This is a genomic window from Methylobacterium sp. Leaf399 (genome assembly GCF_001424525.1).
Lineage (GTDB): Bacteria > Pseudomonadota > Alphaproteobacteria > Rhizobiales > Beijerinckiaceae > Methylobacterium.
On the sequence record NZ_LMQK01000003.1, the window covers coordinates 1 to 56,912 of the forward strand.

The window sequence follows — 56,912 nt, forward strand, 5'->3', positions numbered from 1 at the left end:
CAGAGCCCGTCCGATAATGTCCGGCCGGGGTTGAGTGGCCGGGATGGCGGTGATTCCAGAAGGGTGCTGAAGCCTCATCTGGACGTGCCATGTGGACCCCGACCACTCGCCGGCAGCATAGCCGTGCGCGCTTGCGCTACGAAACCGACCTGACGGATACGGAATGGGCGGTGATCGCGCCCATGATGCCAGAGCCTGCCTCGCGCGGTCGCCCGCCCGTCTGGACCATGCGGGAGGTACTGAACGCGATCTTCTACGTGCTGCGCTGCGGGATCGCGTGGCGGCTGATCCCAAAGGATCTCCCTCCGCGCAGCACGACCTTCGGCTACTTCAGCCGCTGGCGGGACGAGGGATTGTTCGGGCGGATCAACCACGCCCTGGTTATGGCCGACCGGGAGCGGGCCGGTCGCGAGGCGTCGCCGACGGCGGCCGTGCTCGATAGCCAGAGCGTGAAGACCACCGAGAGCGGCGGCCCGCGCGGCTACGACGCTGGAAAGAAGGTCAAAGGCCGCAAGCGTCAGGCGCTCGTCGATACGGACGGACGCGCCCTCGTCCTCGATCCGCAGCCCGCCAGCATTCAGGATCGCGATGGAGCCGGACCGGTGCTATGCCTGTCGCGTCGCACTTTCCCGTTCATCGTCAGAGCCTTCGCCGATGCAGGCTATGCGGGTGACAGGCCGGCCACGGCCACGATCATCACCGTCGACATCGTGCGCAAACCCAAGGATCAGGTCGGGTTTGCCGTGCATCCGCGCCGGTGGGTGGTCGAGCGCTTCTTCGGATGGATCAGCCGCAACCGACGCCTCTGGAAGCACCCGGAAGCGACCCTCGCCTCCGCACAAGCCTTCCTCTACGCCGCCGCCGTCATGATCCTCGTCCGAAGGCTGGCGCAAGCATCATGACTTATCGGACAGACTCTTAGTCAAGCAAACCAATTTGGTATGAGTACAAGGCCAACAAGGCCGATTGGCTCGATGGCCGCTGGTCCGGCTCGACGTTGTTCACGGTGGTGGGGCAGCCGTAGAGGCCCATGTTGGCGGGGAAGGGCGGCTTGAGGCGCGGCATCCCCTTTGGCGTGTTCCGGCCGNCGGAAGCGACCCTCGCCTCCGCACAAGCCTTCCTCTACGCCGCCGCCGTCATGATCCTCGTCCGAAGGCTGGCGCAAGCATCATGACTTATCGGACAGACTCTTAGTCAAGCAAACCAATTTGGTATGAGCGCTAGTTTACGGTCATTCTAAGCCTTTAATAAGGATAGATGCTATTTTTAACAACATTTAACAAACGAACGGACGGCTTTTGCTCTGTGGTAGGCGAATAATGGTGCAACGGTGGATAAGATATGCTGGAAAATGGGTCTGTTCGAATTACCGTTTTACCGTCGGACGAACAGTTCGTTATCATGGTGTGTAGCCATAATGCGCCAGCTCCAAAACGAACAGACACCTCGAAGAACCGCGTGATGGAGGGGTTTGGCTGTCAATTTGACGCCGCCTTCAGCTTTGGCGTGCTTGGACAGACTTTCTTGCGATCAGACTGTGGTCGTGAACGCGTTTGGGGCGCCTTCCCAAGCTTGTCTCAGGCTGTCACCGGCCGGGTTTCGATCCAGAGGAAGCGCTCGAGGTTTTAGGCGAGGTTAGGGCCTGTCATCGCTTGAGCTAATCGAGGGTGGCTGCGAGGCAGAGGACGCCCATAAAGCTGCCGGCGGTTTTCTCATATCGGGTAGCGATGGCGCGCCACTCTTTAAGCCTGGCCCAGAGGCGCTCGACCTGATTGCGGTTGTTGTAGATCCAATCCGGGCAAGCGACAGGTGCCTCGTGTCGTTGAGGCGGGATCGCGGGCCGCGCGCCCATGTTCCAGATGTGCTCGCGGAAGGCGTGGCTGGTGTAGCCCCGGTCGCCCACGACCCACTTGGGCACGCCGGGAAGCTGGTCGAGGAGAGGGAACGGCGTGAGGCAGTTCATGAGCCTGCCCCGGTGCCAGCCGGAAGGCGATGGCGCGGCCCTGCCCGTCGGCGATCACGCACGCCTTGGTGCCATAGCCGCCACGCGATCGGCCAAGCGCTTCACGATGATCTCGCTCGGCCGCAGATCCCCCCTTTTGGCAGCTCCCGCCGCCTTTTGGTGCGCCCGCACGTTCGTGCCGTCGAGAAACACTATCCCGAGTTGGACGCCGCGCTCCTGCACGAGGCTGAAAAGTCGCTCCCAGACGCCGGCACGGGACCAGCGGATGAAGATCTGGGCGGCCCGCCACCACGGACCCAGATCCTCCGGAATAGCCCGCCATTTGGCCCCGTTCTGATGCCGCCAGAGGATCGCCGAGAGCGTGCGTTGCAGGTCCTGCGGCGGCGTCTTCGCCTTGGGCCGGCACGCCTCGACCAAGGGCTCCAGTTCAGACCATTGCGCGTCGCTCAGCATCGTCCCTCCTGCATCAGTGAGACGAAAACACAAGACAAGCCAATCCGTTCAAGCGACAACAGGCCCTAGATATTAATCCCGGGGTTTAATGGTGCAATCTTCACGCCCGAGTGGAGGGACGCGCTATGGGCCAGGTTCTTCACGGCAGCGCCACGACGACTGAGGCGGTCCGTCGAGCGATCCAGCATAGTCAAACGAGCCTGAGTGATCCTTCCCCGATTTCACGGGTCTCCCGCAGTTTGCGTGGAAAGGTCACGGCGACGCGGTGTCGATGGGCTGATTCACGGTTGGGATGATTCTGTCTTCATCCCTGCCGGGCTGCGTCGTCGACCAAGTCATCCGCCGCTCCGGTCATCTCATCATCGTCGCCCATGTTCGCCAGGATCGTGGGCGCTGTCCCAACTGCGGCGCGCCAAACTCTGCCGTCCATAGCCGATACGTCCGGCATCCTGCCGATCTTCCGAGTTTCGGCGAGGCCGTGACGCTGCGACTGAAGGTTCGCCGCTTCTACTGCCATCATCGCGCCTGCAGACGGCGCACGTTCGTCGAATCGCTGCCGCGTCTTCTCCCACCACGGGCACGACGTACCGGTCGGCTCGCCAGAGTGCAGGCTCGGGTGGGTCTCGCGTTGGGGGGCAAAGCTGGCGCTCGCCTTGCCAGGCATCTGGCGATGGCCACGAGCCCCGATACAGTGTTGCGCCTCGTACACGGCATGAAGCTACCGCCGACCGGTCCGCTGCGGGCGGTGGGAATCGACGACTAGGCGATCCGCAAGGGCCAGACTTACGGCACGCTCATCGTCGATCTCGACCGGCGACGTCCGATCGACCTGCTGCCGGACCGATCCAGCACGACCGTGGCCGCGTGGCTGCGTCGTCATCCCGATATCGCGGTCATCACGCGCGACCGCTCGTCCGAATACGCGCGTGCAGCGACCATGGGCGCTCCTGCAGCCCTTCAGGTCGCCGACCGCTGGCATCTCCTCCACAACCTGCGCCAAGCCGTTGAGCGCTGGCTCGCCCACGTCCATGGACGCTTGCGACGTCTGCCGAGCCTTGCCGTCGGAGATGGGCGACGGCTGGGACAGCGCCTGCGCGCCTACCGCCGGAGCGATGCCGAGATTGCCGTGAGCTGCGACAGCCGCGCCCGACGTCTGGCCGCCTACGAGGACGTGCGTCGGCGCTCCCAGGCCGGTGAGACCTTGCTGGCGATTGCCCGGGCGACGGGCCTCGCTCGCGGGACGGTGCGCAAGTATGCCCAGGCCGAGAGCTTTCCGGAACGCGCAACACGTCGCCCCGGCCCCAGCCGCCTCGACCCCTATCTGGCGAATCTGGAGCAGCGGATGACCGAGGGGTGCGAGAACGCGATGGAGCTCTGGCGCGAGCTCCGCGAGGGGGGCTTTGCCGGCACGCACCGGCAGGTTCACCGCTTCGTCGCCGAGCACCGCCCGTAAATGGATGGCACGAACGGTACCGCCGGCCACGGAAGCGATCCTTCTTCCATCTCCCAAGCAACTCGCCTGGTTCCTGACCCAGCCCGTCGAGTCCCTCACGCCCTATGCCGCCGCCGCCATTGGCCGGATCGAGCAGGACCCGGAGGCGGCCCGGCTCCGTGTACTAGCACAGCGCTTCGCTGCCCTGGTGCGTGGCTGCTGTGCCGATGGCAGCCGGCCTTCGGATCCCGCCGGCGAACTCGACATCTGGCTCGACGCGGCGCGTCTCAGTGACATACCGGCTCTCGAAACGTTCGCGGCCGGCCTGGAGCGGGACAGAACGGCGGTGCGCGCCGCATTGACGACGTCGTGGAGCAACGGTCAGGCGGAGGGCCAGATCAGCAGACTGAAGATGCTTAAGCGGACCATGTACGGACGCGCCGGCTTCCCTCTCCTTCGACGCCGCGTACTACTCGCTGCGTAATCCACGCAAACTGCGGGAGAACCGAAACCTGGGGAGGATCAAGAAAACCTCGGCTTCACCTGCGCCATCGCACCAGCGGAACCAGTTACATTTAGCCCACCTGCATCGGCGCCAGCGCCCGTGCCACGGTCGAGCGGGCCGCGTCGAGGGCGACGCTGGCGGCGGTCATCGTGCGCGGGTCGGTGGGGCGGCGCAGGGCGTGGCGGGCGATGCTGGCGGCGAGATCGTCGATCTCGGCCGCCATCGCCCGCAGCCGGTCGGCCTCGGTGCTGCGCCGGGCCAGGGAGCGGATTTCGAGGAGGCGCTGCGTGGCGACCTCGACGCGGTGCCGGCGCAGGCGCGACAGGCGCTGGCGCAGCCAGGCGCCGGCCGAGCCGATGCCGCCGCCGAAGATGGCGACGAGGTAGATCCACGATTCGTAGCGTTCGATGAAGCTCTCCTGCTCGCGCTCGTAGTAGTCGAGGGCGCCGGGATGGATCGGCAGGCGCGCGCTCACCGCCGCGGCGGTGGTCTCGTAGGCGGGCGGGAGCAGGCTCTCGGCGACGGGCACGGCCTCGGCGAGGCCGGCGCGCATCTCGAAGAGGTGCTGGGTCACCTCGGCCGCGCGGCTGCGCGACAGGTCCGAGCGCGCCATCAGGCGGTAGGACGGCCCGACGGTGGCGACCTCCTCGGCCGGCAGGCGCGGCCGGCCTCCGTAGAGCCCGGCCGGGACCGTGACGGCCTGGAGCTTGGGGTGGCGCGCCAGGATCGCGGCCGCGTCGGACACCCCGAACAGGACCGCCTCGCGGTCGGGCCCCGCGTCCTGCACCGCCTGCACGATCCGGCGCGCGGCCGGCGTCGTGGGCGTCGTCACCAGGACGAGGGCGTCGATCCGGCTCCCCGTGAAGGCGGCGGTCACCTCGCTCTCCTCCAGGGGAACGAGGACGACGGCCCCGGCCGGGGCCTCGGGGCCGAGGCCGGCACTGTCGAGGACCGCCTCGATCAGCGCCCGGTCGGCGGTCCGGCGGGCGAGGAGGCCGAGGCGCTTTCCGGCCAGATCGGGCATCGCCGCGATGCCGGAGGAGGCGGGTGTCGCCACCAGGATCGCCTGCTCGCGCAGGATCGCGAGGGTGAGGCCGTCGCGGGGCATCGTCACGTCCGGCCTGACCACGGCCAGATCGACCCGCTTCTCCTGGAGCGCCTCGGCGCTCTCGCGCACCCCGTCGAAGGGGACGATCGTCAGGCGCACGCCGCTGCCGCGCTGGGCCAGGGCGGCGGCGTAGGCGCGCAGCAGCGCCGGTTCGGTTCCGCCGGCCGGCGCCACGGCGATGGTCAGCGTCGTGGCGCGCGACCAGTAGAACAGCGCCCCCCCGGCGGCGGCGAGCAGGACGGCGAGGGCGAGGAACCAGATCTCGCGCCGCGCCCAAGGGTTGGTCATTCGCTCCACGGGGTCCTTCCTCCGCCGCCCCTGCGCCGGATCGGGTGTAGGTGGGGCCGCCGGGGGCGTCCCGCGAGGCCGGGCCGGCGAGCGGCCGATCACGAAAGGGACTTTCAGCGATCCAGGCCCTCTCGAGCCAGGGCGGTCTGCCCGCGCAGGGCCGCGAGCGCGCCGGCCGCCGAGCCGGCATAGCGTTCGATCAGCGGGCGGCGCAGGCTCAGGGCCGCCAGGGCGGCCTTGGGCGCGTTCACCGCCAGCATGCGCGGGGAGGGGTCCGGCAGGCCGTATTTTCGCGACACGTAGGCGCGCGACCAGGCCTGGTGCCAGCGGGTGCGGAACACCCGGCCGGTCGCGGGCGCCGAGGAGCGCCCGCGACCGTGCAGGGCTTGCGCGCCGTGGACGTGGACGAGGGCGCGGCCGGTGTCGGCCACCCGCCGGCACAGGTCGTCGTCCTCGTAGAACAGGAAGATGTCGGGATCGAACCCGCCGAGATCCAGGAACAGGTCGCGCGCCACCATCAGGCAGGCCCCCGACAGGAAGGGCGCGCAGGCGTCGCCTTCGGGCAGGGCGAGCCTGCCATGGGGATTGGTGAGATAGGGGGCGAGCAGCGAGCGCGGCTGGTAGAAGAACCGCCCGTCGGGCTCCACGAGGCGCGGCGCCAGGAGACCGGCATCGGGATAGGCTCTGGCCGCAGCCAGCAGCGCGTCGACGGCCCCGGGCCGCAGCACCACGTCGGGATTGAGCATGAGGACCCGCTCGGCCCGCTCCGCGGCGCGCACGCCGATGGTGTTGGCGCGGCCGAACCCCTCGTTGCGGGCGTTGCGCAGCACCCGCGCCCCGGCCGCCTCCGCGACCGCCACGGACGCGTCGCGGCTGGCGTTGTCGACCACGACCGCCGGCACGTGCTCGGCCGCCAGGGCGCCGAGGCAGGCGGGCAGGGCCTCCGCACTGTCATGGGTCACGACGATGGCGACGAGGGAGGACACGGGTGACGCTATCGGGACGGGAGGGATCGGGCGCGCCCGCTATCTGCACACCGTCGATCAGATCGGGCAAGGCCGACGTGAGCCGGGGAAAGGGGCCTCTCGCGTCGGCGGCGGATCGGGAAAGGCGATCCCTCGGTCATCCGAAGAGGTGACGATCCCCCCTCCCGCCTCGCATCCGCGAGGCAGCCTCCCTCGCAGAGGGGGAGGGAGGCGTATCGCGTCTCACCCCTGCTTCTCGGGCAGGTTGAGCCGGATGTGCAGCTCGCGCAACTGCTTGGGCGTCGCCTCGGCCGGCGCGCCCATCATCAGGTCCTCGGCGCGCTGGTTCATGGGGAACAGCACCACCTCGCGCAGGTTCTGCTCGCCGCACAGCAGCATGACGATGCGGTCGATCCCCGGCGCGATGCCGCCGTGCGGGGGTGCGCCGAGCTTGAGCGCGTTGAGCATGCCGCCGAACTTCTCCTCGAGCACGTCCTGGCCGTAGCCGGCGAGACCGAAGGCCTTCTCCATCACCTCGGGGCGATGGTTGCGGATGGCGCCGGACGAGAGCTCGGTGCCGTTGCAGACGATGTCGTACTGGAACGCCTTGATGCCGAGGATCGTCTCGGACTCGCTCGGGTCGAGCGCCAGGAATGCCTCCCGGTCGAAGTTCGGCATCGAGAACGGGTTGTGGGAGAAGTCGATCTTCTTGTCGTCCTCGTTCCACTCGTACATCGGGAAGTCGGTGATCCAGCAGAACGCGAACTGGTCCTTGTCGGAGAGGTTCAGCTCGTCCGCGATCCGGTTGCGGGCCTTGCCGGCCAGCGCCGCCGCCTTGGCCTCGGTACCGGCCGAGAAGAACACCGCGTCGCCGGCCCCGGTGCCGGTCTTGGCGGCGATCAGCGCCAGCACCTCGGCCGGGATGAACTTGGCGATGGGGCCCTTGCCGGCGAGCGCACCGTCGACGTCCTCGAAGACGACGTAGCCGAGGCCGGGCGCGCCCTCGGCGCGGGCAAAGTCGTTGAGCTTGTCGAAGAACGAGCGCGGCTGGGTCGCCGCCCCCGTGGCCGGGATCGCCCGGACCTTGCCGCCCGATGCGATCACGCCCTTGAAGGCCTTGAAGGCGACGTCCTCGCGCGAAAACTCCTCGGTCACGTCGGCGATGACCAGCGGGTTGCGCAGGTCCGGCTTGTCGACGCCGTACTTCAGCATCGCCTCGGCGTAGGGGATGCGCGGGAACGCCTGCGTGACGCGCTTGCCTTGCGCGAACTCCTCGAACACCGAGCGCAGCACCGGCTCCACCGACTGGAACACGTCCTCCTGCGTGACGAAGCTCATCTCGATGTCGAGCTGGTAGAACTCGCCCGGGCTGCGGTCGGCCCGCGCGTCCTCGTCGCGAAAGCACGGCGCGATCTGGAAGTAGCGGTCGAAGCCGGCGATCATCGTCAGCTGCTTGAACTGCTGGGGCGCCTGCGGCAGCGCGTAGAATTTTCCGGGGTGCACGCGGGACGGGACGAGGTAGTCGCGCGCGCCCTCAGGGCTGGATGCCGTAAGGATCGGCGTCTGAAATTCGAAAAAGCCGCCCTCGCGCATGCGGCGGCGCAAGGAATCGATGATCGCGCCGCGCTTCATGATGTTGGCGTGCAGCTTGTCGCGGCGCAGATCCAGGAAGCGGTACTTGAGCCGCGTTTCCTCCGGATACTCCTGGTCGCCGAAGACCGGCACCGGCAGTTCGCCGGCGGGCCCGAGCACTTCGAGGTCGTCGATGTAGACCTCGATGGTGCCGGTGGGCAGGTCGGGGTTCTCAGTGCCGGCGGGCCGGGTCCGCACGCGCCCGTCTATGCGGATCACCCACTCCGAGCGTGCGAGATTCGCGCCCTTGAAGGCCTTCGAGTCGGAATCGACCACGCATTGCGTGAGCCCGTAGTGGTCGCGCAGATCGATGAACAGCACGCCGCCGTGGTCGCGGATGCGGTGGCACCAGCCGGACAGGCGGATGCTCGCGCCGACGTCGGACGGGCGGAGCGCCCCGCAGGTATGGGTCCGATAACGGTGCATGACGGGCTGCATGACGGCCTCTTGGGAATGAGGGCCGCACCATTCACGCGAGGGGGGTGAAGTCAAGTTTGCGGCCTCCGCTTCGGGGGTCGCCGCGCCGGGCAGGTCGATCGCGGCGATGCGTCGCGAGGCCACCCGAAAAACACACGCCATGACTGAATACGTCTTGATAGAATCAATCTGAGATTATACAACCTGCGGGCGATATTCGGTCGGGAGCCGCCGCTGCTCGATCCTGCGGAGAGGTGACGCCATGCTGATCGTCGAGAACCCCCACGCATCGACGACGCTGCCGGACGATCTGCTGACGTCGGAGGACGCCTTCAATGCGGTGAAGTCCCTGACCGCGGTCCCCTACACCGTCCCGTTCGAGGTCTTGGGCGAGCCGATCGTTCCCGGCCTCACGCAAGTCCCCCTGGTGCTCCAGGGCACCTTCATCCAGATCACCAACACGGCAACCAGCGGCTCCGCGTCGATCCAGCTGAGCTACAGACCGACGGTGCCGTTCATACTGTCGGCCTCCGGCGGCACGATCAACCTCGCGGCAAACCTGGTCTATTACGATCTTACGATTTACGATCAGACGTTTGCTTTCACAAAATCGCCATCGAATCCGAACCTCTTTTATACGATCCCCGCGAACCAAACCTTGATCGTCGGGGTGCAATACGTCTCGACAGGTCTCAGCCTGGCCTCTCGATCCGGTGCGGTGACCGAATCGGCCGGGAACCGCGGCATCGTATCCCTGCTTCCATCGGGCGGCTCCACGTTCCTGGCGACCGCGACCGTGCGGCAGTTCTTCGTGAACCAGAACGCTCCCCTCGCGCCGATCGCGGCCGCCGCCTATTCGGTGCCCATCGGCGGAGGGGGCGTGATCGTCGGCTGAGGCGGGTTGGGCCATGTCTGCCTCGACCGCCGAACTGATGACGCTGGCCGGAATCGCCTACGGCGACCCGGCCGCGATCCCGGGCTATCTCGCCCGGGACCCGCTCACGGCCGGCGACTGGACCGTCGCCTGGATCGCGGCACCGCCCGATCCGCCGGTGAACTTCGCCTATCTCGCCCGCAGCACCGCCACCGGCGCCTGCGTGCTGGCGATCCGCGGCACCTACCCGAACCCGTTCTCGCCCGCCTATTGGGAGGACGGTGACGAGGACAGCCCGTTCGGCGACATGGTCTCCTGGCCCGGCGCGCCGGAGGCCCGGGTATCCGCCGGGACGGCCAAGGGCCTCGCCACCCTCCAGGGGCTCACCGATGCCGCCGGGACGACGCTGGCGGCGGCCGTCGGCGCCCTGCCGCCGGAGGCCGCCCTCACCGTGACGGGCCACAGCCTGGGTGGCACCCTGGCCCCGGTGGTGGCCCTGTGGCTGAGCGGGGAGGGGCTGGCGGGCAGGCTGCCGCCGCGGCCGGTCTCGGCCTGCAGCTTTGCCGGGATGACGCCGGGCAATGCCGCCTTCGCCGCCCTGTTCGGGCCGGGCACGGCCCTCGACGGCCGGGTGACGCGCTGCTTCAACACCCTCGACACCGTCGCCTACGGCTGGGACCGGGTCTTGGCCACCCACGATTTCTACGAGCCTTCGCCCAAGGGCGGGGCGGTGGTCGCGGCGATGCTCCTGGCCACCGCGGCCCGGCTGGCGCTCGGGGGCTACGACTACGCCCCCGTGGGCACGCCCCTGGCCCTGACGGGGACCGTCCGGCCGCCCGCCATCGGGTGCGACCTCGTCGCCTACGTGTTCGAGAACTTGCACCAGCACCTGCCGGACACCTACCTCACGCTGCTGGGCGCCCCGTTGCTGCCCTTCACCCTCGGCTTCGGCAGCGTCGTCCTCCCACGCGACCACCCCCACGCGGAACGGGGACCGACGCCGCGCTGGCCGACCTATCACCTGGCGTGACCAGGACTCGCTTGTCGTGACGAGGACGCACCCGACGTGAGGGGGCGCCGTCTGAGGAAGGAGGGGGCCGGGGTCGGATAACCGCGCGGGCCGATCTCGCCGCGGGCCTAAACCTCGGATATAGCCGATTTCATGGACCTGATCTCGACCACGCACGACCTCGCCGAGGCCTGCACCCGCTTTTCCGCCATGCCGTTCGTGACCGTGGACACCGAGTTCATGCGCGAGACGACCTATTACCCGAAGCTCTGCCTCATCCAGATGGCGGGGCCGGACGGGTCGGGCGTGCTGGTCGACCCGCTCTCGCCCGACCTCGACCTGGCGCCGTTCTTCGCGCTGATGGCGCACGAGGGCGTGGTCAAGGTGTTCCACTCGGCCCGCCAGGACCTCGAGATCATCTGGCTGCTCGGCGGGCTCCTGCCGCAGCCGTTCTTCGACACCCAGGTGGCCGCCATGGTCTGCGGCTACGGCGACTCGGTCTCCTACGAGCAGCTCGTCAACGACGTGGCCAAGGCCAAGATCGACAAGTCCTCGCGCTTCACCGACTGGTCGCGTCGGCCCCTCTCGGACGCCCAGCTTTCCTATGCGCTCTCGGACGTCACGCACCTCGTCAAGGTCTACGAGGTCCTGGCGGGCCAGCTCTTGTCGACCGATCGCGGCGAATGGCTCGACGAGGAGATGAGCGTCCTCACCTCGCCCGAGACCTACAAGGCCGACCCCGCTCTGGCCTGGCGCCGCCTGTCGGGGCGCATGCGCAAGCCCCGCGAGATCGCGGTGCTGATGGAGGTCGCCGCCTGGCGCGAGCGCGAGGCGCAGAGCCGCAACGTGCCGCGCGGGCGCATCCTCAAGGACGAGGCGGTGATCGACGTCGCCACCTCCGCCCCGCGCAACGTCGAGGCGCTGGGGCGCCTGCGCTCGATTCCCGCCGGCTTCGAGCGCTCGCGCACGGGAGCCGACATCCTCGCCGCGGTGGAGCGCGGCTTCCTGCGCGACACCGCCGAGATCCCGGTGGCGGCCGAGCGCAGCCGCGGGCGGGGCGGCAACGGGGCGCTGGTCGAACTCCTCAAGGTGCTACTCAAGGCGGTGTGCGAGGCCGAGCGGGTGGCGCCCAAGATCGTGGCCACCATCGAGGACCTCGAGGCGCTGGCCGAAGACGACAACGCCGACGTGCCGGTGCTCACCGGCTGGCGCCACGCCCTGTTCGGCGAAAAGGCGCTCGCCCTCAAGGCCGGCCGCCTCGCGCTCTCGGCCGAGCGCGGGCGGGTGGTGGTGCGCGAGCTGACCTGACCGAAGGGGAGGCCTCCACTCCCGCCTCGCATCCGGCGCCTCCCACGAGGAAGGCGGGTTCAAAAACCCTCAGTTCGCCTTGGCGGTCACGTCCAACCGATCCAGGACCGCGCCGGGGTTCGGGGCGGCGCTGAAGTCGATGACGCCGAGGCCCGTCCCGTTCTTGGGGCGGGCGCTGAGGAACAGGCGGCCGGGCTTGGCCACGAACTGCGCCATCGCGGTGCCGATCGCCTTGGCGTTGGCCGAGCCGCCGAGGATGGCGGGCACGCCGAAGGCGCTCGCGGTGGCGTATTCCTGGGTCAGCTCCTCGGGCTTGAGGCTCAGCACCTTCGACTGGGCGGTGATGAAGCGCTCGAACAGGCCGGTGTTCTCGATGGTGAGGTCGAGGGCCTTGGCGGTGGCCGAGAGCCAGGCGTAGCCCGAGACCGCCGCATCCGCGTCGAACACCTCCGGCCCGATGCCGCCCACCGTGCCGTTGAGGCGCAGCGTGCCCATCTCCTTGCCGGAGACCGAGATCTCGCGGACCTTGAGTTCGCGCGCCGCCTCGTCCCAGGAGGATTCGGCCACCGCATCGAGGTCGAGGTCGCGGTAGCCGTACTGGCCGAGCGAACCGAGGCCGGGGATGCCGGCCACGGCGGCCGAGGGCAGGGTGAGCCCCGACAGGCTGAGCCGGCCGGCGGTGGGCACCCCGTCCTTGGGCGTGCCGAAGCTCATGGTGGCGTCGCGCAGGCCGACATGGGCGGCGGGCAGGACGACCGGCGCAGGGACGGGCGAGGGGGGAACGGGCGAGGGAGCGGGCATCGCCGGCGGGCCGGCGCGCAGGTCCCCGCCGAGGCCGGGAGGCCTGTCGACCGGGACCCTGTCGACCGGGACCCTGGCGGCGGCCGGCGGAGGCTCGGCGGGCACGGTCTCGGCCGGCAGGTCGATGGCGACGTTCTGCACCGCCAGGGTGCCGATGGTGGGGGTGAGCCGGCGCAGATCGTCGTCGGAGGGCGGCGTCGTGAGCGCGGAGAGCCGGCGCAGGGCGGCGACGGTCGGTGCCAGCGAGAAGCCCGAGAGCGAGAGCCGCCCGATCCGGGAGCGGGCGCCGCCGCCCGAAAAGCCGATGTCCTCGAAGCTGGCGCCGGCCGCCCCCATGGTGAAACGGGCAATGCTGAGGTCGACCGCCTTGTCCCTGGTCTCCTGCAGGCTGAGGCCCGTGGCCTCGAGGGCGCCGATCGCGACGGAGTCGACGAGGTCGGCCGCCATCCCGGTCAGCCGGGCCCGCTCGGCCGGGGACATCGTGTCGAGGGCCTCCCTGTCGAGGTCGAGCCCGGTGAGGGATTGGAACGCGCCGGCCCAGGTCGCCGGCGTCTGGCGGCCGCTCATGTCGCGGCCCTCGATGCGGGCGATCCGGAGGGCCGTGCCGCGGTCGTCGACATAGGCGACGTCGCTGAGCGAGACCACACCGTAGATCCGCTGCATGGCGCCCTTGCCGTCGCCCGGCTCGCCGTACAGGCGCGACAGGGTGACGAGGTCGACGTCGCGGGCCTCGATGCGGCCGTAGGTGCCGGTGCCAGTGCGCGGCCCGCCCGTCACCGAGACGGAGGCGCCCGAGGCGGTCAATTCGGCGATGCGCCCGGCCCGGACGTCCTTGGCGACCACGTCGCGGTAGACCACGCCCTGGCGGGCGGGGCCGCCCTCGACATAGGACACGCGCAGTTCGGGGATCGTCAGGCTGGCGGCGTCGAGGCGGGCGAGGCGGGCCGGCCAGGGCGCCCCGGGGCCCGGCTTGAGCAGGGCGACGACGTCGTCCTTCGACAGGCGGGTGCCGCTCACCGTCAGGCGCGGCGCGGTGAGGACGGTGCCGCCCAGCGGCAGCACCACGTCCTGGAGCGTGACGTCCTGCACCGCGGAGGCCGCCTCCTGGGCGACGGCGGGCGACAGGACGCCGTGGAGGCCGGGCCCGGCGCCCATCAGGGCGATCAGGCAGACCGAGAGCCCCGCGGCCCGCGTCAGGTTCGGGCGGGCCTTCCAACAGGTCATGGGCGTATCCGGATCGCTGGCGGGGAAAACCGTGAGCCTCGAGGCCGCGCCATCCCTGCCGCGTTTTGCAGGGCGAGGCAATCGCGGGCGGTCCGATCCCGTCAGAGCGAGAACGAGGTGCCGCAGCCGCAGGAGGCGGTGGCCTGGGGGTTCTCGATCTTGAACGACTGGCCGATGAGGTCGTTGACGAAGTCGATGGTGGCGCCGCTCATGTATTCCAGCGAGACCGGGTCGACCAGCACCGTGGCGCCGTCGCGCTCGATGGCGACGTCGTCGCCGGCGCGGGTGCGCTCCACGTCGAAGGCGTAGGAGAAGCCCGAGCAGCCGCCGCCGTTGACGCTGATGCGCAGGGAGGCGCCCGGAGGCTCGGCCCCCATGATCTCGTTGATGCGCTTTGCGGCGCGGGGGGTGAGGGTGATCTCAGGACTCGTCATGCTCGGGTTCCGGTCCATCGTTGTCGGCGCAGGTGATTGCCGTGGCCGGTGATTGCCGTGGCCGGCGCCGCACACAAGATATGAGGTGCGGATGCGCGCCGCAACGCGGCGGATGCGGTAGCCGGATGCCAACGGACGAATCCGATGACCCTGGGTTGCCGAGCCTCAGGCGCCGGCGGCCGCATCCGCGGCCTTGGCTTTCGCCTTCGCTCGACGCCTTGGAGGACCGATGTCCTCCAAGGCCCGCTTCGCGGGGCGCTCTTCGCGCCCGGACCATCGAAATCGGGTTTCACCCGCCGGCATGAAGGAACGCGACGTGCGGCACAACGGGGAACGCTGGCGGGCGCCCTACGCGACCGACCCGGCCGCCACGCGCGGGCGCCTGATCCCAGAGCCGGCCTCGGCGACGCGCAGCGACTTCCAGCGCGACCGCGACCGCATCATCCACGCGAGCGCGTTCCGGCGCCTCAAGCACAAGACCCAGGTCTTCGTGCACCACGAAGGCGACCATTACCGCACCCGGCTCACGCACACCCTCGAGGTCAGCCAGGTCGCGCGGGCGCTGGCGCGGGCGCTCGGCCTCGACGAGGACCTGGCCGAGGCGCTGGCGCTGAGCCACGACCTCGGCCACACCTGCTTCGGGCACACCGGCGAGGACGCGCTGGATCTGGCCATGGCCGCGCACGGCGGCTTCGACCACAACGCCCAGGCGTTGCGCATCGTCACCCGGCTGGAGCGACGCTACGCCGGCTTCGACGGGCTCAACCTCGCCTGGGAAACCCTGGAAGGCCTCGTCAAGCACAACGGCCCCCTGCTCGGGCCGGACGGCCGGCCGACCCCGCGCTGGGCGGAGCGCGGCATCCCGGCGGCGATCCTCGACTACAATGCCCTCAACGACCTCGACCTGTCGCGCTTTGCCGGGCCGGAGGCGCAAGCGGCGGCCATCGCCGACGACATCGCCTACGATTCCCACGACCTCGACGACGGCCTGCGCGCCGGCCTGTTCGATCTCGGCGAGCTCGACGCGGTACCGTTCCTGGCCGGCCTCCTCGACGAGATCGACGTCCTCCATCCGAACCTGGAGCCATCGCGAAAGATCCACGAACTGGCGCGGCGCGTCATCACCCGCTTCGTGGAGGACGTGATCGGCGAGAGCCGCCGCCGGATCGCGGCCCTTGGCCCGCGCTCGGTGGAGGACATCCGCGGGGCGCGCGAGGCCGTGGTGGCGTTCTCGCCCGCGACGGTGGAGGCGGACGCGCAGATCAAGACGTTCCTTTTCGCGCGGATGTACCGCCACCCCGGCGTGCTCAGCGTTCGCGCCAAGGCCGACGTCATCGTCGCCGACCTGTTTGCCGCCTTCACCGCCGACCCCGCCGCGATGCCCGAGGAATGGCGCGCCGGCCTCGACGACGCCACCCCGAGCCGCCTCGCCCGGCGCGTGGCCGACTACATCGCCGGCATGACCGACACCTACGCGGTCCTCGCCCACCGCCGGTTGTTCGCCACGACGCCCGACCTGCATTGGGGTGGGATGGATCGGGGGTTGCCGCTGGCCGAGGGGTGAGGATGGCCCCAGCGCCCCCGCCTCGCTCCGACCGGTCGAAAGCGCCACGCTCCGGCGCGAAACCATCCGCGCCGGAACGAGGCTTTCGCGTGCGCGGGCAGGACGACTACGCGGGCAGGACGACCACCTTCGTCTTGACCTGCGTTCGTGCGTAGAGGTCGATCATGTCCTGGCTGAGCAGGCCGACACAGCCACTGGTGATGCCCGTGCCGATCGTCTCGGGATCGCTCGAGGCGTAGATCGTGTAGAGCGTATAGGCGCCGTTCTGGTAGAGATGGAGGGTGCGGGCGCCGAGCGGATTGTCGAGGCCGCCCGGCATGCCGCGGGCGTATTTGGCGGCCTCGGGCTGACGCCGGATCATTTCCTTGGGGGGCGTCCAGGTCGCCCATTCGGACTTGCGACCGACATAGGCGTCGCCACTCCACAAGAACCCATCGCGGCCGACGTTGGCGCCGTAGCGGGTGGCGGTCCCATCGCCCTCGATGCGGTAGACGTAGAAGTTGCCCGGATCGACGACGATCGTGCCCGGCGCCTCCTTGGACTCGTAGCGAACCGTCCGGCGATAGTACTTCGGGTCGACCTTGCTGACATCGGCCGCCGGGATCGGGAATTTTTCGTTCGGCAGCGGCCCGTAGATCTTCGCCGCCTCGGCGAGGAGCATGCCGTCGGAGGTCGCGCAACCGGCCAGCCCCATCGCGCCAAACCCGACGGCCGAGCCGGCCACGAAGGACCGGCGGCTGAGAAGCCCGGCCCGACGCCCGAGCGGAGCGGCCTCATCCCCCTCGGCAGTCCCACCGTCCATCGTCATGATCCCGGAACTCCCATGTCCTGCGGGCCGATGCGGCAACGCGCCGACAGACACCCATCGAGCGTATTGCCAAGCTGAGATTGCGGGTCCCCAGCTCGTCAGGCAAGCCCGGCTCTCACGTCGTGACGCTGGCTGTCCATCGAGGCCGGCACCGTCAGGGAGAGCGAGTGGCCCGACGTGCGCCAGCGTCAAAGACAAGAGACACTTCGCAGGATCGGCAACGCCCTCGAGACCGCATCAATATTCGGGACCCGGAAGCAGGCGGAATACGTCGAGAGTGAGGCCACGATCTCCCGGCGTCCGAGATCGGTCGGCGATAGACCGCCCCTCGAACCCTGGAAAGCTCGACCCGACGCCCCCCTCAATGCGGCACCCCCTCCCGCCCCGCCTCCAGCTGCCGCGCCAGTTCGAACCCGATCTCCATCATCAGGTCGTCCACCGCGGCGCAGAGGCCGGGCTGGCGCAAGTCGGCGCAGAGGATGCGCAGCGCGATGGCGTGTTCGGCCATGCGGTTGACGATGGCCTGGGGCTCGGGGTCCTCGTCCGGCCCGAAGGCCAGCGCGATGCCGTCGCCCTGGCGGGGCTGGCCGAGGGGGTCGCGGGCGACGCGGCCGCGCAGGCTCACCCGTGTCGCCCCGTCCCGGGCCCGCAGGGTCAGGTCGAAGGGGCCGCCGCGCTCGGCCGCCGCCTCGAAGGCCGCCTGGATCCGGGCCCGGCCGGCGCGGTGCAGGGCCGCCACGAAGGCGGCGAGGGGGAGCCCGCGCGTCGCCGCCTCCGGCGCCAGGCCGAGCCGGCGGGCCACAGGGGCGGAGACGGCGATCAGGGCCTTGGGCACGTCGTAGCGCCAGGTGCCGACGACGCCGGAGGCCTTCAGGGCCGACCGGAGGTCCGGCAGGGCTCGCGAGGGTCGCCGAAGGGAAGCCGCCATGGTCGATCCGCGATGGGTGCCGCGCCTGAGGTCCCGGCGCTCACAGTAGCGATACCTGAGGTTGATATCGATGCGCACCCGGTGACCAGGCCGGGTGGTAGAGCTATCGATATCAACGGGATGAGGGAAGGGGTCTCGGATCGCCTTCTGCCGGAAAAGCAACTTCACATTGTTATTGCGGCATCCCGCCGCGTCCTGGCCGAAGCGCCGGCGTTAACGACCCGTTAACCACGATGACCCAGACCCGGATCAGGTCATCCTTGCATCACAGGATGGCAGGCCGTGGCCGGGGCGATCGACGGGCCGACTCGAAGGAAACCCGATGCAGGCCATCACGTTCGTGACGCAGAAGGGCGGCAGCGGGAAGAGCACCCTGTGCATCTCGCTGGCCGTGGCCGCCCGCGAGGCCGGGCTCTCGGTCTGCATCCTGGAGATGGACCGCCAGGCCACGATCAGCGACTGGGCCGACCACCGCACCGCCGACGGCCCCGAGGTGGCGCAGATCGACGCCACGCAGATCGACGGGGTGATGGCCCGGCTGCGCGAGACCGCCTACGACTTCGTCTTCATCGACACTCCGGGCGTCGATTCCCCCGGCACCCTCTCGGCCATCCGCGCCGCCGACCTCTGCCTCGTGCCCTGCCGGCCGACGCCGGCGGACCTGCGCGCCTTCAAGCCGACCCTGGCCGCGATCTACCGCCTGGAGAAGGCCTTCGCCTTCGTGCTCAACCAGACCCCGGCGCGCTCCTACCGCATCCGGGACGCCAGCGACGGCCTCTCGGTGCTGGGCGTCCTGCCCGACGTGACCATCGTCTCGCGCACCGACCACCAGGACGCGATCGGGTTCGGGCAGGGGGTGACCGAGTTCAACCCCAAGGGCCAGGCCGCCGCCGAGGTGCGCGGGCTGTGGCGCTGGATCGAGCGGCGGATGCGGGAGATCGCGGACATCGGAGCCGGGCATGTCGCGGCCGCCTAAGCCGAGCCTTGCCGCCATCGTGGCGGCCTCCGCCGCCCCCGGGCGCGGCGCCGAGGCCGTCGCGCCGGCCGCCCGGCCCGCCACCCTCAAGGCCCGCGCCCGGCAGATGTCGGTCTACCTGGAGCCGCCGGTCTACGACCAGCTGCGCGACCTCGCCCACGTCGAGCGCACCAAGATGCACGCCCTGATGCTGGAGGCCCTCGACCTGCTGTTCCGCCAGCGCGGCAGCCCCTCCATCGCGCATCTCACCCAGGCGAGCGCGCCCAGGCCTGATGTGGACGCGAAAGACGGTTTAGGCTGAACCAGTTGCGGTCGTTCGCTGATGCGATGCCCGAGGTGTCGGGCGATGGTGACGCGAGCCGAGTGCGCCGGCAGGACGGGGCGTCCTGCGGACAGCGTGGAAGGCGTGGTCTTTTCGATTTCCTGTCAATGGTTTGCGGCGGTTTCCGGATGTGGACTCTCGGGGATAACCCGGTGGCCGGCCGGACCCGCCCCGTCATCGTTCAGGCTTCGTTTACGCCGTCTCGACAAGTGTTCGTTTCGGGATGACGCCGCCGGGTTCGCGGCGCGGCCCGACGCCGCTTGAAACGTCTCGAACAAGGGTCCGCCGGTCTCGCCCTCCGCGCCGGCGGCCGCCCCGTGTCGCGTACACGGCTGAGGGCACGGGTTTGATCGCGTGATGGTGCGTATCTGGAAGGCCGGAGACTCTGCTGCGCGGATGCGGCCGGTCTGGCGGGTGCGGCCGGCCTGGCGGGTGATGGCCGTGACGGCCCTGGCCCTGACCACGGCCAATTGCGCGGCCCCGACACAGAAGCTCGCCGGCGGCGCGACCGGGTCCGGCTCCGAGATCGATCCGAAGTACGGCGTCAAGGCGAGCCCGCGGCTCTACAAGGAGGGGGACGTCATCCCCAAGGGGGGCGGGCGCCGCTTCTCGGGCAAGCCCTACGTGGTGGCCGGGCGCACCTACGTTCCGCGCGAGGACGCCAAGGGCTATGTCCGCGAGGGGCTGGCCTCCTGGTACGGGGCGGCCTTCCACGGCCGGCTCACCGCCAACGGCGAGGTGTTCGACCGCAACTCGGTGGCCGCCGCGCACCCGACGATGCCGCTGCCGAGCTATGCCCGGGTCACAAACCTCGCCAACGGCCATTCCATGGTGGTGCGGGTGAACGACCGCGGCCCCTATCACGCCAACCGCCTCATGGACGTCTCCGAAGAGGTGGCCAGCGCCCTCGATTTCCGCCGCCGCGGCACCGCCAAGGTGCGGGTGGAATACGTCGGCAAGGCCTCCACCGCCGGCAGCGACGACGCCAAGCTGATGGCGACCCTGCGCACCGACGGGCAGCCGGCGGCGATCCGCGGGGCCGCTCCGGTGATGCTGGCCGACCTCGGGCCGGACGCCGAGATGCCGGTGCGCGCCTCGCGCCCGGCCATGGCCTTCAAGCCGGCGGCCGAGGTGGACGAACCCGCCCCCCGGCCGGTCCGCATCGCCCCCACCGTCGTGGCGGCGGCGAGCATCGCCGTGCCCGCGGCGGTGCAGCCGACGCGGGTGCGTACCGCCGCCTTCGTGCCGGTGCGCCCCTCGCACCAGACCTCCGCGAACCAGGCCTCCGCGAACCAAGCCTCCACCAACCAAGCCTCCGCGAACACGAAGGCGCCCATGAGCCTGGCGCCGCCGCCGATCCGCCTGGCAGGCGCTCCCCAGGAGATTCACAGGCAGGAGATTCACAGGCAGGAGATCCACCGGTCGGCGTTCGCCGGCCACCGCCCGGCCGGGTCCGGGGCGAGCGTCAGGCTCGCCGCCGGCAAGGAGACGATCAACAAGGACGCCCCCAGGGTCGAGCCGGCCGCCCGGCGCGGAAGCGGGCCGATGGCGCCGCCCAGCCGCCTCGCCGCCCAGCCGGCGCCGCCCTCCGCGCCCATGGCCGGGCGCATCGCGGTGCCGCCGGCAAGGCCCGGGCAACCGGCAAAGCCCGTGCTGCTGGCAGGGGCCAGATCCGTCGAGACGAAGCCGGTGGACACCAGGGTCGTCGCACCGGCCGGCCTCAAGGCGCAGCCCGCGAAGGTCGCCGCGGCCCCGGTCGCCGCCAAACCCCGGCGCGCCCAGTTCGCCCGGGTGGAGTGACCGGCCGGTGCATCCCGACGATGCACCGCGGCAAAGCCACGTTCGTTTTCAGCGCCGAATCCTGTAGCGTGCCGCGCAGGATACGAGATCGAGCCGGCGCCGATGGCGTCGGCGCTGCGAGGCGAGTGATGCACGACGCGACGAGGAAGCCGGCAGGGCAGAGGAAGCCGGCAGGGCATGGGCGTGCGCTGCGGCGATGGGCGATCCTGTGCCTGGTGCTGCCCGCCGCCCTGGGCCTGCGCGAGGCCGCCGCGCAGAGTTTCCAGACGGCGGCACCGCACGCGATCCTGATCGACGCGGATTCCGGCTCCGTCCTGTTCGAGAAGCAGGCGGACGAGGCCTTCTCCCCGGCCAGCATGGCCAAGCTGATGACCACCGAGATCGTGTTCAACGAGATCCGGCAGGGCCGGCTCTCCATGGACAGCGAGTTCCAGATCTCCGAGGACGCCTGGCGCCGCGGCGGGGCGGGGGGCGGCGGCTCCTCGATGTTCGCACAGCTCAACAGCCGCATCAAGCTCTCGGACCTCCTGCGCGGCCTCATCGTCCAGTCGGGCAACGACGCGGCCATCGCGCTCGGCGAGGGCATCGCCGGCTCGGAGGAGAATTTCGGACGGATGATGACGGCGCGGGCGCGTGAGATCGGGCTGTCGCGCTCGACCTTCCGCAACGCCACCGGCTACTCGGCGCCCGACCAGAAGACCACGGCGCGCGACCTCGCCAAGCTCGCGATCCACCTCATCGACACCTATCCCGACCTCTACAAGATGTTCGCCGAGCGCGAGTTCACCTGGAACAAGATCAAGCAGCAGAACCGCAACCCGCTCCTGACCCTCGACATCGGCGCCGACGGGCTCAAGACCGGCTACCTCGAGGAATCCGGCTACGGGCTCACCGGTTCGGCGGTGCAGAACGGCCAGCGCCTCGTGATGGTGGTGAGCGGCCTCAAGACCGCCCGCGACCGCGCCGCGGAATCGCGCAAGCTCGTCGAATGGGGCTTTCGCGCCTTCGAGCCGCGCCAGATCTTCGCCGCCGGCGAGAGCGTCGCCGAGGCCTCGGTCTACGGCGGCGCCAAGGGCGGGGTGCAGCTGGTGGCCAAGAAGCCGATCCGCCTCCTGGTGCCGCGCGGCTCGGGCGACAAGGTCACGGCCCGCGTCGTCTATCGCGGCCCGCTGACGGCGCCGGTGGCCGAGGGCGCCCAGGTCGCCCGGCTGCGGATCACCCGCGGCGAGACCCAGGCCCTCGACCTGCCCCTCTATGCGGCCGAGACGGTGGAGGCCGGCAGCATCCCCCAGCGCGCCCTCGACGCGGCCTGGGAGGTCGGCACCGGCCTGTTCCGCAAGGCGATCGGCACCAGTGACGGCGACAAGGCCACCACCGGCTCGTGAGCGGCTCCGCGACACCGGCGAACCCCGGCCAAACCCTCGCCGGCCAAACCCTCGCCGCTCACGGCCGCCCGGGCGCCTTCATCACCTTCGAGGGCGGGGAGGGCGCCGGCAAGTCGACCCAGATCGGCCTGCTCGCCGAGCATCTGCGCCTGCGCACGCCCCGGCCCGTCCTCACCACCCGCGAGCCCGGCGGCTCGCCCAAGGCGGAGGCCCTGCGCGAGGCGCTCCTGTCGGGCATCGCCAAGCCGCACGGCGCCTTCGCGGAGGCGCTGGTGTTCTACGCCGCCCGCATCGACCACCTCGACACCCGCATCGTGCCCGCCCTCACCCGCGGCGAGATCGTCCTGTGCGACCGCTTCATCGATTCGACGCGGGCCTACCAGGGCGCCGCCGGCGGTGTCGATCCCGGCCTCATGGCCAGCCTCGAGCGGGTGGTGGTCGGCGACATCCGTCCCGACCTCACCCTCGTGCTCGACCTCGACCCGCGGATCGGCATGGAGCGGGCCAAGGCGCGGGCGGAGGCGAGGGCGGGCGAGGCCGCGGCCCCCGACCGCTTCGAGGCCGAGGCGCTCGACTTCCACCACCGCCTGCGCGCGGCGTTCCGCGCGATCGCCGAGGCCGAGCCGGAGCGCTGCGTCCTCATCGACGCCGGCCAGGACACCGATACCGTGGAGGCGACGATCTGGACGGCGGTGAGCGAACGCCTGCCGCGCCTGTTCGCCGCCGACCGGCCGCAGGGGACGCACGACGATGCCGCCTGAGCGCAGCGCCGAGACGCTCGAGCCCGGCGACCTACCCGACATTCCGCGTCCGCGCGAGCAGACGGCACTGGTCGGCCACGGCGAGGCACAGGCCGCGATCGCCGCGGCGATCGGCTCCGGACGGCTGCACCACGCCTGGCTGATCGGCGGCCCGCGCGGCATCGGCAAGGCGACCCTGGCCTACCGGGTGGCGCGCTGGCTGCTGGCCCATCCCGAGGCGGGGCCGGTGCCGGACGACCTCGAAGTGCCGGCCGGCCACCCGGCGGCCCGGCAGGTGGCGATCCTGTCCCATCCCAACCTCAAGGCCCTGCGGCGGACCAAGCCCCCCGGCGCCAAGAGCCTTCCGACCAAAATCTCGGTGGATGCGGCGCGCAAGGCGCTGGAATTGTTCGGCGCCACCGCCGGCGGTGCCGGCTACCGCATCTGCATCGTCGACAGCGCCGAGGACCTCAACGCCAACTCGGCCAATGCGCTCCTCAAGATGATCGAGGAGCCGCCGCCGCGCTCGCTCTTCCTCGTCGTCAGCCATGCGCCGGGCCGGCTCCTGCCCACCATCCGCTCGCGCTGCCGCGCCCTGAGCCTGCGTCCCCTCGGGGCGGGGGAGGTGGCGCAGGTGATCGGCGGCTTTCCCAACCCCTTCGTCCAGCCCGAGCCCGCCGCCCTGGCCCGGGCCGCCTCCCTCTGCGAAGGATCGGTGGCGCGGGCGGTGGCGCTGCTCGACCCGGCCACCGCCGGCCTCGTCACCGAAGTCGAGACCCTGCTCGCCCGCCTCGACCATCCCGACTGGCGCCGCATCCTGGCGCTGGCGGACAAGCTCGCCGGCCGCGACGCCGACGACCTGTTCGCGGCCAGCCTCGACACGGTGTTCCGCTTCGTCTCGGACGAGTTGCACCGGCGCCGGGACGAGCCCCCCGCGCGGCTGGCCGCCCTGGTGGAGGTTTGCGACGGCATCGCCCGCGCCGCGGCCGAGGCCGCCACCTACAACCTCGACCGCAGGCCGCTGGTCCTGTCGCTGTTCGGCGATCTCGCCGCTTCGATGCGCACGCCGGCTTGACCGGGGGCGCGGACCCGCGCAACCCATCGGGACGATTCCATGCACCTCTTCCCTGAACCCGCGTCTCCGGGGGACCTCGACGTGACAGACCCGGCAGCCCCAAAGACCTTCGGCATCACCACCGCGATCTCCTACCCCAACGGTGCGCCGCACATCGGCCACGCCTACGAGGTGATCGCCACCGACGCCATCGCCCGCTTCAAGCGCCTCGACGGCTTCGAGGTGCTGTTCTCCACCGGCACCGACGAGCACGGCCTCAAGATCCAGCAGACCGCGACGCGGGCCGGGGTGAGCCCGCGCGAACTCGTCGACGACATGGCCGCGCGCTTCAAGGCCATGGCCGAGGCGTTGGACTGCAGCTTCGACCGCTTCATCCGCACCACGGAGGCCGACCATTACGCGGCCGCGCAGGAATTGTGGCAGCGGATGGAGGCCAACGGCGACATCTACCTGTCGAAATACGCCGGCTGGTACTCGGTGCGCGACGAGGCCTATTACGCCGAGGACGAACTCGAGACCGGCCCCGACGGCACGCCCGTGGCCAAGGCCACCGGCACGCCGGTGACCTGGATGGAGGAGGAGAATTTTCTTTTTCGTCTGTCCGCGTATCAGGACCGGTTGCTCGCCCTCTACGAGAGCCAGCCCGACTTCATCGGCCCCGAGACCCGCCGCAACGAAGTGGCGAGCTTCGTGCGCTCCGGCCTCAAGGACTTTTCCGTCAGCCGCACCAACTTCGACTGGGGCGTGCCGGTGCCGGGCCACCCCGACCACGTGATGTACGTGTGGGTCGACGCGCTGACCAACTACCTCACCGTGACCGGCTTTCCCGACGAGGCCGACGCGCGCAAGAAATTCTGGCCGATGGACCTGCACGTGATCGGCAAGGACATCGTGCGCTTCCACGCCGTGTACTGGCCGGCCTTCCTGATGTCGGCGGGCCTGCCGCTCCCCAAGCGCGTGTTCGGCCACGGCTTCCTGCTGACGCGGGGCGAGAAGATGTCGAAGTCGCTCGGCAACGTCGTCGACCCCTTCGACCTGATCGCCACCTACGGCGTCGATGCGCTGCGCCACTTCGTGCTGCGCGAGGTGCCCTTCGGCGGCGACGGCAACTACAGCCACGAGGCGATCATCGCGCGCTACACGGCGGACCTGTCGAACGGGCTCGGCAACCTCGCGCAGCGCTCGCTCTCGATGATCGCCAAGAACCTGGCGGGCGTCGTCCCGGAGCACGGCGAGTTCACGGACGAGGACCGTGCCCTCCTGGGGCTGGCCGACGCGCTGCCGGGCACCGTGCGGGGCGCGATGGACAAGCTGGCGCTGCACACCGCGCTCGGCGAGATCTGGGCGGTGGTGACGGCCTCCGACCGCTATTTCGACGCGCAGAAGCCCTGGGTGCTGCGCAAGACCGACCCGGCCCGGATGGGCGCCTCGCTCTACGTGGTGGCCGAGACCCTGCGCGCCATCGGCATCCTGGTGCAGCCGTTCATGCCGGGCTCGGCGGCAAAGCTCCTCGACCTGCTCGGCGTGCCACCCGAGCGGCGCCTGCTCGCCGATGTAGGGGAGGGTGGGCGGCTGGTGCCGGGTACGGCCCTGCCCGCACCGAGCGGGCTGTTCCCGCGATTCGTAGAGCCGGAGGCTTAGCGTTTCTCACAAGCCCCCCGATCACCGGGAGCCTCTCGCTGCGCCCGACAGCGCAACGGGGGGCCGTGCAAGCTCTCAGAACGAACCGCCGCCCGGCTCCGCCGACAGCGTTCGCGACACCGACCGGCACCGTTCGGCGCTCCACCCTGTGAAGACACCCATGCTCATCGACAGCCACTGCCACCTCGACTTCCCCGATTTTTCTGCCGACCTGCCCGGCGTGATCGCACGCGCCAAAGCCGCTGGCGTGAGCGGGATGCTCACCATCTCCACGCGCATCGCCAAGACGAAGACCTACGAGGCGCTGTCCGAGGCGCATCCCGAGATCTGGCACACGGTGGGCACCCACCCGCACGGGGCCGGCGAGGAGCCGGACGTGCCGGCGGCCGAGATCGTCGCCCTGACCCACCACCCGCGCTGCATCGGGATCGGCGAGGCCGGGCTCGACTACCATTACGCCGACGCGGCGCCGCAGGCCGTGCAGGAGCGGGTCTTCCGCGCCCATATCGCGGCGGCCCGCGAGACCGGGCTGCCCCTCGTCATCCATTCGCGCGACGCCGACGCGCAGATGGAGGCGGTCCTCGTCGACGAGATGGGGCAGGGCGCCTTCAAGGCGGTGCTGCACTGCTTCTCGTCGGGCGCGCGGCTGGCGGAGGTCGGCGTCGAACTCGGGCTGTTCGTGTCGTTCTCCGGCATCGTCACCTTCCGGCGCTCGCACGCCCTGCGCGACATCGCGGCACGGGTCCCGCGCGACCGGCTGCTGGTGGAGACCGACGCGCCGTTCCTGGCGCCTGAACCCCATCGCGGCCGCACCAACGAGCCGGCCTACACCGCCGACACGGCACGCTCCCTGGCGGGGTTCCTCGACCTGCCGGTCGAGGCGTTTTCCGCCCTCACCACGGCCAATTTCCATCGGCTGTTCGACAAGGCCGTGCCGGCGGCGGGTCGGTAGGGCCTGGATGCGGGATCCGGCCGTGGGTTCATCGCGCGGGTCCATCGCTTATGTCGGCCGGACCGGTCCCGTCGTCGCAGACCGACCGATCGCATGAGAGGGATGAGATGACGGACCTCGTGCGCAACAAGGCGACCGTGATCGCCTTCTACGCGTTGATGTTCAACGATGGCCGGCCGCGCGAGGCGATCGAGCGCTACGTCGGCGACGACTACGTTCAGCACAATCCGCATGTGCCGACGGGCAAGGACGGCTTCATCGCGTATTTCGAGCGCATGGCGCGCGAATGGCCGGGCAAGCGGGTCGAGGTGAAGCGCGCGGTCGCCGAAGGCGACCTCGTCGTCCTGCATTGTTTGCAGCACTGGCCGGGCGATCACGACTACGCGGCGATGGACATCTTCCGGCTCGATGAACGCGGCAGGATCGTCGAACATTGGGACGTCCTGCAGATCCTGCCCGAAACCTCGGCCCATCCGAACGGGATGTTCTGACATGTCGGGGCCGGACGCGCATCGTTCGGCAGGCTCGTGTTTTCGCGGCGACCGAACCGGGACACGACCGATGGGCGGGGGGAGGTGACACGCCCTTGCCCGCTCCGTTACGAACGGGCCGGGAGGTGCCGATGCGCTCGCTGAGCTTGACGATCTTGGGGTGCGGCTCGTCCGGCGGCGTGCCGCGGGTGGGCTACGGCTGGGGGGCCTGCGATCCGGCCGAGCCGCGGAACCGGCGCCGGCGCTGCTCGATCCTGGTGGAGGGGCGGGGGGATCACGGCACCACCACCCTCCTCGTCGACACCTCGCCGGACCTGCGCGAGCAGCTGCTGGCGGCCGAGGTCCGCCGTCTCGACGCGGTGCTGTTCACCCATGCGCACGCCGACCACACCCACGGCATCGACGACGTGCGGCCGCTGGTCATCCACATGCGCCGGCGCATCCCGGTCTATGCCGACCCCGAGACCCGCGCGCTCCTGGAGATGCGGTTCGGCTACTGCTTCGCGAGCCCGCCCGGCAGCGAGTATCCGCCGATCCTCGACATGAACGACCTGGCGCCGGGCGAGCCGGTCTCGATCCGGGGGGAGGGCGGCGCCATCACGGCGGCGGCCTTCGGGATGGAGCACGGCCGCGAGAGCGCCCACGGCTTCCGCTTCGGCCCGATCGCCTATGCCCCCGACGTCAGCGTGATGCCCGAGGCGAGCAAGGCGCAGCTCCAGGGCCTCGACCTCCTCGTCATCGACGCCCTGCGCGAGACGCCGCACCCGACCCATTATTCGGTCTCGGACGCACTCGCACTGATCGAGGAGGTGCGCCCGCGCCGGGCGGTGCTGACCAACCTCCACACCGACCTCGACTACGCGACGCTGGCGGCCAGGCTCCCGCCGCACGTGGTGCCGGCCCACGACGGGCTGCGGATCAGCGTCGACCTGTGAAGGCGGCCCGCCACAGGTCGGCGAGGGCGGCCGGCGCGAAGGCGAGGCCGGCCAGGACCAGGGGCGCCACCAGGAGCCCCCAGTAGAAGTTCTCGGGCCGGCCGAACGCCAGGAAGGCGCCGGCGTAACCCCACAGCAGCAGCGCGATGCGGTTGCCCAGCGGCGCGGCCCAGGCCGCCCAGCCGACGAGACAGACCGGCACCAGCACGCCCGCGGCGGCCAGCGGCAGGAAGGCGAGGGCGGTGCAGTTGCGGATCGTGGTGACGACGAAGGGCCAGCCCGCCGCCCGCAGCCAGCCCTGCGAAGCGAGATCGGTGGGCAGGGTCGCGGCCGCCACCATCGCGGCGTGGGCTGCCAGCAGGCCGCAGGCCGTGAGGATCGCCAGGAACCAGGCGAGGGCCTCGCGCCGGTGGCCCTCGAGGGCGGCGAGCACCGCCATCACCAGGAGGTAGGGCAGGGCGATCTCGCGGATGGCGACGGCGAGCAGGCCGACGAGGAGGCCGACCCCGTAGCGCCGCGGCGAGCGGCAGGCGAGGGAGAGCACGATCAGCACCGCCGCCCAGGCCTCGTGCCAGACCACGAAGACGGGCAGCAGCGCGAAGCTGATGCCCACCGCCACGAGGGCGAGGACGACGATCCAGCGCCGCCCGCCCGGCAGCGCCGTCTCCAGGCGCCGGGCGAGCACCACCAGGGCAACCGCCACGAGGAGGGCGAGGAGGAGGCCGGCGCCGGCCATCCCGAGACCGGCCTGGAGGGTGGCGAGGGTCGGCGGACGCACGGTGACGAAGGGCTTGAGCGGGTAGTCGCGCAGCCGGTGCTCGGCCACGGCGGCGGCGTAGTACCCCTCCCCGCCCGCGACCCGCGCGGCGATCGCCCCGTAGAGGGCGGCGTCCGAGGCCTGGGGGTCGTCCTCGGTTGCCGCCAGGGACGGCGGCAACGGCGGGGCGAGCCCCGGCACCAGCCCGATCGCCGCCCCGTAGAGCATCAGCGCGGCGAGGCCGGCGAGGACGAGGCGGGCGGCGGCGGGCGGCCAGCCGGCGAAGCGTGTGACGAAACCGGCGGGCCTCATCGCGTCACTTGCGCCGGATCATTTGCGCCACGTCACTACCGAAGAAGCCGCAAAATTCCACACCGAGCCGATCACCGCCCCGGCCACGCCCGACAGCCACCAGCTCTGGTCGGCCTCGTAGATCAGGCTGCCGACCCCGACGTTGGCGGCGGCCCCGACGAGGCAGACCGCGTAGAAGCTGAGGAGCCCGGTGACGAAGGCCCAGCCGCGGCGGCGGCGGTCGCGATAGGTGAAGACGTTGTTTAGGGCGTAGTTGAAGGTCATGGCGGCCCCCACCGCGAGGCCCTGCGCCACCACGAAGGCGGCGAGCCCCGTGGCCAGCACGAGCCCCAGCACGCCGAGGTGGACCCCGAGGCCGAGGCCGCCCACCATCAGGAACAGGATCAGGCGCACCGGCACCAGGCGCCCCACCGTCTTCTCCAGGAGGAGCGTGAGGTATTCCGTCGCCACCATCAGGTCGAGCTTGCTCTCGCCCACCGTGCGGTTGCGGAAGACGTAAGGCAGTTCGACCACCCGCAGCGGGCGCGGCGCCGAGGCGACGATGTCGAGGAGGATCTTGAAGCCGATGCCGGAGAGCCGGGGCAGGGCCTCCTCGAAGGCGCCGCGCGCGATCACGAAATAGCCGCTCATCGGGTCGGAGAGCGGAGTCGCCAGGAGGCGATGGGCCAGCGCGGTGGCGAGGCCGCTGGCCGCCCGGCGCTCGGACGACCAGTCGCCGAGTCCCCCGCCCGCCGCGTGGCGGGAGCCCACCGCGAGGTCGTGGCCGTCCTCGGCCACCGCCGCGTAGAGGCGCGGCAGCAGGGTCTCGTCGTGCTGGTGGTCGGCATCGATCACCGCGAGGACGGGAGCGGAGGTCGCCAGCATGCCCTCGATCACCGCCGAGGCGAGGCCCTGGCGCCCGACCCGCTGCAGCACCCGCACACGCAGGTTGGTGCGGCCGATCTCGCGGATGAGACGGGCGGTGCCGTCCTGCGAATCGTCGTCGACGAAGATCGCCTCCCAGACGAGGCCGTCGAGGACGGCGTCGAGGGAGGCCAGGAGCGAGACGACGTTGCCGGCCTCGTTGCGGGTCGGGATGACGACCGCCAGGGCGATCGGCGCATGCACGCCGACCATGCGGTCGGCGACGATGGGAGCCTGGAGCATCGGACCATCCCGATAAAGATGCCCCGGGGCACCTTGAGATCGAGCCGACGGTCTAGCCGCGACCGGTTAAGAATTCCGTCAGGGCCTGGGCGCGGTGGGCGCGAGGCCGGCCTGGGTCAGGATCTGGACGCTGGCGGCCTTGGCGAGGCGGTCGTAGCCGGCGTCGGTCATGTGCAGCCCGTCGGGGCCGATCATCTGGGTCGGGGTGAGGAGGCCCTTGGCGACCCAGGTCTGCATCAGGGCGTGGCGGCGGATCACCGGCACGCCGAGCTCCTCGGCCAGGGCGTGGAGGGCGGCGCCGTAGCGCTCGGCGCCGTCGATGCCGCTGAGGCGCCGGCACCATTGCTGGTCCATCAGCACCACGTCGGCGCCGGTGGAACGGATCGCCGCGATGCCGTCGCGGGTGAGCTTGGCGAAGCGCTCCACGGAGACGCCGGTCATCGGGTCGTTGCTGCCGGTCTGCCAGATCACCAGGGTTGGGCGCTCGGCGAGCACGTCGCGCTGGAGGCGGCGGGCCATGGCCTCGGCGTCGTCGCCGCCCTTGCCGCGGTTGATCATGGTCACCGCCGGCCGGCCCGCGACGCCCAGGCGCAGGCTCTCGGAGAGGTCGCGCTGCAGCAGCGCGGGATAGGTCGAGGCCGGGGAGGAGGCGCCGATGCCCTCCGTGGACGAGGAACCGAAGGCGACGATGCGGACCTCGCCGCCCTCGGCGAGCCGGGCGGCCAGGCGCGGCAACCCCGTCGCCACGGTGACGGCGGCCGGCGGGGCCACCGGTTCGGCCCGCGCCGGAGTTCCCGATCCGGGTATCCCGAGACAGGCCGCAGCCAGACCGACGGCGGCCAGGAGGCGGGAGCGGGACGAGAGGCTCGGGCAGGGGCGGGGCATGAGGCTCGGCTCGGTCGCGGCGGTCCGGCGGGTGATCACGGACACCGCCTTCCCTTTGGAGGACGATTATGACGATTGCGCGATCATGTTAAGGGCAACCCACACCCAATGAAACGGCCGCGCTTCGACCGGCCGTATCTGCATCCGTGGTGAATCCAGCCTCGACGGGGATGGTGAATCCTTGTGGAGCGGTCCGGTCTACGAGGGGTAAGCCTCCGACGGAAGGCACGGCCCAACCGAGAAGGTCGTTCACAAGGAGCGCATCGGGCAGGAAAGTCCCCTTCCCCCAAGTACCTAGCGTCTCCATGTTCCATAATATATCTTATGCGAATAGCGGACCATGGCGACGGCGGGGGTCCGGGGGGCGGCCTGCCGCCTCCGGATCCGACCCCCTCCGGCTCCGCGACGGCTGGCCAAGCGCCGTCCGAGGGCCTGGATGATCGTCATCGGGGCAGGGGCACCGGATCGGTGGCACCCCCCCTGCCCCCGGCGAACCGCGCGAACCTGAGCGCCAGCGTCGGCAGGATCATCAGGTTGAGGATCGTCGAGGTGACGAGGCCGCCGAGGATCACCAGGGCCATCGGCCCCTCGATCTCGCGGCCGGGCTCGCCCGCCCCCAGCGCCAGGGGCAGGAGGCCGAGGCCCGTCACCAGGGAGGTCATCAGGATCGGCACCAGCCGGTCGGCGGCGCCGTCGATGGCGGTGGCCAGCGTCCAGGCCCGGCCCTCGATCGTGACGAGGTGCTCGTAGTGGGAGATCATCATGATGGTGTTGCGCAGCGAGATGCCGAACAGCGTCACGAAGCCGACGATGGAGCCGAGCGACAGCACGCCGCCGCTCGCGGCGACCGCGAGCACGCCGCCCACGAAGGCGAAGGGCAGGTTGACGAGCACCAGGAGGAGGTTGCGCACCGACCCGGTGACGACGGCCAGCAGCATCAGGATGCCGAACCCGGCAAAGCCCGAATAGAGCAGGAGGTCGCGCTGGGCCCGGTCCTGCACCTCCGCCGACCCCGAGTAGCCGAGGTAGACGCCGGCGGGCAGGGCGACCTCGCGGGCGATCTTGGCGCGGACCGCCGCCATGACGGCGGCGACGTCCCTCCCCTGCACGTTGGCGGTGACGGTCTGGACCCGCTGGGCGCCCTGGTGCTGCACCTGGTAGCGGCCCGAGGTCGCGTAGATGTCGGCGACCTGGGCGAGGCCGACGTAGCGGCCGTTGGGGGTGCGCAGGGGCAGCTCGCCGAGGCTGCCGGGGCGCCCGCGCGGCTGGGCGGCCAGGATGACGAGGACGTTGAAGACGGCGTTGCCCTCGTAGGTCTGGCCGACCACGTCGCCCTGGTAGGCGGTGCGCACCGCCTCGAGGACGTCGACGGCTTCGAGCCCCCAGTGGCGCAGGTCGTTCGGGCGCAGGGAGACGTTGACCTGGGGCAGGCCCGGGGGCGCGCTGCGCTGGACGTCGGTGGCGCCCGCGACCTCGGCGACCTCGCGGGCGATGTCCGCCGCCGCGGTCTCGATGCGGGTCAGGTCGTTGCCGAACACGCCGACCACGATGGGGGCGCCGGCGCCCGAGACGGTCTCCTCGATCCGTTCGGTGAGGAAGGTCTTGAGCGAGAAGGCGGCACCGGGGAAATCGGCCAGCACGGCGCGGATGCGGGCCTCCACCGCCTTCTGCGCCGCCCCCCCGAGACCGGGGTCGAGGTCGATGTGGATCTCGCTGTAGTGGGTGCCGGCGGTGTCCTGGCCGGCCTCGGCCCGCCCGATCTGCGAGGCGACGGCGCGGATGCCGGGAATCGCCTTGAGGGCGGCGGTGATGCGGGTGCCCAGCCGCATCGATTCCTGCAGCGAGGTGCCCGGCGCCCCGGCCATGTGCAGGATCAGGTGGCCCTCCTTCAGGTCGGGCAGGAAGGTGCTGCCGAAGCCCGGCACCAGGGCGGCGCCAGCCAGCGTCAGGACGACCGCCAGGGCGACGACGGCGGCCGAGACCCGCTCGATCCCTGCCAGCGACCAGGCGTAGGCGGCGCGCGACCAGCGCATCACCGGCGGGTCGCCGGCCTGGGCCCCATCGCGCCCCGTCAGGAGCAGCATCGCCAGCGCCGGGGTCACGGTGAGCGCCACACCCAGCGAGGCCACCACCGCCAGGATGTAGGCGAGGCTCAACGGCCCGAACAGCCGGCCGGCGATGCCGGACAGGGCCAGCACCGGCAGGAACACCAGCAGCACCGCGAAGGTGGCGTAGGCCACCGCGGTGCGCACCTCCAGGATGGCGTCGATCACCACCCTGCCCTCCTCGCGGGGACGGCCGAGGCGGCGGTTCTCGCGCAGGCGCCGGACCACGTTCTCGACGCCGATCACCGCGTCGTCCACCACCTCGCCGATGGCGATGGCGAGGCCGCCCAGCGTCATGGTGTTGAGGCTCTCGCCCATCGCCTGCAGCGCCAGCACCGCCGCGATCAGCGAGAGCGGGATCGCCACCGCGCTGATGACGCAGGTGCGCCAGTCGTAGAGGAACACGAACAGCACGATCACCACGAGGATGCCGCCCAGCCCCAGGGCCTGGAGCACGTTGGCGTTGGCCAGGGTGATGAAGGCGGCCGGCTTGAACAGGTCGGGGCGCAGGGTGACGCCCTCGCGCTCCAGGGCGGGGGCGAGTTCGGCCAGGGCCGCCTCGACCCTGGCGGTGACCTCGCGGGTGTTGGCACCGTACTGGGCGCCGACCATCACGAGGACGCCGGGCACCCCGTCGACCAGGGCCGCGCTGATCGGCGGCTCGCCGGCCGCGACCACGTCGGCGACGTCGGCCAGGCTCACGCTGGCGCCGCCCTCGTTGACGAGCACCGTGCGCCCCAGGGCCTCGGGACTCAGGGACTGGCCCTCGGTCTGGAGGGTGACGCGCTGGTTGGCCGTATCGAGGAAGCCCGCCCCGCGCACGCCGGTGGCCTTGCGGGCGGCGGCGAGCACGTCGTTGATGCCGATGCCGAACCGGATGAGATCGTGGGGCCGGACCTGGATCTGGAGCGAGCGCACCGCCCCGCCGTAGACCGAGACCTCGGCGATGCCCGGCACGGCCAGCAGCCGCAGGCGCAGGGTCCAGTCGGCGAGCGTGCGCAGCTCCATCGGCGAGCGGCCGGGCGCCGTCATCCCGACGAGGAGGACCGTGCTGGTGGCCGAGGTCAGGGCGGTCATGGCCGGGGCGCGCACGCCCTGGGGCAGGCGGCCGGCCAGCGCCGTCAGCCGCTCGGTGACGAGCTGGCGGACCCGGTAGATGTCGCTGCCGGCCCGGAAGGTGGCGGTGATCACCGAGAGGCCCTGGATCGAGTTCGAGCGCAGGGTGACGAGGCCGGGCAGGCCGTTGACCGACACCTCGATCGCCTGGGTCACCAGCACCTCGACCTGCTCGGGGTCGAGGCCGGGCGCCTCGGTCTGGATCACCACCGAGGGCGGCGCGAACTCCGGGAAGACGTCGTACTTGGCGTTGCCGAAGGTCGCCACGCCGAAGCCGGCCAGCGCCAGGGCGAGGGCGAGCACGATGCCGCGAAACCGCACGGCGAAGGCGACGAGGGCGGCCTGGGGACCCGAGGGCAGGGTGTCCTTGGTCATACGAAATCCGTTTGGTGGCTTCGCCATGCGGATGTCGGCGTCGCTCAGGCGCCCCGCGGGCTTGGTGATACGGGTCCCGCTTGATCCAAGCGGGAACCGTGTCAGTCGTCGTCCACGCCGCCGGAGACCTGGAGCTGGGCCTTCATCTCCTCGGACAGGAGCGCCTGGGCGCCGCGCAGGACGATCTCGGTGCCGCCGGGCAGGTCGTCGACCACGTAGGCGTCGTCGGCCATCACCGGATCGGCCTTGAGCGGGTGGCGGACGTAGGCGCCCGGCTGCACCGCCCGGTAGACCCAGGTGCCCCCGCCCCAATGCACCACCGCGTCCTCGGGCACGCTGATGCCGGTGACGGTGCGGTCGCCGGCCAGGAACACGAGCATGCTCATGCCCGGCAGGAAGCCGCTGTTGCCGGGCACGGTGTAGAAGTAGCTCAGGCCCTGGATGCGGGCGTCGGTGCGGGTGGCGGGCGAGACGTAGGCGAGGGCGACCCGCGCGCTCTGGGGCGGCACCTCGGCGAAGGCCGCCGCGGGCGGACCCTTCAGGGTCTCGCCGGGGGGCAGGGTGACCTGGACCAGGAAGTCGCTGCGCTCGATCAGCCGGGTGACCGCGGCGCTGCGCTCGACGATGGCGCGGCCAATCACCGGCCCCCACTCCTGCTGGGCGGTGGCGCTCAGCGTGCGCACCTGCGATTCCGCCGCCGCCAGGGAGGCGACGTCGGTCTGGAAGGTGCCCTCGGTGGTCTCGACCTGCACGGTGGTGGCGTAGGGCCCCAGCGTCTTGGCCCGCTGCGAGGCGCTGCGCGAGACCTCGACCTTGGCCTGCGCCGTCTGCAGCTGGGCCCTGGCGGTGGCATAGGCGTTGGTGAGCTCGGTGACCCGGGCGAGATCGAGGACGCTGCCGTAGGCCTGCAGCTCGGCCCGGTGCGCCAGGGCCGGCACGACGCGGGTCTCGATGCCCACCAGTGCCTGCTCGGCCGGCTTGAGGCGCACCACCATGCGCCCGTCCTCGGCGGCGACCCGCTGGGCCGGCAGGTGCGGGCGCTCGGGCCGGGGTGGATCGGCGAGGGCGTGGAGGCGCGCCAGGGCGGCCTCGCGCAAGGCGGGATCGACGATGAGGACGGTCAGGCCGACCGCCGGCACGAGGGCCAACAGACCCCGGAGCCATCGCGTTGCGCGCGCCGCCACTCGTCACCCTCCCCCGAGGCTCGTTGCCGTCGGCATGTCCGATAGCGCGTCCGGGGGCGAACCGATACCGGCGGGCCTCACACGGGCGCGCCCAGGCAGTGCACCGTGATCGGCCGGGCCCGCCCGCGCACCGCACGGGCGGTGAGCACGGGCGGCTCGGGCAGGGAGGAGGGCCGGTGGAGGGCGGCGATGAGGTCGCCGGTGAGCACGATCGGGGCACCCTCGGCCTTGGCGATGTCGAGGAGCCGGCTCGTGACGTTGACGGTGTCGCCGGTGGCGGTGATGTGCTGGTTGCGCGTGCCCCCCAAGCGCGAGACCACCACCGGACCGGAGTGGACACCGATGCGGACGCCCCCCTGCCCCGGCCCGATCTCGCGGTCGAGCCAGGCCGCCAAGCGGGCGGCCAGATCCCGGGCGGTGGCGAGCGCCCGGTCGGGGTCGTCCGGCCGCGCCTCGGGCAGGCCGAACAGGATCATGGCGCCGTCGCCCATGAAGCTCGTCACCGAGCCGTCGCGCAGGGTGGCGGCATCCTCGACGATGTCGTGCATGTCCTTGAGGAGCGCGCGGGTCGAGGCCGGCCCCAGGCGCTCGGACAGGCCGGTGAAGCCCGAGAGGTCGACGAACAGCACCGCGGCCGCCTGCTCCACCGGCACGACGAGGAAGTCCGGCTCCCGCGCCAGCCGGGCGGCGACCGCCGGGGGATGGAAGCGCAGGAGCGCGTCACGGTCGCGGGTCAGCCGGACGGCCTGGCGCCGGTCGAGCCAGAGCCGGGCGCCGAGGTAGGCGAGCACCGGCACCGCGACGGCGGCGAGCGGCAGCGCCAGGCTCAGCCAGATGCCGTAGGCGAACAGCCCCGTCACGGCTCCCGCCGTCAGGGCGACGAGGAGGCACGCGAGGCCGAGGCCGAGGGCGACGCGCCGGAAGGCGACGAGCAGGATCGCCAGGGCCGGCAGCAGCAGGGCGATACCCGCGTCGATGCGCCGGACGGTGGCGGTGCGCACCAGCGCATCGCCGGCGGTGAGATGCGCCAGGGCGGTGGCCAGGATCTCGACCCCCGGCAGCACCCGGTCGAAGGGGGTCGGCAGCACGTCGCCGCTCCCCGGGCTGGTCGCCCCCACGAGGACGAGGCGGCCCTGCAGGCCGGCGCCGCCCGCCCGCCCCTGGACCACGTCGGCGGCGCTCACGGTGCGCACGGTCCCCTGCGGCCCGTAGAAGCGCAGGGCGAGGCTCGCCCCGACGTCGAGGGGAACGGTGAGCCCGCCGAGGGTGACGGCGTCCGGCCCGAAATCCGGGTCGCGCCCGGCGGCCAGCGCCGCCAGCCGCAGCGGCAGCGACGGCTGCAGTTCGCCCTCCGCCACCACCAGCAGGGGGACGTGGCGGGCGATGCCGCCGTGGTCGGTGGCGACGTTGACGAGGCCGAGGCCGGCCGCCTGCGAAAACCTGTCGGCGGGCCGCAGCAGGCGCTCGGCGACGGGCAGGTTCGCGAGCGCACCGGCTCTGGCGCGGGCCTCGTCGCCGAGGCGCGGGAACAGGGCGGCCATGGCGATCACCGCCCGGGTCTCGGAGAAGGCGGCGGCGAGATCGGCGTCGTCCCGTTCGGTGCCGGCGGCCACGAACAGGACGTCGACCCCGATCGCCCTCGCACCGGCCGAGGACAGCGCCCGCAGCAGCCGGGCGACATAGGCCCGCGGCAGGGGATAGGCGCCGGCGGCCGCGATGGTGGCATCGTCGATGGCGACGACGACGACGTCGGCCGGGGCCGGCCGCGGCCCGGCGACGAGGAAGCGCAGGTCGGCCAGCGGCGCCTCGATCCGGTCGAGGAGGCTCGCCTGCCCGCGCAGGTGCGGCAGCACCAGGGCGAGGCTCCAGGCGAGGCCGAGGCCGAGGCCGAGCGCCGCCAGCAGCAGCAGCCCCCCGCCCCGCTCCGCCCCCCGCATCAGAACGAGGTCCGGGTCGGGTTTCCCCCGCAAGCACGTCCGTCCGCGACAGCCCGGTGGATCGACGCACTCATGCCCGTGGGAGCCCTCACCGGCCGAACCGGGCCAGCAGATGCAAGGCGCGCTCGCGCGGCCATTGCCGGACCGTCAACCCGCCGGTCGATTCGACATCGACCCCGTCGCCGGGGCCGAGGGTGACGGTTGGCCCCTGCGGCCGGGAGACGGCGACGCGGCCGGCGCGCACGAACACCGCGGTGGCCCGGCCCGTGACGTCCACCGCCCAGGTGGTGCCGCGCACCGAGGCGATGGCGTGGGGGGTGAGGACCTGGAAGCCGTTGCGGCGCCCCGGCGGGACCTCGATCAGGATCCCCCGCCCCCGCAGCTCGGCGCCGACGGGGCGCCCATCGCGCTCGATCAGACGATAGTCGGCCTGCTTCTCGGCGGTGACGGTGAGCCCGTCGGCGCAGGCGAGCACCTCGCGCGGCGGATCGGTGAAGGCGGTGGTGCGGCAGCCTTCAGCCGAAGCCCCTCCCACGCCGGCCAGCAGCAGGGCTGCGGCCAGGATGGGCACGGCTCTCATCGATCGATCGACCGTCATGGTTCTCCGTCTCCGGCGCCGGCCGCCGAACGCGACAGCGGTCCCGGGCCGACCGTGGCCCGGATGCCGACGAGGCGCTGAGCGCATCCGCACGTCACGATCCGTCCGAGGGTCCCGCCAGGCGGGCGAGCGCATCCGCGTCGCGGATCAGGATGCGCCCGCGGCCGAGCGCGATCAATCCGTCCCGCTTCCACACCTGGAGCTGGCGGTTGACGCTCTCGCGGGTGGCGCCGACGAATCCGGCCAGGTCCTCCTGCGACACCGCGATCTCGGTGCCGAAATCCTCGGCCAGACCGATCAGGCGACGCACCAGGCGCCGGTCCAGGGGGAGGAAGGCGGCCTCCTCGGCCTGCTCGCTCATCCAGCGGATGCGCGCGCACAGGAGCTCGATGACCTGGATCGCCAGTTCGGGGCGCCGGGTGAGGAGGGCGAGGAGATCACCGCGGCGCACGACGAACAGGTCTGCCGCCTCGCTCACCACGGCGGTGGCGGTGCGCGGCCGGCCGTCGAGGAGGGCGACCTCGCCGAAGACGTCGCCGGCGCCGAGCACGTTGAGGGTGCGGCGCTGGCCGTCCCCGGTCGCCGCCACGATCCGCACCTGGCCCCGCCGGATGGCGTAAAGGGCGTCGCCGGGGTCGCCCTTCAGGAACAGGGTGCGGCCGGCCTCGAAGCCGCGGGTGAGGCAGAGGCCGGCGATGGCCGCCACCGCCTCGGGCCCGAGGCTGGCGAAGAACGGATTGACGGACAGCAGGCGAGCGAGATCGCCCGGTTCCCTCATCGCGGCCCCCTCCCCTCGCGGAGTGGCGAGAAGAGCATGGCCGTGGCAAAGGCGCCAGCGGACTCGAGGCTATCGCGGCGGCCCTCGCGTACGGACGCGGGACGTTTAGCCTGAGCGGATCAGCGGATGCGGCCGGGACGGGCCGGCTCGAACACGATCCGGCGGTGGAAGGCGCACCAGCTCTTGCCGTCGGGCACGGGCGCGCCGCAGCATACGGCCTGGTCGTTGGGCTCGCCGATGATGAACTTGCAGACGAACGCGCCCGATTGCGCGAAGGGCACGCGCAGGTCGGCGGACGGTTCGGCGATGGCATCGGCCTCGCCGATCTGGGATAGGCGGACGAGTTGGTTCATCGATATCAAGACTCGTGGAGGCCAGGGCTCGCGCGGGGGCAAGCAGGGCCCGGCCTGTGGATAACGGCGTCGCGTCCCCACGGATCGCCCCGACGGCGGGGAGCCGTCGTCGGGGCGATCCGAAGAGATCCCAAGCCCGGACCGATTCGGCCCGGGACACGGCAACGTCATGCGTTTGTTGTATCTGGGGTTCTTGACTCGGCAAACAAGTGCCCGTGCGCCGGTGTGCTGCAGCGCACAGACCCGTCGCGGGTCGTCGGCCCTCAGCGAATGCCGCCGCTGGCGGTGATCTCCTCGCCGGTGAGCCAGCGGGCCTCGTCGGAGGCGAGGAAAGCCACGACGCTGGCGATGTCGTCGGGCTGGCCGGAGCGGCCGAGCGGCGTTTGCGCGACGAGACCCGCTTCCATCTCCGAGCCGACGATGCCCGCCGCATGGGTGCCCTCGGTGACCACGAAGCCGGGGCTGACCACGTTGACCCTGATCCTGCGCGGCGCCAGTTCGTTGGCGAGCACGCCCGAGATCGCGTTCACGGCGCCCTTGGTCCCGGAGTAGACCGAGGCGGCCGGCGTATTCACGTGGGTGATGGCCGAGGAGATGTTGACGATGCTGCCGCCCTCTCCGAGGTGCCTTGCGGCCGCCCGGGTCGCCAGCAGGACGCCGAGCACGTTGACGTCGAAGAGCCGCCGGTAGTGCGCCTCGGTCACCTCCTCGATCGCCGAGAATTCGTAGACCCCGGAATTGTTGACCAGCACGTCGAGGCGGCCGAACGCCTCGACCGCCGCCTCGATCAGCGCTTGCGCCTGCGCCGCCTTCGAGACGTCCGCCTGGACCGCGACGGCCCGGCCTCCCGCCGCGGTGATGGCGGCCACCACGGCCTCCGCCCCCGCCTTGCTCGAGGCGTAGTTGACCACCACCGCCGCGCCGTCCTTCGCCAACGCCCTGGCGATGGCCGCGCCGATCCCCTTCGATGCGCCGGTCACCACGGCGACCTTACCGTCGAGCTTCGACATCCGTGCTATCCTTCGACCCTGGGCCGGCACCGGGATGGTCGCCGCTAGTCCCATAGTTCAGGACTTCGGAACTGACGACGCGCAGATCAAGCCCCCATTTGGACGATCATGAGGCCGCTGTTTCATCCCCCGATCGAGGACGTTCCGCCCAACGCGATCCTGCACGCGCTGTCCGATCCGAACCGGGCTGCGATCTTCGCCAGCATCATGGGGGCGGGCTGCGTCGAGGCGTGTTCGGCGCTCGCCGCGGTGGGGGACCGGGTGATTCCGAAGTCGTCGCTGTCCACCCACTTCAAGGTGCTGCGCGAGGCCGGCCTGATCCGCTGCGAGCGTCACGGCGTCGAGATGCGCAACCACTCGCGCCACGCCGAGGTCGAGGCCCGCTATCCGGGCCTCCTGTCCGCGATCGTCAGGGCCTACGCGTCGAGCGGCTGCGAGGGCGCGACGAGCGCCGGCTCCTGAGGCGGTGGCGGGCGGGCCCTATTCCGCCGCGAACAGGCCGAAGCCCTCCGGCGGCACCGCCTTGCCTTCACGGGCCAAACCCTTGACCTCGCTCGGCGGCGCCTTGGGGTCACCGGGCGATGCCTTGGGATCGCCCGGCGCGGTCTCGCAGCCGAGCCCCGGCAGGGCGACGACGCGGTTGCCGCGATAATCCATGCGGCAGACGATGGTGCCGCGGGTCTCGATGTAGCTGAGCAGGCGCCGGGCCCGGCCGGGCGAACGGCTGCCGATCGCCCGGGCCAGGGCCTCGTCGCCCGGGCAGGGCTCGGCGGCCAGGGCCGCGCGGGCGAGCAGAAGGAACAGGCCCTGGACCTCGTCGGGCAGGGCTGCGGCCACGCTCCGCGCCTCTTCCCAGCGGGCATCGGCCTGGGGATCGACCCCGGCGGCCTCCTCGTCGACGCCGGCCCGGGCGACGCCCAGGCGCCGGCGGAAGGCCGAGAGGGAGATCGCCTCGCCGTCGAGGCCCCGCATCCGGCAGCGTACCAGGAAGTCCTGGTAGACCACCGCCACCGGCTGGCCGGCGGCATCGCGGTCGTCGGCGATGCCGCGCAGGACCGCCTCGATCCCCTCGCGGATCTCGGCCTCCGACAGGGTCGGCGCCGCCTCGACGGGCTCCGGCCGGTGGCGGCCGAGTTCGCGCATCAGCTCGGCCGGCGTGGTGCGCGGCGTCGGCGCCGCCCGCGGGGCAGGCGTCCAGGCGGCGGGCTCGTCGTCGGCGCGGGTCAGGATCAGGGCGCGCAGATCGGCGGTGGCGGCCTGCGGCAGCGGGATCAGGGTCGGCGAGCCGGCCCGGCTTCCGGTGAAGACCGGGCCGATGCGCAGCGCCAGGGGACGCCGGCTGAGGGCGGGCCCGAGGGCCACGAATTCGCCGCGCGCCAAGTCGCGGAAACGCTCGGCGCCGCGCCGGTCGAGGCCGAGCAGGTCGGCGGCGCGTGCCATGTCGATGTCGAGGAAGGTGCGGCCCATCAGGAAGTTGGTGGCCTCGGCGGCCACGTTCTTGGCGAGCTTGGCCAGGCGCTGCGTCGCGATCACCCCGGCGAGCCCGCGCTTGCGGCCGCGGCACATCAGGTTGGTCATCGCCCCCAGCGAGGCCTTGCGCGCCTCGTCCGAGACCTCGCCGGCGGCGGCCGGCGCGAACACCTGGGCCTCGTCGACCACCACGAGGACGGGATACCAATGGGCGCGCTCGGCCTCGAACAGGCCGCCGAGGAAGGCGGCCGCGGCCCGCATCTGCGCCTCGGCGTCGAGGCTCTCCAGATCGAGCACCACCGAGACCCGGTGCGCGCGCACCCGCGCGGCGATGGCCTGGAGATCGGACTCGCCATGGGCGCCGTCGACCACGACGTGGCCGTGCGCGGCGGCCAGGGTGACGAAATCGCCTTCCGGGTCGATCACCACCTGCTGCACCGCGCCGGCACTCTGTTCGAGCAGGCGGCGCAGGAGGTGCGACTTGCCCGAGCCGGAATTGCCCTGGACGAGGAGGCGGGTCGCGAGCAACTCCTCGAGGTCCATGAGGGCGGGCTCCGCGCCCGCGCCGAGGCTGACGCCCATCTCGATGCCGACCGTCATCACCGCTCCGGTTGCCCGCCAAGTCCGGTTGCCCGTCAAGACGGGGACACGGGGGATCGCCGCGATCCCTCGCCCGCGCAGTCTAGCACGCGGGCCGCGTCGGCGGACGGGCGGCGCGGCCGGGCATCCACAGGGCTTCGGCCGCACGGGAGAAGGGTGGAGAACCCGGACCTGACAAGTATCCTAGGACTTTTAGTCCAGGAAATAAATGCTAATGCAAGTTCGCTGACGATCGAGGCGCGGGTCCCCTCCCCCTTGCGGGGTTGGCCCGGCGACCCTGTGTCGAGGCAGGCGGAACCACTCCACTCCCCTGCCACCTCCTCGCAAGACGAAGGGAAAGCGTCCCGCTCGAACGCTTCGAAGCGAGCCGCAGGCTACCGTCCGCGAGGTCGTGGCCGGAGAGGTCGCACCACCCTCCCCTGTCGCGCGGGGACATCGGCGTGCCGCCGCCGGTCTTTGGGCGGCCGGGTCGTCGTGGAAGGGCTCGTCGAGGCAGCGGGCGCACGGATCCCAACGAGGGAAAGACCGTCATCCGCGCCGGCATGGGCGCTGCGGCGCCCGAGCCACCCGTGCGGGTCCTACCGGCACGGCGCCGGGGGGAGGCGCCCCCCCCCCCCGCTCGATAAGCGCGGGCGTCGGTTCAGGCGTCCCGACCGTCGGTGGCCAGTTGTGCGAGGCCGGCGTCGACCTCGGCGCCCAGCATCCTGCGCTCGGCCGGGGTGAGGTCGGCGGCCCAGCCGCGCTGGCCGAAACCCTCGGCGCATTTGGCGCGCTCGGCGTCGAGATAGGCGAGGGTCGCCTCCGGCGCGGTGCGCATGGCATGGGCGAAGCCGAACCAGGCCGCGCGCTCCACCACCGCCAGGCGCGCCCGCAGGCGGATCATCACCGCCCGATCCGGGCTGACCTCGTCGTCCATCTGGCAGCCTTCCCTTGCGATCAGCGGCGCTGTTCGCAGCGCGTCTTGACGTAGCGGCCGGCATCGCCGGAATGGCCGGCGCTGGCGGCGAGGATGGGCCCCTGCAGCAGGCATTCCTGCAGGGAGTGGGCCGGGCCGGTGATCACGTCGAGGGCGGTCTCGCGCGTGCAGTCGGGCTGCGGCAGGTTGGCGGCACAGATCAGGGCGACGACGATGATCGTATTCATTTCATCTGAACTAGATCGCGCGCGCGCGCCAGCAAGGGGGCCTCAGGCGGTCCGCAGGGCCCGGGGACGACCGGTCGCACTCCACTGCATCAGGGCGAGCATCACCAGGACCGTGGCGAGGTAGGTGGCGCCCTGGAGCGCGGTGGGGCGGTCGGTGTAGCCGACGAGCGCATGCAGGACGCGGCCGGGCCAGGACGCCTCGGGCAGGATGGCGGCGGTGTTCCACAGGGTCTGGCCGAGCACGGTGACGAGGCCGGCGTTGGCGAGGAACTGCGCCGCCTGGGCGGCCAGGCCCGCGGCCAGCAGCACGATCAGCGCCGAGGTGACGGAGAAGACGTAGCGGGTGGGGATCGCGGCGAGCCCGAAGTAGCTCACGGCCGAGACCGCCGCGCCCGCCGCGACCCCGGCCAGCGCCCCGATCTGGAGGTCGGCGCCGGAAGCGCCCGAGGCCACCAGCCCGTAGAGGAACAGGACGAGCTCGGCCCCCTCGCGCAGGATCGCGGCGCCGACCACCACGGCCAGCGCCGCCGCCCGGCGCTCGCCCGCCCGCACCGCATCGCCGGCCGCGCGCAGGTCGCCGGCGAGCTCGCGCCCGTGCCGGCTCATCCAGGTGTTGTGCCAGACCAGCATCAGCACCGCGACGACGAGGACGCCGGCGTTGAGGATGTCCTGGCCGGTGCCGTCGAAGGCGTCGGAGACCGATTCGGCGAACAGCGCCAGCAGGGCCGCGCCGACGAGACCCGCCGCGACCCCCAGCGCGATCCAGCGCCGGCTGCCGGGCATGCCGCGGGTGGCGGCCATGACGATGCCGACGATAAGGCCGGCCTCGATGACCTCGCGGAAGGCGATGACGAAGGCGCCGATCATGGCGGATCTCCTGTGGAGGGAGGGAAGGCGGTCACCAGATCCAGAACATCAGGACCCAGCCGGCGCTCGACAGGGCGATGGCCGCCCCGATGGCGGCGGTGGCGGACAGACGCCGCAGGCCGCGGCCGGAGAGGCCGGCGACGGCGTAGGCGAGGCGCAGGGTCCAGAGGCAGGCCCCGGCCAGCAGCAGCGCCCGGATCTCGGGCACGAACGGGACGTCGATGCGCTCGCCGCGCAGGAACCCGACGGTGAGGGCGGAGAGCCCCAGGAACAGGCCGCAGCCGGCCACCGGGATCAGGGTCTGGACGAGGTGGTGGAAGCGGGGCCAGGACCACGCGCCGAGCGCCCGGGTCGCCAGCGCCACCAGGGCGGCGAGGGCGAGCCCGAGGCCGAGTGCCGCGGCGGCGACGTAGGCGATCAGCATCGTCCCGTCGAGGAGACTGAGCACGTCGTTGTGCTCGGGGTAGTTGGTGAGCACCCACCACGGCAGGGTCGTCTCGAGGGGCCAGGCGGTGCCGCGCTCGATCAGCCAGGTGGCCAGGGCCTGCTTGGCCGACACGAACCACGGGCTCGAGGACCATTGGAAGGCGCCCACCGCCAGCCCCATCATCCCGAACAGGATCAGGGCGCTCTGGCCGGCATCCGGCTCGGTGCCGGCGACATGGACGATCTCGTGGTTGGGCGAGCGCCGGGCGAGGCGCACGGCGCCGCGGTAGCCGCTGCAGCGCCCGCACATGTGGCAGGCGCCCGCCCCGCGCATGGTCCTGACGGGGACCAGGGGCGCGCAGTTGAACGCCTCCGACCGGGCCGGGCGGGGCGAGGCGGCCCAGGTGCGGCCGTCCACCTGGAAGCTCACCGGGGCGAGCTTGGCCAGCACCGCGAAGACGCCGTTGACGGGGCAGAGGTAGCGGCACCAGACCCGCTTGTTGCGGCCGTAGACGAGGCCCACCGCCATCGCCGCGAGGGTCGAGCCGCCGAGCACCACGAGGACGGGCTTGGGGTAGCCGTAGACGCTGACCATCTGGCCGTAGACCGTGGTGCCCGCGAAGGCCACGAACGGCCAGCCGCCCCAGCTGAGCCAGCGCGGCACCGCCCGCCCGAGGCTCCAGCGACTGGCGGCCTCGGTGAGGGTGCCCTCCGGGCACAGCAGGCCGCACCAGGCCCGGCCCACCACCGCCATGCTCACCAGCACGAACGGCCACCAGATGCCCCAGAACGCGAATTGCGCCGCCAGCGTCAGGTCGGTCCAAATCTGGGCGCTGCGCCCGGGCAGCGGCAGGAAGGCCGGCACCGCCACGAGGACGAGGTAGACCGCCACCACCGCCCATTGCAGCGCCCGCACCGTGCGCAGGTGGCGCCCGAGCCAGTCGCCGAGCCGCGCCAGGCCGGCGTCGATCCGGCCGAGGCCGGGCCGGGGCAGGCCGGGTGGGTGCGCGATGGGCTGGGGGGTCACGGGAGGGTGCCTTCGGTGACGGGGAGGATCGAGGATGGGAGTGTCGGGTCCGCCGGGCCCGAAGAGGGTCGCCCGACCGTCCCCTCCCCCTGCCCCTGCCCTCCTCGCCGAGGGAGAGGGGATGCCGATCGGCGTGAGCGACGGGCGGAGGTCATTTCGCGACCAGGGTCGCCTTGGCCTCCGGGTGGAAGTCGTCGAACACCGCGTAGGAGCCGGGATCGACGGTGCGGAACACGATCGACGAGGTGGAGCCGGCCGCGATCGCCTTTTCGCGGCGCAACTCCGCGCTCTCGAACTCCACCGGGGTCTGGCCGGTGTTGGCGATCTCGAGCTTGAAGCGGGTGTTGGCCGGGACCTCGATGACGCTGGGGACGATGACCCCGTCGCGCATCTCGACCCGGATCACCGGCAGGTCATCGGCCCGGGCCGGGGATGCGGCGAGACCGGCGGCGAGCAGGGCCCCGGCGGCCCACCGGGCGGTCAATACGCCCCCTTCTTGCCGGTGCCGGCGAAGGTGAAGTCCTGGACGAGGTCGAACGGCTTGAACCACTCCCCGACGCCGGTCTCCTTGTCGACGTGGCGGCCGAAATGCGCGTGCGGGCCGGGGGGCGCCACGGTCACGGTCAGGCGGTAGCGGCCGGGGCCGGCGAGCTTGACGTTGTCGCCGTAGTGCGGGCCGTCGTTGGCCACCATCGGCATCAGCGTGCCGCTCACCCTGGTCTCGGTGGGCTTGTCGCCGTCGAGCTTCACCAGCGCGAAGGTGACCGACAGCGAGGGCATCCAGTCGCCCTCGGCGAAACCGTTCCTGTTGTCCTTGGCGGCGCGGATGTCGGCCTCGAGGTGGATGTCGGAATCGGCGGCCGCGCGCATCATGCCGGGCGGGTCCATCTCGATCGGCTGCAGGTAGACCGCGCCGACGTCGATGCCCTGCTGGACCACGTGCGGGCCGATCGGCACCTCCTTGGCGTGGGAAGCGCCCACCGCCGCCAGGCTCGCGAAAACCGCCCCGACCAGGGCCCTGCGACCGCCACGTCCCAGCATCACTCGACACTCCGCGAGGCCGATCCGCCCCGGCCGTGCCCGCAACGCCGGATGGCGGCGGGGACCGGGCGCAGGCATAAACCAATACGGGCCGCGTTCAACATTTATCGTCATCATGGGATTAACTGGCACTGCGTCGTCGTGCCACCCATTTCGACGGTGCCTGACCTGAGAATTATAACAATTCCAGACTGGCGCATCTGGCGATATCGATGCGAGCCGCCGGCGTTGCTTGGCGGCGGCGTGGCTTGGCGGCGGAAAGCGAGGGGGCCCGCCCACGGGGGCCGGGCCTCAGCCCCCGTGGCGATCGCGCCAGGCGGGGGGACCGGCGGCCAGGGCCGTGGCCTCGAAGACCCCGATGGCCACCGACCGGGCCAGCACGCGGGCCGCCGCGTCGCCGAGGCGGGCGAGGTCGCCGACGGGATCGGCCAGCGGCACCCGGCCGGTGGCGACGGCGAAGACCACGTCGCCGTCGAGCGGCGTGTGGACCGGGTGGATCGCCCGGGCGAGGCCGTCCTGCGCCATCACCGCGAGGCGGCGGGCCTGCGCCTTGGTGAGGATCGCGTCGGTGGCGACCACCGCAAGGGTGGTGTTGGCGCCGGGCAACTCCTTGCTCGGCCAGGCGAAGGCGTCGGCCGGCATCGTCGGGGGGAACCCGCGCCCGCCGAACTCCGCGCCCACCTCGAAGGGGGACGCCCAGAACCACGGCCCCTCCCCCACCGTCACCCGGCCGAAGGCGTTGACCGCGGCGAGCGCCCCGACATGGGCCGGCGTGCCGGCCACGGGCGCGCTGGCCGAGCCGAGGCCGCCCTTGAGGCCGGCGGTGGTGGCGCCCATCCCGGCTCCCACCGAGCCGAGGGCGAAGGCGGGGGCCGCCGCACGGGCGGCGGCGTAGCCGAGGTCGCGGTATGGCGAAAAGCGGCCCCACGCCTTGTCGCCGCCGTTGAGGAGGTCGAACAGGACCGCGGCGGGCACGATCGGGACGCGGGCGGCCCCCACCGAAAAGCCGCGCCCGGTCTCGGCGAGGCGGGCGACGACGCCGGCCGCCGCATCGAGCCCGAAGGCCGAGCCCCCCGACAGGACGAGGGCGTCGATGGCCGCCACCGTGCGCTCGGGATCGAGGAGGTCGGTCTCGCGGGTGCCGGGGCCGCCGCCGCGCACGTCGACGCCCGCCGTCACGGGGGCGTCGAACAGGATCGCGGTGGTGCCGCTGGCCAGGCGCCGGTCTTGGGCGTGGCCGACGCGGATGCCGGCGATGTCGGTGATGAGGCTGCGCATCGGCAGGTCGGCCTCCGTGCGGCCGATCATGGCACGCCGGCGGGGTCCGGGTCAGCGCCGGGCGGGGCCGGAGATCGGATCGCCGCGCAGGAGGGCGTTGAGCCGCTCGGTGTCGAAGCCGTCCGTGGCCTTGGGCAGCGGCGCCACCTTCATGGAGGCGACCGGCGCGGAGCCGGGGATCGCCCCCGTGGTGCTGGGGCCGAGCTGGGTCGAGCGGGCCATGACGGGAATCGGGGCGACGGGCGGATGCGCCAGCCGGTCGGCGCACACGAAGCCGATCGCCACGAGATTGATGCCGAAGACACTGCAGACGGCAAGGGACCGGAAGATACGCACCGCTGGCACTTCTCGAAGAACGCGAGGACCATCAACGGGTAGCGCAAGGGCGTTAACGAACCGGACCAGCCGGACGCCGGCTCCGCATCACACCGGCGCCAACCCCAGGACGGCACGGGACCGGGGGTGGCGGGGTCCTGCGAAGAACGCGTCCGTCGGCGCCACCTCGACGACCTGGCCCTGGTCCATGACCACGATGCGGTCGGCGACGCGGCGGGCGAACCCCATCTCGTGGGTGACGCAGACCATGGTCATCCCGGACCGCGCCAGGTCCACCATGGCCTCGAGCACCTCCTCCACCATCTCCGGGTCGAGGGCCGAGGTCGGCTCGTCGAACAGCATCACCGCCGGCTCCATGCACAGGGCGCGGGCGATGGCCACGCGCTGGCGCTGGCCGCCGGAGAGGTCGGCGGGGCGGGCGTCCGCCTTCTCGGGGATGCGCAGGCGGGCGAGGTGGTGGCGCGCCAGCGCCTCGGCCTCGGCGCGGGCCAGACGCCGGACGTGGACCGGGCCCAGGGTGCAGTTCTCGAGGACGGTGAGGTGGGGGAACAGCTCGAAACTCTGGAACACCATGCCGACGCGGGCGCGCACCGCCTCCAGGGCCGCCGGGCCGTCGAGGCGGATGCCCGTCACGGCGATGCTGCCCGACAGGTGGGGCTGGAGCCCGTTGATGCAGCGGATCAGGGTCGACTTGCCCGACCCGGAGGAGCCGCACACCACCACCCGCTCGCCCCGGGCCACGGTGAGGTCGACGTCGCGCAGGACATGGGTGTCGCCGTACCAGGCGTTGACGCCCGACAGGACGACGGCCGGCTCACTCTTGCCCATCTCACTCTTGCCCGGCTCGCTTTTGCCCGGCTCGCTTTTGCCCGGCTCGCTTTTGGCCGACGGGTTCATCGGGCCCGGTCCCCGGCGGCCAGCCGCCGCTCGATGAAGCCGGCGTAGCGCGCCATCAGGAAGCAGAAGGCGAAGTAGAACAGCCCGGCGAAGACGTAGGCCGTGAGCGGCACCATCGGCGCCGACCAGCGCGGATCGGCGCGCGCCGATTCCAGCACCCGGATGAAGTCGGCGATGCCGACGATGGAGACCAGCGTCGTGTCCTTGAACAGGCCGATCAGCGTGTTGACGATGCCGGGCACCACCACCTTGAGGGCCTGGGGCAGCACGACGTGGCGCAGGGTCTGCACCCGGGTCAGCCCGAGGGCGGCGGCCGCCTGCGACTGGCCGTCGGGAATCGCCTGGAGGCCGCCGCGCACCACCTCGGCCATGTAGGCCGAGGCGAACAGCGCGATGCCCACGAGCGGCCGCACCAGCCGGTCGACGGTGAGGTCGCCGGGCAGGAACAGGGGCAGCATCACGTTGGCCATGAACAGCACGGTGATGAGCGGCACCCCGCGCCAGAACTCGATGAAGCCGATGCAGGCGTAGCGCAGCACCGGCAGGCGCGAGCGCCGCCCGAGCGCCAGCAGGATGCCGAGCGGCAGCGCGGCGACGATGCCGGTGAGCGCCACCACGAAGGTCACCAGCATGCCGCCCCACAGCCCGGTCGGCACCGACCCGAGGCCGAGCCGGGGCGCGCCCGCGAGCAGGACGAAGCCGACCACGGGCAGCACGGCGAAGACCAGGACCGCGCCGAGACCGCGCCGGGGCGCATCGAGCCACAGCATCCAGCCCGCGCCCAGGGCGGCGAGGGCGAACACGAGGTTCACCCGCCAGCGCTCCCCCACCGGATAGGAGCCGTAGACGAGGTAGCCGATCTTGTCGGCGACGAAGGCCCAGCAGGCCCCCACCGGCCGGCCCGCCACCTCCGGGCGGCAGGCCTCGCCGGAGGTCCCGGTCCAGACCGCGTCGACCACGAGGAAGCGCAGCACCGGTGGCAGCAGCAAGGCGAGCAGCGCCAGGATCACCAGGGTGGTGAGCGCGTTGCCCCATCCCGAGAGCAGGTTTTCGCGCAGCCATCCGAAGGCGCCCCCGGGCCTCGGCGGGCGCGGCCTCGGCGGGACCGGGGTGCTGCGCACGAACCGGGTCATCGGCGCCCCGCCGGCGCGACGCGGGCGTTGTAGGCGTTCATGGCCAGCGCCGTGGACAGGCTGACGAGGAGGTAGACCGCCATGGTGATCGCCACCGCCTCGATGGCCTGGTTGGTCTGGTTGAGCACGGTGCCCATGACCACGTGGACGAGGTCGGGATAGCCGATCAGCACCGCCAGCGACGAGTTCTTGGTGAGCGTCAGGTACTGGCTGGTGAGCGGGGGCACGATCACCCGCATCGCCTGGGGCACCGTGACGAGGCGCAGGGTCTGGCTGCGCGACAGGCCGATGGCCCTGGCGGCATCCGTCTGCCCCACCGGCACGCTCATGAGCCCGGCGCGCACGATCTCGGCGATGAAGGCGGCGGTGTAGGTGGAGAGCCCGATCAGCAGGGCGGCGAACTCCGGCAGCACGGCGAGGCCGCCCTCGACGTCGTAAGGCCCGCGGACCGGCCAGGAGACGGCGAACGGCGTGCCGGCGAGCCACAGCCCCGCCAGGGTCAGGACGGGAGCCCCGAGGATCAGGGCGAGCCGGAGCGGCCACCGCCGCGCGACGACGGCCGCGGTGAGGCCGAGAACGCCGGCGACGAGGATCGCCCAGCCGCGCCCGCCCAGGTCGGGCTGCGGCAGGTAGAGCCCGCGCTGGCTGAGGCTGGCGATCCCCCACAGGGAGGCCGGCTCCTGCGGATCGGGCAGCGCGAGGCGCACCGCCACGTACCAGACCAGAAGCTGCAGCAGCAGCGGCAGATTGCGCACGAGGTCGATGTAGCCGGCCGCCAGCCACCGGGCCAGGAGGTTGGGCCCGAGCCGGGCGATGCCGAGGGCGAACCCCAGTGCCGTGGCGAGCACGATGGCGAGGCCCGAGACCAGGAGCGTGTTGAGGAGCCCGACGAGGATCGCCTCGCCGTAGGTGGCCGTGGCGGCGGCATAGGGGATCAGCCGCTGGCTGATGTCGAACCCGGCGTTGCGCCAAAGGAACCCGAACCCGCCGACGATGCCCTGGCGCGCGAGTTTGTCGGAAGCGTTGGCGGCGGCGAGATAGGCGATCCCCGCCAGCGCGACGACGACGGCCGCCTGGATGGCCAGCGCACGCCGGCGAACGGGAGAGCGGGTGGGGTCAGGCATGGTTCACCGGATCGGCGGCCCGTAGTGCAGGCCCCCTTGCGTCCACAGCGCGTTGAGCCCGCGCGGCACCTTGAGCGGCGAGCCCTCGCCGACGTTGCGCGAAAACACCTCGCCGTAGTTGCCGACGTGGCGGACGATGCGCTCGGCCCAATCCACGGTGAGGCCGAGCCGTTCGCCGTAGCGGCCCTCCAGCCCGAGGATGCGGCGGGCGTCGGGTCCCGGCGCGGACTTGCGCATCGCCTCGAGGTTGGCCTGGCCGATGCCCGCTTCCTCGGCGTCGAGCATGGCGTAGTGGGTCCAGGCGACGATGTCGCGCCACTGGTCGTCGCCCTGGCGCACGGCCGGCGCGAAGGGCTCCTTCGAGATGGTCTCGTCGAGGATGACGTGCTCCTCCGGGTCCGCGGTGCGCAGGCGCTCGCCGTAGAGGGAGGACTTGTCGGTGGAATAGGCGTCGCAGCGGCCGGATTCGTAGGCGCCCAGGGTCTGCTCGGAATTGGCGAAGGTGACGACCCGGTAGGTGAGCCCGCGGGTGCGGAACCAGTCGGCGAGGTTGAGCTCGGTGGTGGTGCCCTGCTGCAGGCAGACGGTGGCCCGGTCGAGGTCCTTCACCGCGCCGATCCCGCGGGCCTTGCGCACCAGGAACCCCTGCCCGTCGAAGAAGGTGATGGCGGGGAAGTTCATGGCGCTGGTGTCGCGCGACAGGGTCCAGGTGGTGTTGCGCGCCAGCACGTCGACCTCCCCCGATTGCACGGCGGTGAAGCGGGCGGCCGAGGACAGGGGCACGAACCGCACCGCCTTGGGGTCGTCGAAGATCGCCGCGGCCACCGCCCGGCAGAAATCGACGTCGAGGCCGCGCCACTCGCCGGCGCTGTCGGGTAGGCTGAACCCGGCGACCCCGGGGCTGACGCCGCAGACGAGGTGCCCGCGGGCCTTGACCTGCGCCAGCGTGCCGTCCGCCAGGGCGGGGGTGACGATCACGGCCGCCGACGCCACCGCTCCCGCGAGAGCCTTCTTCCCGAGAGCCCTCATCCCGAGGCGCCGCAGCGCCGCGGAGGCCGCTCGGGAGGCCGCCGGAGGCCGAGAAACACCATCGAGCCCTCCTTCGGGGCCCCGGCGCGGCGCCGCGGCACGCGGTCGTCGAGGGGTTGGATCGGCCAAGGGCGATGTCCGCGGTCTCGTGATGACGACGGGGCCATTGCGAAGGATCGCGCCCTCGGGTCAACCCCCGCGGGTTGACGCCGCAGCCGCGCACGGGCTGTGATCGCACCGCAATACCCCCCTCGCCCTGCCTCGGTGACGATGTCGAACACCCCTCCCCGCGATCCCGGCCGCTTTGGCCGCAGCACCCGCCTGATCCATGCGGGCCGCGACCCCTCGGCCCAGCACGGCTTCGTCAACACCCCGATCTATCGCGGCTCGACGGTGCTGTTCCCCACCTACGACGACCTGATGCACCGGCGCGGACGCTACGACTACGGCACCAGCGGCTCGCCGACGATGGATTCCCTCAAGGACGCCTGGAGCGAACTCACCGGCGCCGCCGGCACTGTCCTGACGCCCTCGGGGCTCGCCGCGCTCACCGTGGCGCTGATGAGCGTGGTGAGCGCGGGCGACCACCTGCTGGTGACCGATTCCGCCTACCGCCCGACCCGCCTGTTCTGCGAGGGCGTGCTCAAGCGGTTCGGGGTCGAGACGACCTATTACGACCCGCTGGTGGGTGCCGGGATCGGCGAGCTGATGCGCGAGACCACCAAGGCGGTGCTGGTGGAGGCGCCGGGTTCGCAGAGCTTCGAGATGCAGGACGTGCCGGGCATCGCGGCGGTCGCCCATGCCCGCGGGGCGGCGGTGATCATGGACAACACCTGGGCGACGCCGCTGTTCTTCCCGCCCCACGAACGCGGGGTCGACATCGCCGTGGAGGCGGGCACCAAGTACCTCAGCGGCGGCTCGGACCTGCTGCTGGGCCTCACCTCGGCCAACGCCGCGCACTGGCCGGCCCTGCACCGCACCTTCGAGCATTTCGCCATGTGCGCCGGGGCGGAGGACGTGTTTCTGGCGCTGCGCGGCCTGCGCACCATGGAACTGCGCCTGCGCGAGCACGAGCGCCAGGGGCTCGCCATGGCGCGCTGGCTGCAGGCCCGGCCGGAGGTGCTGCGCGTCCTCCACCCGGCCCTGCCCGACGACCCCGGCCACGCGATCTGGAAACGCGACTTCTCCGGTTCCTCGGGCCTGTTCGGGGTGATCCTCGAGCCCGTCCCCACCGCGGCGCTGGCCGCCCTGCTCGACGGGCTCGAATTGTTCGGGATGGGGTTCTCCTGGGGCGGCTTCGAGAGCCTCGTCATCCCCTTCGACTGCAAGACCTACCGCACCGCCACCCGCTGGGAGCCGGGCGGCCCGGGCCTGCGCTTCCATATCGGGCTGGAGAACCTCGAGGATCTTCAGGCGGATCTGGATGCCGGGTTTGCGCGATTGCGCGCGGCGATGTGAACGAGAGATCTCCTTCGTACAGTGGCGCCGGGCCTCACGGCACCAGCCACCGCCCGTCCCAGCCCGCCCCATCGCGAAAAAACCCGGCCCGGCGGTGGCCGCGCCGGTCGAGGTAGAGGAACTCCAGGGCCTCAGCCCGGACCTGCACGGCGCAGAAGTTGGCGCGGCCGAGGGCCACCGCCTCCTCCGCCTCGGGCAGCGTGTAGGCGTCGCCCGCGGCGATTCTCGCACCCGGGGCCGGAACGGTGCCGTAGCAGACCCGGCTCATCGCCATCGAGCCGGCCCAGGCGGCATCGGCGAGCGCGTCGTCGGTGTGTAGGCGGGCCTGACCGGACACCCGGATCTGGATCTTGGTGTCCCTGTCGTAGGCGTGCAGCGCGGCCAAGCCGGTGGCTGCGATCTCGTCGGCCTTGCGCGAGCGCCGGTCGCAATGGAAGCGCAGGGTGCCGGTTTCCCGGTCGGCGGCGCGCAGCACCACGGTGCGCACCTGCGGCCGGCGCTCGGCGTCCACCGTCGCCAGCGCCGGGGTGTGGAAGCCGCTGCCGGCCTTGCGGGCGCCCTCCCCCAGGAGCCGCCACAGCTCGGCGAGGCTGGCGTCGAGGTCGTCGTGGAAGGCTGGCAGCGGCGTCACGGGGCCTTCGGCGCTCCGCCCCGGCGCTCGCGCACGATCAGCGCGACGTTGCGCAGGTAGATCAGGGTCGAGAGGCCCTGGCCGAAGATGATCACCGGCTCGCGGCGCACGAAGCCGTAGACCAGGGTCATCAGCCCGCCGGCGATGGAGAGGAACCAGAACGACATCGGGATCACGCTGCGGCCGGCCCGCTCGCTGGCGATCCACTGCAGGACGAAGCGCGAGCCGAACACCAGCTGCGCGGCGAGCCCGAACACCAGCCACAGGTCGAAGCGGGTGACGAAGACGTCGTAGACGTAGCCGCCCAGGTCCTCGGAGAGCTGCATCAGCATGGGGTCATCCCTCCGCAACCGCGGGTGCGGGGCGCCGGCGCCGGATCAGCCACCAGACCCCGGCGAGATCGAGGAGCCCGACCCAGAGCCGGTCGAACAGGCCGTAGTTCGAGCGCCCGGTGAAGCGCGGCCGGTCGACCACGTCGCGGTGGACGACACGGTAGCCCTCGCGGGCGACCAGCGCCGGCATGAAGCGGTGGAGCGCATCGAAATACGGCAGCGCCCCGTAGACCTCGCGGCGGAACACCTTGAGGCCGCAGCCGGTGTCGCGGGTGTCGTCCTTGAGGATGCGCCCGCGCACGCCGTTGGCGATGCGCGACTGCAGCGTCTTGAGGCGCCCGTCCTTGCGCCCGACGCGCTGGCCCTGCGCCAGGCCGACCCCGGCGCCGCCCGCCTCCAGGGCCGCGAACAGGGCGGGGATGAAGGCGGGGTCGTTCTGGCCGTCGCCGTCGAGGGTGGCGACGACGGGGCTGCGCACCACCGCGATGCCGCTGCGCACCGCCGCCGACTGGCCGGCGCTGCGGGCGTGGCGGAGCACCCGCAGCCAGGGCCGGCCGGCCCGGGCGGCGGCCAGCGCGGCGGCGGTGCCGTCGGTGGAGCCGTCGTCGACGTAGATCACCTCGAACGGGGCCAGGGGGGCGCAGGCCGCGCCGATCTCCGCCACCAGGGCGGCGATGTTGCCGGCCTCGTTGCGGACCGGCACCACCACCGAGAGGCGCAAGGACCCGGATTCGGGCAGGGCGGGCAGCACGCTCACGGCGTCACCGCATAGGCGGAGAGGTCGACCCGGCGGCCGGTGTTGAGGTTGAAGCCCGAGACCTGCCCGACCACGGAGACCTGACCGCCCGCCAGGTCCCTCGCCCGCGTCGCCTCGAGGTCGCCGGCGTGGCGGCCGTCGACGAAGACGAGGCGGCAGCCGCCGGCGGAAAGGAAGTCGCGCGCCTCGGCGCCGGTGTTGAGCATGGTCAGGTCCGTGCCGATGAGGAAGACGAGGCTCGGCTCGCGGTAGCCGAGGCTGGCGACGGCGGGCCGGCAGGGCAGGCGATCGCGGATGGCGGCGAGCCGGGGGGAGACCTGGAGCGCGGCCAGCGACGGCTGGGTCAGCCCGAGCACGCCCGGCACGAGCAGGACGGAGGCGAGGACGCCGAGCATCATCGCGCGCTCCCGGTGCGCCCGCACCAGCGCCCCGGCGCAGGCGACCGCGACGAGGCTGGCGGCGGCGAGCGGCGCGAGGCCGGCCCAGGGGACCACCCGGTCGAAGTGCCAGGCGACTCCGACGAGGCCGGCGCCGAGCCCCACCGGGATCAGCACCACGAGGGCGGCGGCGGCGGCGTGGCGGATCCGGCCCGGCAGCGTGCCGGCCCGCCAGGGGTCGAGGGCGGCCCCCGGCACCAGGGCCATCACCGCGAGGAGCGCCACCGCCGGCATCACCGGCAGGAGGTAGTGCGGGAGCTTGGTCGGTACCGCCTCGAACAGGAGCCAGGCCGGGACGATCCAGGCGAGCAGGAAGGCGGCGGCATCGGTGCGGCGGTTG

At 71.8% G+C, this 56,912-nt stretch carries 51 protein-coding genes and 3 pseudogenes (1 of these 54 running past the window's edge); 19 read left to right on the plus strand and 35 right to left on the minus strand.

Going from position 1 to position 56,912, the window contains the following annotated elements; genetic code table 11:
* Positions 1–89: 89 nt before the first annotated feature.
* Together ASG40_RS05075 and ASG40_RS21010 are read left to right on the plus strand one after the other, a co-directional pair.
* Complete coding sequence (locus ASG40_RS05075) at positions 90–902, plus strand: IS5 family transposase (RefSeq protein WP_055881819.1); 813 nt, start codon at positions 90–92, stop codon at positions 900–902.
* A gap of 186 nt (positions 903–1,088) precedes the next feature.
* Positions 1,089–1,174: pseudogene (locus ASG40_RS21010) on the plus strand (IS5/IS1182 family transposase); the annotation flags it as partial.
* A gap of 483 nt (positions 1,175–1,657) precedes the next feature.
* On the opposite strand, the pseudogene ASG40_RS20250 reads toward ASG40_RS21010, so the two are convergent.
* A pseudogene (locus tag ASG40_RS20250) lies at positions 1,658–2,416 on the minus strand (IS5 family transposase).
* Positions 2,417–2,708: 292 nt separating this feature from the next.
* Here ASG40_RS20250 and ASG40_RS05090 point away from each other — a divergent pair.
* Positions 2,709–4,332, plus strand: a pseudogene (locus ASG40_RS05090) (ISL3 family transposase).
* A 91-nt stretch (positions 4,333–4,423) separates the two neighbouring features.
* On the opposite strand, the gene ASG40_RS05095 reads toward ASG40_RS05090, so the two are convergent.
* From ASG40_RS05095 to aspS, 3 genes are all read right to left on the minus strand, one after another.
* Positions 4,424–5,749, minus strand: coding sequence for a TAXI family TRAP transporter solute-binding subunit (locus ASG40_RS05095; protein WP_055881828.1), 1,326 nt, complete (start codon positions 5,747–5,749; stop codon positions 4,424–4,426).
* A 113-nt stretch (positions 5,750–5,862) separates the two neighbouring features.
* A complete protein-coding gene (locus ASG40_RS05100; protein ID WP_156387564.1) occupies positions 5,863–6,735 on the minus strand; it encodes a glycosyltransferase family 2 protein in 873 nt (290 codons plus the stop codon).
* A 222-nt stretch (positions 6,736–6,957) separates the two neighbouring features.
* The gene (aspS, locus tag ASG40_RS05105; protein ID WP_055882068.1) at positions 6,958–8,772 is read right to left on the minus strand and encodes an aspartate--tRNA ligase; all 1,815 of its coding nucleotides are present in this window, start codon (positions 8,770–8,772) and stop codon (positions 6,958–6,960) included.
* Positions 8,773–9,025: 253 nt separating this feature from the next.
* Between aspS and ASG40_RS05110 the strand changes: the two genes are divergently transcribed.
* From ASG40_RS05110 to rnd, 3 genes are all read left to right on the plus strand, one after another.
* Positions 9,026–9,658, plus strand: coding sequence for a hypothetical protein (locus ASG40_RS05110; RefSeq protein WP_055881833.1), 633 nt, complete (start codon positions 9,026–9,028; stop codon positions 9,656–9,658).
* Positions 9,659–9,671: 13 nt separating this feature from the next.
* Positions 9,672–10,667: a lipase family protein gene (locus tag ASG40_RS05115; RefSeq protein WP_055881836.1), complete on the plus strand. Its 996-nt coding sequence runs from the start codon at positions 9,672–9,674 to the stop codon at positions 10,665–10,667.
* 132 nt (positions 10,668–10,799) lie between these two features.
* Entirely contained in the window at positions 10,800–11,954 is a 1,155-nt protein-coding gene (gene rnd / locus ASG40_RS05120) for a ribonuclease D (RefSeq protein WP_055881842.1), read from the plus strand.
* A gap of 69 nt (positions 11,955–12,023) precedes the next feature.
* On the opposite strand, the gene ASG40_RS05125 is transcribed toward rnd, so the two are convergent.
* Both ASG40_RS05125 and ASG40_RS05130 read right to left on the minus strand, forming a co-directional pair.
* The gene (locus ASG40_RS05125; protein ID WP_055881845.1) at positions 12,024–13,979 is read right to left on the minus strand and encodes a hypothetical protein; all 1,956 of its coding nucleotides are present in this window, start codon (positions 13,977–13,979) and stop codon (positions 12,024–12,026) included.
* Between the two features lie 101 nt (positions 13,980–14,080).
* The gene (locus tag ASG40_RS05130) at positions 14,081–14,413 is read right to left on the minus strand and encodes a HesB/IscA family protein (protein ID WP_055881848.1); all 333 of its coding nucleotides are present in this window, start codon (positions 14,411–14,413) and stop codon (positions 14,081–14,083) included.
* A 301-nt stretch (positions 14,414–14,714) separates the two neighbouring features.
* Between ASG40_RS05130 and ASG40_RS05135 the strand changes: the two genes are divergently transcribed.
* A complete protein-coding gene (locus ASG40_RS05135; RefSeq protein ID WP_055881850.1) occupies positions 14,715–15,977 on the plus strand; it encodes a deoxyguanosinetriphosphate triphosphohydrolase in 1,263 nt (420 codons plus the stop codon).
* 106 nt (positions 15,978–16,083) lie between these two features.
* On the opposite strand, the gene ASG40_RS05140 is transcribed toward ASG40_RS05135, so the two are convergent.
* On the minus strand, positions 16,084–16,785 hold the full coding sequence (locus ASG40_RS05140) for a L,D-transpeptidase (RefSeq protein WP_055881853.1): 702 nt from the start codon (positions 16,783–16,785) through the stop codon (positions 16,084–16,086).
* Positions 16,786–17,146: 361 nt separating this feature from the next.
* Positions 17,147–17,713 (minus strand): hypothetical protein, encoded by a 567-nt coding sequence (locus ASG40_RS05145; RefSeq protein WP_082523917.1) that lies wholly within the window; start codon positions 17,711–17,713, stop codon positions 17,147–17,149.
* A gap of 322 nt (positions 17,714–18,035) precedes the next feature.
* Between ASG40_RS05145 and ASG40_RS05150 the strand changes: the two genes are divergently transcribed.
* The 10 genes from ASG40_RS05150 (at position 18,036) to ASG40_RS05195 (ending at position 28,030) form a co-directional block, all read left to right on the plus strand.
* Complete coding sequence (locus tag ASG40_RS05150) at positions 18,036–18,689, plus strand: ParA family protein (protein ID WP_055881858.1); 654 nt, start codon at positions 18,036–18,038, stop codon at positions 18,687–18,689.
* Positions 18,673–18,990, plus strand: a complete 318-nt coding sequence (locus ASG40_RS05155; protein ID WP_055881860.1) for a ribbon-helix-helix domain-containing protein — start codon at positions 18,673–18,675, stop codon at positions 18,988–18,990. Before ASG40_RS05150 ends, ASG40_RS05155 begins: the two co-directional genes overlap by 17 nt.
* Before the next feature lie 378 nt (positions 18,991–19,368).
* Positions 19,369–20,811 (plus strand): septal ring lytic transglycosylase RlpA family protein, encoded by a 1,443-nt coding sequence (locus ASG40_RS20255; protein ID WP_156387565.1) that lies wholly within the window; start codon positions 19,369–19,371, stop codon positions 20,809–20,811.
* A gap of 128 nt (positions 20,812–20,939) precedes the next feature.
* Positions 20,940–22,196, plus strand: a complete 1,257-nt coding sequence (locus ASG40_RS05165; protein WP_082523911.1) for a D-alanyl-D-alanine carboxypeptidase family protein — start codon at positions 20,940–20,942, stop codon at positions 22,194–22,196.
* Positions 22,197–22,276: 80 nt separating this feature from the next.
* Positions 22,277–22,957 (plus strand): dTMP kinase, encoded by a 681-nt coding sequence (gene tmk / locus ASG40_RS05170; RefSeq protein ID WP_244480537.1) that lies wholly within the window; start codon positions 22,277–22,279, stop codon positions 22,955–22,957.
* Entirely contained in the window at positions 22,947–24,011 is a 1,065-nt protein-coding gene (locus ASG40_RS05175) for a DNA polymerase III subunit delta' (protein WP_055881865.1), read from the plus strand. Before tmk ends, ASG40_RS05175 begins: the two co-directional genes overlap by 11 nt.
* 81 nt (positions 24,012–24,092) lie before the next feature.
* On the plus strand, positions 24,093–25,652 hold the full coding sequence (gene metG, locus ASG40_RS05180; protein ID WP_156387566.1) for a methionine--tRNA ligase: 1,560 nt from the start codon (positions 24,093–24,095) through the stop codon (positions 25,650–25,652).
* Between the two features lie 160 nt (positions 25,653–25,812).
* On the plus strand, positions 25,813–26,604 hold the full coding sequence (locus ASG40_RS05185; protein ID WP_055881875.1) for a TatD family hydrolase: 792 nt from the start codon (positions 25,813–25,815) through the stop codon (positions 26,602–26,604).
* A 107-nt stretch (positions 26,605–26,711) separates the two neighbouring features.
* A complete protein-coding gene (locus ASG40_RS05190) occupies positions 26,712–27,095 on the plus strand; it encodes a nuclear transport factor 2 family protein (protein WP_055881878.1) in 384 nt (127 codons plus the stop codon).
* Between the two features lie 131 nt (positions 27,096–27,226).
* Entirely contained in the window at positions 27,227–28,030 is an 804-nt protein-coding gene (locus ASG40_RS05195) for an MBL fold metallo-hydrolase (protein WP_055881881.1), read from the plus strand.
* Here ASG40_RS05195 and ASG40_RS05200 read toward each other — a convergent pair.
* The 10 genes from ASG40_RS05200 to ASG40_RS05245 all read right to left on the minus strand — a co-directional run bounded on the left by ASG40_RS05200 (position 28,014) and on the right by ASG40_RS05245 (position 40,586).
* On the minus strand, positions 28,014–29,099 hold the full coding sequence (locus ASG40_RS05200; RefSeq protein ID WP_055881884.1) for a hypothetical protein: 1,086 nt from the start codon (positions 29,097–29,099) through the stop codon (positions 28,014–28,016). The two genes, ASG40_RS05195 and ASG40_RS05200, sit on opposite strands and share 17 nt — an antisense overlap.
* Positions 29,100–29,117: 18 nt before the next feature.
* Positions 29,118–30,245 carry a glycosyltransferase gene (locus ASG40_RS05205; RefSeq protein WP_055881888.1) on the minus strand — a complete coding sequence of 376 codons (1,128 nt, stop codon included), beginning with the start codon at positions 30,243–30,245 and terminating at the stop codon, positions 29,118–29,120.
* Between the two features lie 78 nt (positions 30,246–30,323).
* Positions 30,324–31,130 (minus strand): SGNH/GDSL hydrolase family protein, encoded by an 807-nt coding sequence (locus tag ASG40_RS05210; protein ID WP_055881891.1) that lies wholly within the window; start codon positions 31,128–31,130, stop codon positions 30,324–30,326.
* Positions 31,131–31,573: 443 nt separating this feature from the next.
* Positions 31,574–34,726, minus strand: a complete 3,153-nt coding sequence (locus ASG40_RS05215; RefSeq protein ID WP_156387567.1) for an efflux RND transporter permease subunit — start codon at positions 34,724–34,726, stop codon at positions 31,574–31,576.
* A gap of 101 nt (positions 34,727–34,827) precedes the next feature.
* Positions 34,828–35,850: an efflux RND transporter periplasmic adaptor subunit gene (locus tag ASG40_RS05220; protein ID WP_443136586.1), complete on the minus strand. Its 1,023-nt coding sequence runs from the start codon at positions 35,848–35,850 to the stop codon at positions 34,828–34,830.
* A 137-nt stretch (positions 35,851–35,987) separates the two neighbouring features.
* A complete protein-coding gene (locus ASG40_RS05225; RefSeq protein ID WP_156387568.1) occupies positions 35,988–37,880 on the minus strand; it encodes a CHASE2 domain-containing protein in 1,893 nt (630 codons plus the stop codon).
* A 55-nt stretch (positions 37,881–37,935) separates the two neighbouring features.
* A complete protein-coding gene (locus ASG40_RS05230; RefSeq protein ID WP_156387569.1) occupies positions 37,936–38,427 on the minus strand; it encodes a FecR domain-containing protein in 492 nt (163 codons plus the stop codon).
* Positions 38,428–38,539: 112 nt separating this feature from the next.
* Positions 38,540–39,223 carry a Crp/Fnr family transcriptional regulator gene (locus tag ASG40_RS05235; protein WP_055881903.1) on the minus strand — a complete coding sequence of 228 codons (684 nt, stop codon included), beginning with the start codon at positions 39,221–39,223 and terminating at the stop codon, positions 38,540–38,542.
* Positions 39,224–39,342: 119 nt separating this feature from the next.
* On the minus strand, positions 39,343–39,576 hold the full coding sequence (locus ASG40_RS05240) for a hypothetical protein (protein ID WP_055881906.1): 234 nt from the start codon (positions 39,574–39,576) through the stop codon (positions 39,343–39,345).
* A gap of 263 nt (positions 39,577–39,839) precedes the next feature.
* Positions 39,840–40,586 (minus strand): glucose 1-dehydrogenase, encoded by a 747-nt coding sequence (locus tag ASG40_RS05245; RefSeq protein ID WP_055881910.1) that lies wholly within the window; start codon positions 40,584–40,586, stop codon positions 39,840–39,842.
* 108 nt (positions 40,587–40,694) lie between these two features.
* Here ASG40_RS05245 and ASG40_RS05250 point away from each other — a divergent pair, with 108 nt between their 5' ends.
* Positions 40,695–41,048 (plus strand): ArsR/SmtB family transcription factor, encoded by a 354-nt coding sequence (locus tag ASG40_RS05250; protein ID WP_055881913.1) that lies wholly within the window; start codon positions 40,695–40,697, stop codon positions 41,046–41,048.
* Positions 41,049–41,066: 18 nt separating this feature from the next.
* On the opposite strand, the gene ASG40_RS05255 is transcribed toward ASG40_RS05250, so the two are convergent.
* The 13 genes from ASG40_RS05255 to ASG40_RS05315 all read right to left on the minus strand — a co-directional run bounded on the left by ASG40_RS05255 (position 41,067) and on the right by ASG40_RS05315 (position 52,957).
* Positions 41,067–42,656 (minus strand): ATP-binding protein, encoded by a 1,590-nt coding sequence (locus tag ASG40_RS05255; RefSeq protein ID WP_055881916.1) that lies wholly within the window; start codon positions 42,654–42,656, stop codon positions 41,067–41,069.
* 640 nt (positions 42,657–43,296) lie between these two features.
* Positions 43,297–43,572, minus strand: a complete 276-nt coding sequence (locus tag ASG40_RS05260) for a hypothetical protein (protein WP_055881918.1) — start codon at positions 43,570–43,572, stop codon at positions 43,297–43,299.
* Positions 43,573–43,592: 20 nt separating this feature from the next.
* The gene (locus ASG40_RS05265; RefSeq protein WP_055881921.1) at positions 43,593–43,799 is read right to left on the minus strand and encodes a hypothetical protein; all 207 of its coding nucleotides are present in this window, start codon (positions 43,797–43,799) and stop codon (positions 43,593–43,595) included.
* Between the two features lie 42 nt (positions 43,800–43,841).
* Positions 43,842–44,666, minus strand: a complete 825-nt coding sequence (locus tag ASG40_RS05270; protein ID WP_055881924.1) for an FTR1 family iron permease — start codon at positions 44,664–44,666, stop codon at positions 43,842–43,844.
* 31 nt (positions 44,667–44,697) lie between these two features.
* The gene (locus ASG40_RS05275) at positions 44,698–46,119 is read right to left on the minus strand and encodes a 4Fe-4S binding protein (RefSeq protein WP_244480534.1); all 1,422 of its coding nucleotides are present in this window, start codon (positions 46,117–46,119) and stop codon (positions 44,698–44,700) included.
* Positions 46,120–46,270: 151 nt separating this feature from the next.
* On the minus strand, positions 46,271–46,603 hold the full coding sequence (locus tag ASG40_RS05280; RefSeq protein WP_055881927.1) for a cupredoxin domain-containing protein: 333 nt from the start codon (positions 46,601–46,603) through the stop codon (positions 46,271–46,273).
* Positions 46,600–47,160, minus strand: a complete 561-nt coding sequence (locus ASG40_RS05285; RefSeq protein WP_055881932.1) for an iron transporter — start codon at positions 47,158–47,160, stop codon at positions 46,600–46,602. The genes ASG40_RS05280 and ASG40_RS05285 overlap by 4 nt, the downstream gene beginning before the upstream one ends.
* 291 nt (positions 47,161–47,451) lie before the next feature.
* Positions 47,452–48,438, minus strand: a complete 987-nt coding sequence (locus tag ASG40_RS05290) for a P1 family peptidase (protein ID WP_055882089.1) — start codon at positions 48,436–48,438, stop codon at positions 47,452–47,454.
* A gap of 51 nt (positions 48,439–48,489) precedes the next feature.
* Positions 48,490–48,774 carry a hypothetical protein gene (locus tag ASG40_RS05295; protein WP_055881936.1) on the minus strand — a complete coding sequence of 95 codons (285 nt, stop codon included), beginning with the start codon at positions 48,772–48,774 and terminating at the stop codon, positions 48,490–48,492.
* 87 nt (positions 48,775–48,861) lie between these two features.
* Complete coding sequence (locus ASG40_RS05300; RefSeq protein WP_082523914.1) at positions 48,862–49,671, minus strand: amino acid ABC transporter ATP-binding protein; 810 nt, start codon at positions 49,669–49,671, stop codon at positions 48,862–48,864.
* Positions 49,668–50,804: an amino acid ABC transporter permease gene (locus ASG40_RS05305; RefSeq protein ID WP_055881939.1), complete on the minus strand. Its 1,137-nt coding sequence runs from the start codon at positions 50,802–50,804 to the stop codon at positions 49,668–49,670. The genes ASG40_RS05300 and ASG40_RS05305 overlap by 4 nt, the downstream gene beginning before the upstream one ends.
* Complete coding sequence (locus tag ASG40_RS05310; RefSeq protein ID WP_055881942.1) at positions 50,801–51,928, minus strand: amino acid ABC transporter permease; 1,128 nt, start codon at positions 51,926–51,928, stop codon at positions 50,801–50,803. The genes ASG40_RS05305 and ASG40_RS05310 overlap by 4 nt, the downstream gene beginning before the upstream one ends.
* Positions 51,929–51,931: 3 nt before the next feature.
* The gene (locus ASG40_RS05315) at positions 51,932–52,957 is read right to left on the minus strand and encodes an amino acid ABC transporter substrate-binding protein (RefSeq protein ID WP_055881946.1); all 1,026 of its coding nucleotides are present in this window, start codon (positions 52,955–52,957) and stop codon (positions 51,932–51,934) included.
* 270 nt (positions 52,958–53,227) lie between these two features.
* On the opposite strand from ASG40_RS05315, the gene metC reads away from it, so the two are divergent.
* A complete protein-coding gene (metC, locus tag ASG40_RS05320) occupies positions 53,228–54,415 on the plus strand; it encodes a cystathionine beta-lyase (protein ID WP_055881951.1) in 1,188 nt (395 codons plus the stop codon).
* 34 nt (positions 54,416–54,449) lie between these two features.
* Here metC and ASG40_RS05325 read toward each other — a convergent pair whose 3' ends face one another.
* The 4 genes in view from ASG40_RS05325 to ASG40_RS05340 are tightly spaced (at most 4 nt apart) and all read right to left on the minus strand, a layout consistent with a single transcriptional unit that may run on beyond the window.
* Positions 54,450–55,046, minus strand: coding sequence for a pyridoxamine 5'-phosphate oxidase family protein (locus ASG40_RS05325; RefSeq protein ID WP_055881953.1), 597 nt, complete (start codon positions 55,044–55,046; stop codon positions 54,450–54,452).
* Positions 55,043–55,378: a lipid-A-disaccharide synthase N-terminal domain-containing protein gene (locus tag ASG40_RS05330; RefSeq protein ID WP_055881956.1), complete on the minus strand. Its 336-nt coding sequence runs from the start codon at positions 55,376–55,378 to the stop codon at positions 55,043–55,045. The genes ASG40_RS05325 and ASG40_RS05330 overlap by 4 nt, the downstream gene beginning before the upstream one ends.
* Before the next feature lie 4 nt (positions 55,379–55,382).
* On the minus strand, positions 55,383–56,135 hold the full coding sequence (locus ASG40_RS05335; RefSeq protein ID WP_244480535.1) for a glycosyltransferase: 753 nt from the start codon (positions 56,133–56,135) through the stop codon (positions 55,383–55,385).
* Positions 56,132–56,912, minus strand: the final stretch of a protein-coding gene (locus ASG40_RS05340; RefSeq protein WP_055881960.1) for an ArnT family glycosyltransferase. It continues 956 nt past the right edge of the window; the window shows 781 of its 1,737 coding nt (coding positions 957–1,737); its start codon lies off the right edge, out of view; it ends in the stop codon at positions 56,132–56,134. Before ASG40_RS05340 ends, ASG40_RS05335 begins: the two co-directional genes overlap by 4 nt.

Coding starts and splice junctions, on each gene's coding strand:
- ASG40_RS05175 (WP_055881865.1), top strand. CDS start 22,947: ATGCCGCCTGAGCGCAGCGCCGAGACGCTCGAGCCCGGCGACCTACCC.
- ASG40_RS05240 (WP_055881906.1), bottom strand. CDS start 39,576: ATGAACCAACTCGTCCGCCTATCCCAGATCGGCGAGGCCGATGCCATC.
- ASG40_RS05285 (WP_055881932.1), bottom strand. CDS start 47,160: ATGCTGGGACGTGGCGGTCGCAGGGCCCTGGTCGGGGCGGTTTTCGCG.
- ASG40_RS05210 (WP_055881891.1), bottom strand. CDS start 31,130: ATGCCCCGCCCCTGCCCGAGCCTCTCGTCCCGCTCCCGCCTCCTGGCC.
- ASG40_RS05315 (WP_055881946.1), bottom strand. CDS start 52,957: ATGAGGGCTCTCGGGAAGAAGGCTCTCGCGGGAGCGGTGGCGTCGGCG.
- metC (WP_055881951.1), top strand. CDS start 53,228: ATGTCGAACACCCCTCCCCGCGATCCCGGCCGCTTTGGCCGCAGCACC.
- ASG40_RS05165 (WP_082523911.1), top strand. CDS start 20,940: ATGCACGACGCGACGAGGAAGCCGGCAGGGCAGAGGAAGCCGGCAGGG.
- ASG40_RS05150 (WP_055881858.1), top strand. CDS start 18,036: ATGCAGGCCATCACGTTCGTGACGCAGAAGGGCGGCAGCGGGAAGAGC.
- ASG40_RS05200 (WP_055881884.1), bottom strand. CDS start 29,099: ATGAGGCCCGCCGGTTTCGTCACACGCTTCGCCGGCTGGCCGCCCGCC.
- ASG40_RS05250 (WP_055881913.1), top strand. CDS start 40,695: ATGAGGCCGCTGTTTCATCCCCCGATCGAGGACGTTCCGCCCAACGCG.
- rnd (WP_055881842.1), top strand. CDS start 10,800: ATGGACCTGATCTCGACCACGCACGACCTCGCCGAGGCCTGCACCCGC.
- ASG40_RS05230 (WP_156387569.1), bottom strand. CDS start 38,427: ATGAGAGCCGTGCCCATCCTGGCCGCAGCCCTGCTGCTGGCCGGCGTG.
- ASG40_RS05130 (WP_055881848.1), bottom strand. CDS start 14,413: ATGACGAGTCCTGAGATCACCCTCACCCCCCGCGCCGCAAAGCGCATC.
- ASG40_RS05155 (WP_055881860.1), top strand. CDS start 18,673: ATGTCGCGGCCGCCTAAGCCGAGCCTTGCCGCCATCGTGGCGGCCTCC.
- ASG40_RS05110 (WP_055881833.1), top strand. CDS start 9,026: ATGCTGATCGTCGAGAACCCCCACGCATCGACGACGCTGCCGGACGAT.
- ASG40_RS05235 (WP_055881903.1), bottom strand. CDS start 39,223: ATGAGGGAACCGGGCGATCTCGCTCGCCTGCTGTCCGTCAATCCGTTC.
- ASG40_RS20255 (WP_156387565.1), top strand. CDS start 19,369: ATGGTGCGTATCTGGAAGGCCGGAGACTCTGCTGCGCGGATGCGGCCG.
- ASG40_RS05125 (WP_055881845.1), bottom strand. CDS start 13,979: ATGACCTGTTGGAAGGCCCGCCCGAACCTGACGCGGGCCGCGGGGCTC.
- ASG40_RS05330 (WP_055881956.1), bottom strand. CDS start 55,378: ATGCTGATGCAGCTCTCCGAGGACCTGGGCGGCTACGTCTACGACGTC.
- ASG40_RS05215 (WP_156387567.1), bottom strand. CDS start 34,726: ATGACCAAGGACACCCTGCCCTCGGGTCCCCAGGCCGCCCTCGTCGCC.
- ASG40_RS05195 (WP_055881881.1), top strand. CDS start 27,227: ATGCGCTCGCTGAGCTTGACGATCTTGGGGTGCGGCTCGTCCGGCGGC.
- ASG40_RS05115 (WP_055881836.1), top strand. CDS start 9,672: ATGTCTGCCTCGACCGCCGAACTGATGACGCTGGCCGGAATCGCCTAC.
- ASG40_RS05245 (WP_055881910.1), bottom strand. CDS start 40,586: ATGTCGAAGCTCGACGGTAAGGTCGCCGTGGTGACCGGCGCATCGAAG.
- ASG40_RS05290 (WP_055882089.1), bottom strand. CDS start 48,438: ATGCGCAGCCTCATCACCGACATCGCCGGCATCCGCGTCGGCCACGCC.
- ASG40_RS05260 (WP_055881918.1), bottom strand. CDS start 43,572: ATGGACGACGAGGTCAGCCCGGATCGGGCGGTGATGATCCGCCTGCGG.
- ASG40_RS05135 (WP_055881850.1), top strand. CDS start 14,715: ATGAAGGAACGCGACGTGCGGCACAACGGGGAACGCTGGCGGGCGCCC.
- ASG40_RS05075 (WP_055881819.1), top strand. CDS start 90: ATGTGGACCCCGACCACTCGCCGGCAGCATAGCCGTGCGCGCTTGCGC.
- ASG40_RS05205 (WP_055881888.1), bottom strand. CDS start 30,245: ATGCTCCAGGCTCCCATCGTCGCCGACCGCATGGTCGGCGTGCATGCG.
- ASG40_RS05270 (WP_055881924.1), bottom strand. CDS start 44,666: ATGATCGGCGCCTTCGTCATCGCCTTCCGCGAGGTCATCGAGGCCGGC.
- ASG40_RS05310 (WP_055881942.1), bottom strand. CDS start 51,928: ATGCCTGACCCCACCCGCTCTCCCGTTCGCCGGCGTGCGCTGGCCATC.
- ASG40_RS05300 (WP_082523914.1), bottom strand. CDS start 49,671: ATGAACCCGTCGGCCAAAAGCGAGCCGGGCAAAAGCGAGCCGGGCAAA.
- ASG40_RS05145 (WP_082523917.1), bottom strand. CDS start 17,713: ATGGCGGCTTCCCTTCGGCGACCCTCGCGAGCCCTGCCGGACCTCCGG.
- ASG40_RS05305 (WP_055881939.1), bottom strand. CDS start 50,804: ATGACCCGGTTCGTGCGCAGCACCCCGGTCCCGCCGAGGCCGCGCCCG.
- ASG40_RS05265 (WP_055881921.1), bottom strand. CDS start 43,799: ATGAATACGATCATCGTCGTCGCCCTGATCTGTGCCGCCAACCTGCCG.
- aspS (WP_055882068.1), bottom strand. CDS start 8,772: ATGCACCGTTATCGGACCCATACCTGCGGGGCGCTCCGCCCGTCCGAC.
- ASG40_RS05190 (WP_055881878.1), top strand. CDS start 26,712: ATGACGGACCTCGTGCGCAACAAGGCGACCGTGATCGCCTTCTACGCG.
- ASG40_RS05140 (WP_055881853.1), bottom strand. CDS start 16,785: ATGACGATGGACGGTGGGACTGCCGAGGGGGATGAGGCCGCTCCGCTC.
- ASG40_RS05255 (WP_055881916.1), bottom strand. CDS start 42,656: ATGACGGTCGGCATCGAGATGGGCGTCAGCCTCGGCGCGGGCGCGGAG.
- ASG40_RS05185 (WP_055881875.1), top strand. CDS start 25,813: ATGCTCATCGACAGCCACTGCCACCTCGACTTCCCCGATTTTTCTGCC.
- ASG40_RS05095 (WP_055881828.1), bottom strand. CDS start 5,749: ATGACCAACCCTTGGGCGCGGCGCGAGATCTGGTTCCTCGCCCTCGCC.